At 39.6% G+C, this 57,671-nt stretch carries 50 protein-coding genes, 2 tRNA genes and 1 pseudogene (2 of these 53 cut by a window edge); 28 read left to right on the top strand and 25 right to left on the bottom strand.

Annotation, left to right across the window (positions count from 1 at the left end; all coding sequences use genetic code 11):
- On the bottom strand, positions 1-355 hold the beginning of the coding sequence (locus RFW85_RS11700) for an SDR family oxidoreductase (protein WP_309171551.1). 401 nt of this gene lie to the left of the window's left edge; the window shows 355 of its 756 coding nt (coding positions 1-355); the start codon lies at positions 353-355; the stop codon falls past the left edge of the window.
- A 112-nt stretch (positions 356-467) separates the two neighbouring features.
- On the opposite strand from RFW85_RS11700, the gene RFW85_RS11695 reads away from it, so the two are divergent.
- The gene (locus RFW85_RS11695; protein ID WP_170247594.1) at positions 468-1,364 is read left to right on the top strand and encodes a LysR family transcriptional regulator; all 897 of its coding nucleotides are present in this window, start codon (positions 468-470) and stop codon (positions 1,362-1,364) included.
- Positions 1,365-1,428: 64 nt separating this feature from the next.
- Here RFW85_RS11695 and RFW85_RS11690 read toward each other — a convergent pair.
- The 4 genes from RFW85_RS11690 to RFW85_RS11675 form a co-directional block, all read right to left on the bottom strand.
- A tRNA-Lys gene (locus RFW85_RS11690) sits at positions 1,429-1,504 on the bottom strand.
- 22 nt (positions 1,505-1,526) lie between these two features.
- Positions 1,527-1,602, bottom strand: a tRNA-Lys gene (locus RFW85_RS11685).
- A 184-nt stretch (positions 1,603-1,786) separates the two neighbouring features.
- Entirely contained in the window at positions 1,787-3,628 is a 1,842-nt protein-coding gene (locus tag RFW85_RS11680) for a long-chain-acyl-CoA synthetase (protein WP_170247595.1), read from the bottom strand.
- A 189-nt stretch (positions 3,629-3,817) separates the two neighbouring features.
- Positions 3,818-7,138 carry an Rne/Rng family ribonuclease gene (locus tag RFW85_RS11675; RefSeq protein WP_309171549.1) on the bottom strand — a complete coding sequence of 1,107 codons (3,321 nt, stop codon included), beginning with the start codon at positions 7,136-7,138 and terminating at the stop codon, positions 3,818-3,820.
- Positions 7,139-7,859: 721 nt separating this feature from the next.
- On the opposite strand from RFW85_RS11675, the gene RFW85_RS11670 reads away from it, so the two are divergent.
- The 4 genes from RFW85_RS11670 (at position 7,860) to RFW85_RS11655 (ending at position 10,888) form a co-directional block, all read left to right on the top strand.
- Positions 7,860-8,792 (top strand): RluA family pseudouridine synthase, encoded by a 933-nt coding sequence (locus tag RFW85_RS11670; protein ID WP_170247597.1) that lies wholly within the window; start codon positions 7,860-7,862, stop codon positions 8,790-8,792.
- A complete protein-coding gene (locus tag RFW85_RS11665; RefSeq protein ID WP_170247598.1) occupies positions 8,789-9,463 on the top strand; it encodes an HAD-IA family hydrolase in 675 nt (224 codons plus the stop codon). Before RFW85_RS11670 ends, RFW85_RS11665 begins: the two co-directional genes overlap by 4 nt.
- A gap of 74 nt (positions 9,464-9,537) precedes the next feature.
- Positions 9,538-10,233 carry a YafY family protein gene (locus RFW85_RS11660; protein ID WP_170247599.1) on the top strand — a complete coding sequence of 232 codons (696 nt, stop codon included), beginning with the start codon at positions 9,538-9,540 and terminating at the stop codon, positions 10,231-10,233.
- A 49-nt stretch (positions 10,234-10,282) separates the two neighbouring features.
- The gene (locus RFW85_RS11655; protein WP_170247600.1) at positions 10,283-10,888 is read left to right on the top strand and encodes a glutathione S-transferase family protein; all 606 of its coding nucleotides are present in this window, start codon (positions 10,283-10,285) and stop codon (positions 10,886-10,888) included.
- A gap of 61 nt (positions 10,889-10,949) precedes the next feature.
- Here RFW85_RS11655 and RFW85_RS11650 read toward each other — a convergent pair whose 3' ends face one another.
- Together RFW85_RS11650 and hcaR are read right to left on the bottom strand one after the other, a co-directional pair.
- On the bottom strand, positions 10,950-11,627 hold the full coding sequence (locus RFW85_RS11650) for a DUF1345 domain-containing protein (RefSeq protein ID WP_170247601.1): 678 nt from the start codon (positions 11,625-11,627) through the stop codon (positions 10,950-10,952).
- A gap of 264 nt (positions 11,628-11,891) precedes the next feature.
- Positions 11,892-12,797, bottom strand: a complete 906-nt coding sequence (gene hcaR / locus RFW85_RS11645; protein WP_170247602.1) for a DNA-binding transcriptional regulator HcaR — start codon at positions 12,795-12,797, stop codon at positions 11,892-11,894.
- Between the two features lie 655 nt (positions 12,798-13,452).
- Here hcaR and RFW85_RS11640 point away from each other — a divergent pair.
- Complete coding sequence (locus tag RFW85_RS11640) at positions 13,453-14,505, top strand: MBL fold metallo-hydrolase (RefSeq protein WP_170247603.1); 1,053 nt, start codon at positions 13,453-13,455, stop codon at positions 14,503-14,505.
- Between the two features lie 67 nt (positions 14,506-14,572).
- Here the strand turns inward: RFW85_RS11640 and katG are convergent, their stop codons facing one another.
- The 3 genes from katG to RFW85_RS11625 all read right to left on the bottom strand — a co-directional run bounded on the left by katG (position 14,573) and on the right by RFW85_RS11625 (position 20,122).
- Entirely contained in the window at positions 14,573-16,729 is a 2,157-nt protein-coding gene (gene katG / locus RFW85_RS11635) for a catalase/peroxidase HPI (protein ID WP_170247604.1), read from the bottom strand.
- Positions 16,730-17,256: 527 nt separating this feature from the next.
- Positions 17,257-19,551: a phosphoenolpyruvate--protein phosphotransferase gene (gene ptsP, locus RFW85_RS11630; protein ID WP_046811459.1), complete on the bottom strand. Its 2,295-nt coding sequence runs from the start codon at positions 19,549-19,551 to the stop codon at positions 17,257-17,259.
- Positions 19,552-19,636: 85 nt separating this feature from the next.
- Entirely contained in the window at positions 19,637-20,122 is a 486-nt protein-coding gene (locus RFW85_RS11625; RefSeq protein ID WP_000567255.1) for an RNA pyrophosphohydrolase, read from the bottom strand.
- 182 nt (positions 20,123-20,304) lie between these two features.
- Between RFW85_RS11625 and RFW85_RS11620 the strand changes: the two genes are divergently transcribed.
- The 3 genes from RFW85_RS11620 (at position 20,305) to RFW85_RS11610 (ending at position 23,388) form a co-directional block, all read left to right on the top strand.
- The gene (locus RFW85_RS11620) at positions 20,305-20,955 is read left to right on the top strand and encodes an HAD family phosphatase (protein ID WP_170247605.1); all 651 of its coding nucleotides are present in this window, start codon (positions 20,305-20,307) and stop codon (positions 20,953-20,955) included.
- 192 nt (positions 20,956-21,147) lie between these two features.
- Complete coding sequence (locus RFW85_RS11615; protein ID WP_170247606.1) at positions 21,148-22,587, top strand: DUF2252 domain-containing protein; 1,440 nt, start codon at positions 21,148-21,150, stop codon at positions 22,585-22,587.
- A 54-nt stretch (positions 22,588-22,641) separates the two neighbouring features.
- Entirely contained in the window at positions 22,642-23,388 is a 747-nt protein-coding gene (locus RFW85_RS11610) for a sporulation protein (protein ID WP_170247607.1), read from the top strand.
- 34 nt (positions 23,389-23,422) lie between these two features.
- Here the strand turns inward: RFW85_RS11610 and RFW85_RS11605 are convergent, their stop codons facing one another.
- The gene (locus RFW85_RS11605; protein ID WP_017482003.1) at positions 23,423-24,286 is read right to left on the bottom strand and encodes a LysR family transcriptional regulator; all 864 of its coding nucleotides are present in this window, start codon (positions 24,284-24,286) and stop codon (positions 23,423-23,425) included.
- 115 nt (positions 24,287-24,401) lie between these two features.
- Positions 24,402-24,656: a DUF2061 domain-containing protein gene (locus RFW85_RS11600; protein WP_017482004.1), complete on the bottom strand. Its 255-nt coding sequence runs from the start codon at positions 24,654-24,656 to the stop codon at positions 24,402-24,404.
- Between the two features lie 237 nt (positions 24,657-24,893).
- On the opposite strand from RFW85_RS11600, the gene leuC reads away from it, so the two are divergent.
- The 4 genes from leuC to leuB all read left to right on the top strand — a co-directional run bounded on the left by leuC (position 24,894) and on the right by leuB (position 28,792).
- Positions 24,894-26,312: a 3-isopropylmalate dehydratase large subunit gene (gene leuC / locus RFW85_RS11595; protein WP_002115007.1), complete on the top strand. Its 1,419-nt coding sequence runs from the start codon at positions 24,894-24,896 to the stop codon at positions 26,310-26,312.
- A gap of 18 nt (positions 26,313-26,330) precedes the next feature.
- The gene (gene leuD / locus RFW85_RS11590; protein WP_170247608.1) at positions 26,331-26,978 is read left to right on the top strand and encodes a 3-isopropylmalate dehydratase small subunit; all 648 of its coding nucleotides are present in this window, start codon (positions 26,331-26,333) and stop codon (positions 26,976-26,978) included.
- Between the two features lie 112 nt (positions 26,979-27,090).
- Positions 27,091-27,675, top strand: a complete 585-nt coding sequence (locus RFW85_RS11585; RefSeq protein WP_046811456.1) for a hypothetical protein — start codon at positions 27,091-27,093, stop codon at positions 27,673-27,675.
- Between the two features lie 37 nt (positions 27,676-27,712).
- Positions 27,713-28,792, top strand: coding sequence for a 3-isopropylmalate dehydrogenase (gene leuB, locus RFW85_RS11580; RefSeq protein WP_151964032.1), 1,080 nt, complete (start codon positions 27,713-27,715; stop codon positions 28,790-28,792).
- A gap of 52 nt (positions 28,793-28,844) precedes the next feature.
- On the opposite strand, the gene RFW85_RS11575 is transcribed toward leuB, so the two are convergent.
- Positions 28,845-29,252, bottom strand: coding sequence for a hypothetical protein (locus tag RFW85_RS11575; protein WP_170247609.1), 408 nt, complete (start codon positions 29,250-29,252; stop codon positions 28,845-28,847).
- 173 nt (positions 29,253-29,425) lie between these two features.
- On the opposite strand from RFW85_RS11575, the pseudogene RFW85_RS11570 reads away from it, so the two are divergent.
- Positions 29,426-29,802, top strand: a pseudogene (locus RFW85_RS11570) (lysozyme inhibitor LprI family protein).
- A 51-nt stretch (positions 29,803-29,853) separates the two neighbouring features.
- Here the strand turns inward: RFW85_RS11570 and infA are convergent.
- Complete coding sequence (gene infA, locus RFW85_RS11565) at positions 29,854-30,075, bottom strand: translation initiation factor IF-1 (protein WP_001284370.1); 222 nt, start codon at positions 30,073-30,075, stop codon at positions 29,854-29,856.
- 263 nt (positions 30,076-30,338) lie between these two features.
- On the opposite strand from infA, the gene RFW85_RS11560 reads away from it, so the two are divergent.
- Complete coding sequence (locus tag RFW85_RS11560) at positions 30,339-31,349, top strand: AraC family transcriptional regulator (RefSeq protein ID WP_170247700.1); 1,011 nt, start codon at positions 30,339-30,341, stop codon at positions 31,347-31,349.
- Positions 31,350-31,375: 26 nt separating this feature from the next.
- On the opposite strand, the gene truA is transcribed toward RFW85_RS11560, so the two are convergent.
- The 5 genes from truA to asd form a co-directional block, all read right to left on the bottom strand.
- A complete protein-coding gene (truA, locus tag RFW85_RS11555; RefSeq protein WP_170247610.1) occupies positions 31,376-32,173 on the bottom strand; it encodes a tRNA pseudouridine(38-40) synthase TruA in 798 nt (265 codons plus the stop codon).
- A 14-nt stretch (positions 32,174-32,187) separates the two neighbouring features.
- The gene (locus tag RFW85_RS11550) at positions 32,188-33,159 is read right to left on the bottom strand and encodes an asparaginase (protein ID WP_170247611.1); all 972 of its coding nucleotides are present in this window, start codon (positions 33,157-33,159) and stop codon (positions 32,188-32,190) included.
- Positions 33,160-33,218: 59 nt separating this feature from the next.
- Positions 33,219-34,511: a hypothetical protein gene (locus RFW85_RS11545; RefSeq protein WP_171545188.1), complete on the bottom strand. Its 1,293-nt coding sequence runs from the start codon at positions 34,509-34,511 to the stop codon at positions 33,219-33,221.
- Between the two features lie 61 nt (positions 34,512-34,572).
- Positions 34,573-35,934 (bottom strand): FimV family protein, encoded by a 1,362-nt coding sequence (locus tag RFW85_RS11540; RefSeq protein WP_170247612.1) that lies wholly within the window; start codon positions 35,932-35,934, stop codon positions 34,573-34,575.
- 148 nt (positions 35,935-36,082) lie between these two features.
- Positions 36,083-37,201, bottom strand: a complete 1,119-nt coding sequence (gene asd, locus RFW85_RS11535; RefSeq protein WP_170247613.1) for an aspartate-semialdehyde dehydrogenase — start codon at positions 37,199-37,201, stop codon at positions 36,083-36,085.
- Positions 37,202-37,387: 186 nt separating this feature from the next.
- On the opposite strand from asd, the gene RFW85_RS11530 reads away from it, so the two are divergent.
- Positions 37,388-38,497, top strand: a complete 1,110-nt coding sequence (locus tag RFW85_RS11530) for an endonuclease/exonuclease/phosphatase family protein (protein ID WP_170247614.1) — start codon at positions 37,388-37,390, stop codon at positions 38,495-38,497.
- A 699-nt stretch (positions 38,498-39,196) separates the two neighbouring features.
- Positions 39,197-40,483 (top strand): glutamate/aspartate:proton symporter GltP, encoded by a 1,287-nt coding sequence (gene gltP / locus RFW85_RS11525; protein ID WP_086265061.1) that lies wholly within the window; start codon positions 39,197-39,199, stop codon positions 40,481-40,483.
- 55 nt (positions 40,484-40,538) lie between these two features.
- On the opposite strand, the gene RFW85_RS11520 is transcribed toward gltP, so the two are convergent.
- The 4 genes from RFW85_RS11520 to RFW85_RS11505 form a co-directional block, all read right to left on the bottom strand.
- Positions 40,539-41,639, bottom strand: coding sequence for a glycosyltransferase family 4 protein (locus RFW85_RS11520; protein ID WP_170247615.1), 1,101 nt, complete (start codon positions 41,637-41,639; stop codon positions 40,539-40,541).
- Between the two features lie 263 nt (positions 41,640-41,902).
- The gene (locus RFW85_RS11515) at positions 41,903-42,838 is read right to left on the bottom strand and encodes a lauroyl acyltransferase (RefSeq protein ID WP_170247616.1); all 936 of its coding nucleotides are present in this window, start codon (positions 42,836-42,838) and stop codon (positions 41,903-41,905) included.
- A 110-nt stretch (positions 42,839-42,948) separates the two neighbouring features.
- Positions 42,949-43,581: a LysE family translocator gene (locus tag RFW85_RS11510; RefSeq protein WP_170247617.1), complete on the bottom strand. Its 633-nt coding sequence runs from the start codon at positions 43,579-43,581 to the stop codon at positions 42,949-42,951.
- Positions 43,582-43,808: 227 nt separating this feature from the next.
- Positions 43,809-45,719, bottom strand: a complete 1,911-nt coding sequence (locus RFW85_RS11505; protein WP_002114959.1) for an ATP-binding cassette domain-containing protein — start codon at positions 45,717-45,719, stop codon at positions 43,809-43,811.
- A 32-nt stretch (positions 45,720-45,751) separates the two neighbouring features.
- Here RFW85_RS11505 and RFW85_RS11500 point away from each other — a divergent pair, with 32 nt between their 5' ends.
- Positions 45,752-45,997 (top strand): SlyX family protein, encoded by a 246-nt coding sequence (locus tag RFW85_RS11500; RefSeq protein ID WP_002115104.1) that lies wholly within the window; start codon positions 45,752-45,754, stop codon positions 45,995-45,997.
- Positions 45,998-46,052: 55 nt separating this feature from the next.
- On the opposite strand, the gene RFW85_RS11495 is transcribed toward RFW85_RS11500, so the two are convergent.
- On the bottom strand, positions 46,053-47,063 hold the full coding sequence (locus RFW85_RS11495) for a zinc-binding alcohol dehydrogenase family protein (RefSeq protein WP_170247618.1): 1,011 nt from the start codon (positions 47,061-47,063) through the stop codon (positions 46,053-46,055).
- 99 nt (positions 47,064-47,162) lie between these two features.
- On the opposite strand from RFW85_RS11495, the gene RFW85_RS11490 reads away from it, so the two are divergent.
- The 10 genes from RFW85_RS11490 to RFW85_RS11445 all read left to right on the top strand — a co-directional run bounded on the left by RFW85_RS11490 (position 47,163) and on the right by RFW85_RS11445 (position 56,119).
- Positions 47,163-47,540 (top strand): helix-turn-helix domain-containing protein, encoded by a 378-nt coding sequence (locus RFW85_RS11490; RefSeq protein ID WP_069141742.1) that lies wholly within the window; start codon positions 47,163-47,165, stop codon positions 47,538-47,540.
- A gap of 148 nt (positions 47,541-47,688) precedes the next feature.
- On the top strand, positions 47,689-48,138 hold the full coding sequence (locus RFW85_RS11485) for an ammonium transporter (protein WP_170247619.1): 450 nt from the start codon (positions 47,689-47,691) through the stop codon (positions 48,136-48,138).
- A gap of 35 nt (positions 48,139-48,173) precedes the next feature.
- Complete coding sequence (gene topA, locus RFW85_RS11480; RefSeq protein WP_170247620.1) at positions 48,174-50,810, top strand: type I DNA topoisomerase; 2,637 nt, start codon at positions 48,174-48,176, stop codon at positions 50,808-50,810.
- 88 nt (positions 50,811-50,898) lie between these two features.
- Complete coding sequence (locus tag RFW85_RS11475; RefSeq protein ID WP_170247621.1) at positions 50,899-51,657, top strand: hypothetical protein; 759 nt, start codon at positions 50,899-50,901, stop codon at positions 51,655-51,657.
- A gap of 126 nt (positions 51,658-51,783) precedes the next feature.
- Positions 51,784-52,365, top strand: coding sequence for an HdeD family acid-resistance protein (locus RFW85_RS11470; RefSeq protein WP_170247622.1), 582 nt, complete (start codon positions 51,784-51,786; stop codon positions 52,363-52,365).
- Between the two features lie 114 nt (positions 52,366-52,479).
- Positions 52,480-54,459 carry an ATP-dependent helicase gene (locus tag RFW85_RS11465; RefSeq protein WP_170247623.1) on the top strand — a complete coding sequence of 660 codons (1,980 nt, stop codon included), beginning with the start codon at positions 52,480-52,482 and terminating at the stop codon, positions 54,457-54,459.
- A gap of 73 nt (positions 54,460-54,532) precedes the next feature.
- Positions 54,533-54,772, top strand: a complete 240-nt coding sequence (locus RFW85_RS11460) for an RNA-binding protein (protein WP_170247624.1) — start codon at positions 54,533-54,535, stop codon at positions 54,770-54,772.
- Between the two features lie 9 nt (positions 54,773-54,781).
- Positions 54,782-55,144, top strand: a complete 363-nt coding sequence (locus RFW85_RS11455) for an ASCH domain-containing protein (RefSeq protein ID WP_170247625.1) — start codon at positions 54,782-54,784, stop codon at positions 55,142-55,144.
- Between the two features lie 80 nt (positions 55,145-55,224).
- Positions 55,225-55,728, top strand: a complete 504-nt coding sequence (locus RFW85_RS11450) for a DUF6586 family protein (protein WP_005066079.1) — start codon at positions 55,225-55,227, stop codon at positions 55,726-55,728.
- 112 nt (positions 55,729-55,840) lie between these two features.
- Complete coding sequence (locus RFW85_RS11445) at positions 55,841-56,119, top strand: hypothetical protein (protein WP_002114792.1); 279 nt, start codon at positions 55,841-55,843, stop codon at positions 56,117-56,119.
- Between the two features lie 36 nt (positions 56,120-56,155).
- Here RFW85_RS11445 and RFW85_RS11440 read toward each other — a convergent pair whose 3' ends face one another.
- Positions 56,156-57,671, bottom strand: the 3' portion of a protein-coding gene (locus tag RFW85_RS11440; protein WP_170247626.1) for a cation:proton antiporter. 194 nt of this gene lie beyond the right edge of the window; only the last 1,516 of its 1,710 coding nucleotides appear in the window; its start codon lies beyond the right edge, outside the window — the gene reads right to left on this strand; its stop codon occupies positions 56,156-56,158.

Genomic DNA, 57,671 nt, shown 5'->3' with positions numbered 1-57,671 from the left:
TGATATCGCTCATGCTATCAAACTCTTGTTCTGTGGTATCTAAAAAAGATTTCTTTAAAACCTTTCCAACGGTATTAATAGCAATATCAATTCCACCAAAATGCTGTTTGGTGTCTAAGAAGAGCTTTTCGATATTATCAATATCCGTTAAGTCTGCCTGAATTAAAACGGCATCTACGCCTAAAGCTGTTACATCTGCGAGCGTCTGCTCTGCATCTGCCTGAGTTTCCGAACTATTGTAGTGAATCGCGATTTTTGCGCCTTGTTCTGCAAATTTACGGCTAATGAGTCCACCTAAGTTTTTTGCTCCGCCTGTAATCAATACAACTTTATCTTTAAGAGTATGAGTTGCCATGATGGTTGTTCCTATGATGACTTGTTCTAATGTATTTTTAGTCTAGATTGGCGGTAATTTTTGATCAATTATGCTAGTTTGGTTTAACTATTCAGAAAATACGAACAATTAAATGGATCGGTTGCAGCAGTTTTTTATTTTTACAGAAGTTGCTAAACGACAAAGCTTTAGTGAAGTGGCAAATCAGCTTGATTTACCTCGCTCTACAGTGACGAGTGCAATTCAACAGCTGGAAACTCACTATGGAGTACGCTTATTGCATCGAACTACACGCAAAGTAAGCCTCACTCAGGATGGACAACGAATATTACCCGAATGTCAAAATCTATTATTTGATTATGAACAGCTCGAACAGCTTATACAGGCACAAAAACAGCATTATCGTGGCACGCTAAAAATTTCAATGCCCAGCCGAATCGTACATCAAGTGATTATTCCTGAACTTCCCGATTTCTATAGGCGTTATCCAGATATCCATTTACAACTTCATAGCTCTGATGACATTACTGACTTAATCGAGAAAGGAATCGATTGTGTTGTTCGGGTGGGGCAGTTAGATAATAGTAGTTTGATCGCGAAGTTCGTTGGGAACTTGATTATGGTGAACTGCGCAAGTCCTGACTATTTAGAACAGTACGGTATTCCTGAACAATTAGAAGATCTATCTCAACACAAACTCATTAACTATGCGGGAGCAGTAGGAGAAAAACAGGGCGTATTCTTATATCAAGATGGAGCTGTGATGATGGATAGTGCTTTAAGCGTAAATAATACGGAAGCCTATATTGCAGCGGCTATTGCAGGTTTGGGAATTATTCAACTTCCATACTACGATGTTCAGGATAAAATTGAGCAGGGAACTTTAGTTGAAGTACTAAGTGCCTATACCGCTCAATCACTTCCACTTAATATTTTATATCCGAATAGAAGTTATATTCCTAAACGTTTAGAAATCTTTATGGAATGGACTAGGGATGTTCTATATAAGAAGTGCATCGTCATCTTTTAGTCATAAAACTAAAATACATTAACAATAAAAAAAGCCTCTCGAACTGAGAGGCTTTTTTAGAATTTGGTGGGTCGTCCGCGACTCGAACGCGGGACCAACGGATTAAAAGTCCGCTGCTCTACCAACTGAGCTAACGACCCAAATAGGTTCAAAACAGATAAGTGGTGGGTCGTCCGCGACTCGAACGCGGGACCAACGGATTAAAAGTCCGCTGCTCTACCAACTGAGCTAACGACCCTGAACAAACATTCAAATATCATTTAAATGTGAAGTGCAAGATAACTAAAAGTTTTCTAACACCACCTTTGTTTTGATGTCGCGTATTTTAGCAAGTTATTCAACTAACACAAGAGGAAATTTAAAAACATTTGCATGATTGCCTATAAAAAGCACGATTTCCTCTTGTTTAGCTAAAAAATGAACTAAAAACGGTATTTATAGGCCTGAATGTTGTCAAAAATTTCAGTTGTGATATCACAGTAACTGCTTGCACCAGGCAATAAAGCGAGTAAACGTTCAGAAGTTTTGCTTGGATTAAACGCATCTTCCTTCAATTTATTCTTTTGGTACTTAAAAGTACCTGTAGTTTCAACTTTAGCTTGTATACGTAAAAACACTGGTACCGCATAAGCAGGTAAGCATTTTTTAAATACAGTCACCATTTCTGTTAAATCAGCGTCATTTAACTCGGCACCATCAGCAAGTGTGATTGCTGCCATACCTGCACGACCATTGGTATTTGGAATTTCTACACCATAAACCACAGCTTCAGCGATCTTGTCATATTCACACACCATGTTTTCAACTTCGGTGGTAGATACATTTTCGCCTTTCCAGCGGAAGGTATCGCCTAAGCGGTCAACAAACTGGGCATGACGGAAACCAATATTGCGGACAAGATCACCTGTGTTGAAATATGAGTCACCTTTTTTGAAGACATCTTGCATAATCACAGATTTATTCTTTTCTGGGTCGGTATAGCCATCAAATGGAGAGCGACTGGTAATTTTGCCTACCAATAAGCCGACTTCACCTGCTTTAACTTTTTTACACCAGCCATTTTTATCGCGTACAGGCTCATTCTTTTCTTTATCAAATTGAATGACTGCATACGGCATAGGGGAGAAGCCTACCGTATTGTCAAAGTTGAAAATATTACTAAAGCCAACGTTACCTTCACTTGAGGCATAAAGCTCAAGAACTTCTTGAACGCCAAAACGTTGTTTGAATTTATCCCAGATGTTTGGACGCATGCCGTTACCAATCATTTTGGTTACACGGTGAGCACGGTCAAGCTCTGTAGTAGGAGCATCCATCAAGTAGCGGCAAAGTTCACCTACATAACCGATTGCAGAGGCATTAAACTTCTGTACATCTTTCCAGAAAGCACTGGTTGAATATTTACGTCGAATGGCAAGGGTAGAGCTTCCTGCAATCACACCACACCAGCAAACAACCACGCCTGTTGCATGATACAGCGGCAAAGTTACATACATCACATCATTTGGACCAAGGTTTAAAATGTGGCCATAAGTGCCATATGCGAGTGTCCAGCGACTATGTTTAAAAATAACTGCTTTTGGTAATCCTGTTGTTCCCGAAGTATAAATATAAAACAGACCATCATTACCATGAACAGAGTGTGTGGTCGATGGATTGAATTTCGGGAATTGATCAATTTCTATTGCAAGATTGGCATAACCTTGAGGTGCTGTTCCGGCATCTTGACGAGTAGTCTGATCTGCAAACCAGTGGAAACGGTCTTTAGGAACATCTAAGTCTTGACGAATTTCATCGATTGCAGCACGGACTTCTTCGCCCGCAATGACTGCAATTGGTTTTACAAGGTTGATACTATGAGCGAGAACTTTACCGACTTGAGATGTATTCACAAGCGCAATAGTTACCCCAATTTTAGCTAAGCCTACAATAGTGGCAATAAGCTCAGAACGGTTCTCAACCATTACGGCAATCACATCACCTTTACGTGCGCCGAGAGATAAATAATAGTGAGAAATCTGGTTAGCCCATTCATTTAAAGCTTCGTATGAGTAACTTTGATCTTCAAATAATAAAGCAATACCTTTCGGATTCCGCTTAACAGCTTTCTCAAAAGCTACACCTAATCCAGTTGGTGTATTTGCTGTTCTTAAATAAGCCTGTTTAAGACCATTCAGGATATGGGGCACTTTGGGAATGAAGCTAGGAAGTCTGGTGGCAACATCCCCAAGCGTAATGATATCGGTCTGTGTTGTCTGGCTCATATCAATCCTATTTATTTTTCGATCAATCCAAAAAGGTTGTGTTGGCAAAAGTACAGTATTTTCATGGTTCACCATGCTTTTAAAACTTTTCTTCTAGTGCAATCAACCTAATTGGCTAAAAATAACAAAAAAAACCTAGTCATCGAAATGACTAGGTTTGTTTAAATTAGCTGCAATTGAGCAAATGATTTACTCAGCTACAGGATTTGCTTTCTTTGGTGGACGACCGCGAGGGCGACGAGGACGACTTGGTTTGTCCTTATCAGCTTTAGAATCTTCTGATTCACTCTCGGCAGGAGCTTCAGTTGGCTCTACAGCTTGTTCTGTAGCTGCTTTGGTTTTTGCAGCTGCTTTAGGCTGTTTTGCAGCTGGAGCTTCAACTACAGTTTCAGTTGGTGTTTCTACGCTAGCTGCTACTTCAGTTTCCTGATCAAGCTCAAGCGGTTGCTGTTTTGATTCAGCAGGTACTTGTGCTTCAGCAGTAGAAACAACAACAGTTTGTTCTACAGACTCAGCTACAGGTGCAGCTTCTTCTGTTGCAGAATGTTGTTGTTTGACTTGCTCAAAAGCTTGTTCAGCAGCAAGTTTCGCTAGACGACGACGTTCACGTGGATCATTAGCAACACGTGGTGTCGCTTCTTTTGGTGGCGTCAACGCAAGTACTGGTGCAGGTTCTGCTTCTTGTGAAGGCTTGTTGCTTGGAAGCTCAGCATCACGAGTAACAGGCTTTTTGTCTTCAGCTTCCGCTGGAACTTCAGTTACTAGAGTACTTGCATATTGCTCTGCAAATTTCTGCAATGCACGATTGAATGTTGGAACTAAACCAAACTGTTCAATCAATACTGTGCAGTCTTCACCGTAAACATGACGAATCAAGCTACCAATTGTATATTGCGCCAACGTTGGAATTTGCGATGGGGCAATTGATGGTGCAGCAGCTTTAGCACGTTTTGCATTGCGTTGTTCACGGCGACGCATACGAGGATCATTACTTGCACGCTGAATTTGCGGTTGAGTTTTTTCAGCCTTTGGTTGAGGAGCTTCTGCTTCAGCAGTTACTGTCTCTTCCACTGCCACAACTGGTGCTGGAGCTGGTTCTTGAGTAGCTTCAACAACAGGTGCTTTTTCAGTACGTTCAACAGGTTGCTCAGGCGTTAAAGCAATAATTTCGCTTTGTGCTTGATCAACATTGATGACTAAGGCTGTATTCATGACTTCATGCTGTGGAGCATCAATCAAATCAACCTTAATTTGTTTTTCATCAACAACTGCTGGTGCCGGCGTATTTTGATTTTCATTTAATACGCTTGGATCGCGGTGGCGATTCGGGCGGTTTGGACGTTGTTGATTATTACGATCACGACGTGGTACAGCATGTTCAGCTTGTTGCCCATCATTTTGATGTTGCGCATGCGGCTGATCTTGTTGCTGACGCTTTTGTTGACGTTTTAATTCACGCTGCTCTTGGCGTGATAACTGTACAACCTCTTCATGAACCTGTTGTTGCTGTGATTCTTGATTGTGGTGATGTTGATGTTGTTCACGTTGCTCTTTGTGCTTACGTTTTTTGTTGTTTGGACGTTGCTGTTGTACTTTATCGTCTTTTTCAACATTCTCACGTGCTTCCTGTTTAACAGGAGATTGAGAAATATAAGCATTGTTAGATGGAGCTGAAGTAACTTCAGCAACTGCTGGTGCTACAACTTGTCCAAACTGCCCACGGCTAACAGCGCCTGTATTCACCATTTGTTCAATTGCGGCAGCAGCATTTTGTGCTGAGCGAGATTGATCAACTGTTTGAGCTTGTTTTTGAACAAACAGGTTTTCTAACCATGCACAAGGACTCGCTGCTTTTTGAACGCTTGCCTGAGCAGCAGGTTGAACTGCTTGATTTGCTTTCTTTTGATTAGCTGCGCTGTTGGCAGCAGGGGCAGCATGCGTATGGCCATGATCAGCTTCTTCTAAATGCCATTCAGAAGATTCATAACCTAACTCTTTTTCACTTGAACGAGTTGCTTCAGTACGTTCATAGCTAGAAGGTGCAAAACCATCTGGATTGTACTGAATTTCGTAGTGAGGTGTTTCTAAGTGTGGGTGAGGTAAAACAGTCACACGAACACCAGAAGTTTGTTCTAAGTAAACAAGACTATGACGTTTTTCATTGAGTAAGAACGCTGCAATTTCAACAGGAACTTCTACTTGTACTTCACCGTGACGTTCACGAAGTGCAATTTCTTCTACTTTACGCATAATTGAAAGCGAAAGTGAGCGTAGGTCACGGACCATACCTGTGCCATGACAGCGTGGGCAAACATATCCAGTTGCTTCTTCAAGAGATGGGCGTAGACGTTGACGGCTCATTTCCATTAAGCCAAAACGAGATAATTGGCCAAACTGGATACGTGCACGGTCGCTTTGTGTTGCTTCACGAAGTTTTGCTTCAACCATGCGTTGGTTGCGTTCTTTAGTCATGTCAATAAAGTCGATCACAACTAAACCGCCAATGTCACGAAGACGAAGTTGGCGAGCAATTTCTTCTGCTGCTTCTAGGTTTGTATTAAGCGCAGTTTCTTCAACATCATGTCCACGAGTCGATTTCGCAGAGTTAATATCGATTGAAACTAAAGCTTCAGTCTGGTCAATTACGATTGAACCGCCAGAAGGAAGTTTTACTTCACGTTCATAAGCAGTTTGAATTTGGCTTTCAATACCAAAATGAGCAAACAATGGCTCGTTTAAAGTATAAGTTTTGAGTTTGTCTAATTGACGTGGCATTACTGCTTTAACAAAGTTATAAGCTTCGTTATAAGCCTGTTCGCTATCAATTAAAATTTCTGCAACATCATCACGTAAATAATCGCGGATAGCACGAGTAACAACACCAGCTTCTTGATGAACTAGCATTGGAGAAGGACCAGAGCTCGCTGTACCTTGGATTTGTGCCCAAAGATCAAGCAAATGCTGTAAGTCTAACTGTAATTCTTCTTGGGTACGGCCAATACCAGCGGTACGTACAATAACGCTCATACCACGTGGTAAATTTAAAGAAGCTAAAATTTCTTTTAATTCTTCACGTACAGAACCTGAAATTTGACGACTAATACCGCCACCTTTCGGGTTGTTTGGCATAAGAACCAAATAACGTCCTGCAAGTGAAATAAAGGTAGAAAGAGCTGCACCTTTATTGCCACGTTCTTCTTTTTCGACTTGAACAAGTAATTCAGTACCTTCAGTGATAAGTTCACGAATGTTTGAAGTTTGTCGCGGGTCTGCTTGGAAATAGCTGTTCGCAATTTCACGCATAGACAAGAAGCCTTGACGACCTGCGCCATATTCAACAAACACAGCTTCTAAAGAAGGTTCTACGCGGGTTACATGGCCTTTATAGATATTGGATTTTTTCTGTTCTCGGGTACGATTCTCTAAATCAAAATCGTAAAGACGATTACCAGTGATAAGTGCAACGCGGACTTCTTCTGCGTGAGTTGCATTAATCAACATACGTTTCATGGGTGTGACACCTAATAGTGACCCACACAAACATATCGCACAAACTTAAAGGTTCTGAACGAACATCGAACATGACGGATCATTTCCCAGATCTCAAAATATTTGTGGTCTGAGTCATCTGTTACCGGCTACATTTAGCCTTAGCTTCGATTCTCGTCTGTGATGTAGGCAATACTGCTTCAACCTTTAAATCGGACTTCCTTAGTGCTTCACTGGCGGGTGAGCGGTGCATTGGTTAATGACTTTCACTGTCATTGGGCGCGAAGTGACTTCTTTTTGGAAGTTTGATACGGAATGCTCATCGTATCGGTGCTTTCGGCAGTTCCAATGCATCAACGCTTTAGCCTGAAGGCAACATTAAGGAGCGATTTGTCTGATGTGTATCAGTTTACGTTCCATAACCAACTAGAGTTGGTAACATATTTTTTTGAACAAACTGAATTAAACGCAACAGTTTGTCATTTTGCCGATATAATAAGCCTTCGGCGTCGGCATAATTCTTTAGGACCAATCCGAGCTGGTGATGAAAGCATCATTTTGATTGAGGTTTCAATCAGGGAAATTCCCTATTAGATGTTCACTTACGGCGGTATCCGTGCGCTGACTATATCAAACCTTGCAGCATCTGCCTATGGGCTAAGCTTAGATTTCTTGTGAAAAAACTAAGCTAATCGGTCATTTATTAATCAAATTTAGCAAAATTTCAGGTTTAAATATTAGTATGAATTCTACACAGCAATGGCAAAGTGTCACTTGGTTTGAGGTGGATGAACATCAAGCAGGACAGCGAATTGATAATTTCCTGTTTTCGCGTTTAAAGGGTGTACCTAAGAGTCGTATTTATCGTTTGATTCGTGAAGGTCAGGTTCGAGTAAACAAAAAACGTATTAAAGCTGAGACCAAATTAGAGATTGGAGATCAGATTCGTGTTGCACCTATTCGCTATGAACAAAAGGATGAAACCGCTGCTCCTGTGAGTGATAGTGTAGCACAAAGCCTACTCAGCCGTGTGGTCTATGAAGATGAAGGCCTGTTAGTTATAAATAAACCATCAGGTATTGCTGTACATGGTGGTAGTGGTGTGGCCTATGGTTTGATTGAGGCTTTACGCGCCGCGACAGGTAAAAAATATTTAGAACTAATTCACCGCATTGACCGTGACACTTCTGGTCTGGTCATGATTAGCAAGAAACGTAGTACTTTAAAGCTGCTACAAGATATGTTGCGTGAGCACAAAATTCGTAAGACTTATGCGGCAATTGTAAAAGGTCAGGTGAGTCTCGATAAACAACTCATTGATGCTCCGTTATTTCGTTACGAGTTAGCCAATGGCGAGCGTCGTGTACGTGTATCTAAAGAAGGTAAGCCAAGTAAAACCGAATGGGTGGTTGCAGAGCGTTTTAAAAATGCAACTTTAGTTCATGCATCGCCGTTATCAGGTCGTACTCATCAGATCCGTGTCCATGGTTTAAGTATTGGACATCCGTTGATAGGTGATGATAAATATGGACACACTACTGAGTACGCAGGTCCGCAGGCACGACGTTTATGTTTACACGCGATGCGTTTAGATATTCCGGGTTATCCACCGATTGAAGCGCCGTTACCAGAAGACATGACGCAGTTATTAAAGGCTTTGAGAGTAGCAAAATGAGTCTGAAAACCGAATTAGTAATTTTTGACTGGGATGGAACTTTATATAACTCTGTTGGTCAGATTGTTGCGAGCTTACAACATGCAGCAGAGCAACATGAATTGCCTCTAAGCGATGAAGCCGCAAAAAGTATTATTGGGTTAGGCTTGCCTGAGGTTATGCAGACCTTATTTCCAGAAGCGCCAGAATTGCATGACTCGATCTTAAAAGCATATGGCGATCACTATATCGCGAACTCGACAAATGATGCATGGTTTGAGGGTATTTCTGAACTCCTCCATGATTTAAAAGCCCAAGGTTTAAAACTTGCTGTAGCGACGGGTAAAAACCGTCGTGGGTTAGACCGTGTAATCGCAAAAACACAGAGTACCCATCTTTTTGATGTAACTCGAGCTGCCAACGAGACGCGTTCAAAACCAGACCCGCTCATGTTGCAAGAGATATTAACAGTCACTGGGGTGAATGTTGAGCAAGCAGTCATGATTGGTGATAGTAGCTATGACCTTGAGATGGCACAGCGTTTAGGGATGCCGCGTATTGGAGTAGGCTATGGCGTACATTCGGTTGAAGTTCTGCAAAAGTTCCAACCTTTAGCGATTGCTAAAGATGTACAAGAGCTTCACAGCTTTTTGAGAGGATACGCTCAATTACCTACTGTCGATGTAGCGTAGTTTAGAATGATAGAAGAAGAGGGATTTATTCCCTCTTTCTTTAAATTAAATAACAAAACAATAAGAAGAGAAAAATGAGCCGTTCAATTCGCCTATTAAATCTTTTACAACAACTCCGTGAAGCTCGTTATCCAGTTACTGCACAAGTCTTAGCTGAACGCATGGGAATTAGTGTTCGAAGTATCTATCGGGATATTGATAGCTTACGTGAGCAAGGTGTAAGAATCGATGCCTCAGCAGGTTTGGGTTTTCAGCTCAAAGAGGATATTTTATTACCCCCAGTGACATTCAATGAAGACGAAGCTGAAGCTTTATTTTTAGCTTTAGAATGGTTGAAAGATGTTCCTGATCAGTCATTAAAATCTGCTGCAGTTTCAATTTATTCAAAACTTTATGCGGTTTTACCTAAACATCGAAAATATCTACTCGATGATATGACCTTAGGTGTCGCACATTATTGGCATCCAGTTGATGCGGCTCTGGTGGAGCAGGTGCGTATAGCCATTCGTAATCAAGTAAAAATAAAAATAGATTATTGCGATGAACAAAAACGGTTAAGTGAACGTTCACTTTGGCCTTTTGCTTTAGGATATTTAAACGACAAAGTAGTACTGGCTGCTTGGTGTGAATTGCGTCAGGCATTTCGCCACTTTCGAATAGATCGTATCCATCAGCTTCATATTAGCCAAGATATATATCCCGAATTTAAAAAGCTTCTGTTCCAAAAGTGGTGGAAACAGGAAATGCAAAAGGCTACTGACAAAAACTGACAAAAGTTATTTGTACACTAGGAACTACGATAAACAAGGAGCAATAAGAATGAGCCTTAAACTTTATACTAACAAGGAATCGCGTGGTGTAGTTATTGACTGGCTTTTGGTCGAGTTAGGTGTTGAATGTGAACGAATTGAAGTCGCATATAAGACCGAAATGAAATCACCTGAATATTTAAAAATTAATCCTTTTGGAAAAGTGCCGGTATTGGTAGATGGCGATGTCGTGATTTATGAGTTGGGTGCAATCTGTGCTTATTTGGCTGATAAGTTTTTTGAGAAAGGTTTGGCTCCTGCTTTAGATGATCCGAAACGTGGTTTGTACTATCGTTGGTTATTTGTGATGGCGGGTCCTTGGGAGGCTGCAGGTGTTGATAAAGCTTTAGGAATAGAAGTATCACCTGAGCAAAAGATGTTTGTTGGCTATGGCGATTACGATGATGCTTATCAAGCTTTAGTTCAAGGATTGAGTGAAGCAAATCCGTATGTATGTGGTGAGCAATTTACTGCAGCTGATGTAAGTGTTGGAGCAATGCTTTTATGGCAATTAAAAATGAAAACAATTGAATCACACCCAGCCATTGAACGTTATGTTGATGCGATTAAACAGCGCGAAGGCTTAAAACAAAGCACGATGGGACAACTGTTGTAAACTGAATATTCTTAAAAGTCATCCAAATGGGTGGCTTTTTTTATTTTCTAAATACGTCGCTTTAGTTGGTAAGAAAGCCAGCAGCAACGTTAATACAGATCGCTAAAATGGTGGTATTAAACCCAAAAGACAACACTGCGTGAAATAAGTTTAAAAGGCGCATATGCTTGGTGGTAATTGACACATCGGCAGTTTGCGCAGAAGTCCCAATAATATAACTAAAATATAGAAAGTCAGGATAAGTTGGTTGTTTTGTCCCTGGGAAATCTAATCCTCCATTTTCCTCATTTCTAGATAAGGCCATATAAAAATCGTGGGCATAATGTAGAGCAAAAACGGTATGCATAAAAAGCCATGCAGAAACAATCGTCAGTAAAGCTAAGGCTACATGGCCTAACTTAGCAGAACTTTCTGAAGGAAGCTGTGAAAGTTGAATCAGAATAGCAACCAGAGACATGGTTAAGGCTAGTAAAACAATCAGCATAATGACCCATTTGCTTTCATCTTGTTTTTTAGCTTGCTGGTGCATTTGTGAATGATCGGCACTTTTCATGAGTTGCCAAACATGGAGTAAATATATGCTAACCGAAGCATTCCAACTGACTAATAATATAGTTGACCATTTCCATGAAGTTAACCATGTCAAAATAATAGCGGTGATAATTCCTATAAATAAGGCGATAAAGAAATGAGGACGGTTTAGTACACTACGTCCAAGGTGTTGAAATAATCCAATCATTTTTCTAGTCTCCTTTATTACGGGGTAAATATATTGTTTTTTATTAAATGGTGAAAATAATATCTGGTTTTATATGAATTTTATTGCGGTTTTTTTTATTTATATCCATGAGATATTTAAAGTGCCTACTAGGGAACATAGAACAATATTGTGAATTAAACTAGTTGTGAAAAGTATAAATAAATATAAAGAATATTTATTTATACTTTTTTATATAGATAATCTTATTAATCATGTGTTTAATAATAAAATCATTTTTGATAATTAAGCGTGGCTTAAGTTTTTGTCTAAATGAAATACTTTGGTGAGCTGGTCAATGAATTTTTGGACACCTAAGGACTGTGAGTTTTTACGGTAATTTACGAATAAATCAATCGTTGGTAATTCGACATCAAGTGGGCGAACAATTGTATTTTTGATTCCTAATGGAGCCACGTAGGCAGGTAAAATTGTACATCCTAAACCAGAGCCAAGAGAGTTAATATTAAACAGTATACTGTCTGCTTTTTGAACAATATTGAGTTCGATATTATGAGTTCTAGCGAAGTCTAAAATAGTATTATGTAATATTTGTGATTGCTCAGCAGCTGGAATAATGAAATCAATTCCTTGTAAGGCATGAACAGGAATTCGATCATACTGAGCAAGTGGGTGGTTCTTAGGAAGTAGGAAAATCAAGGGTTCAGTCAAAACAAATTGACTTTGAATTTCATCATTATTTGTATTTTCACGGGTAAATGTAATGTCCAGCTCTCCTTTTTTTAAGGCTTTAAGCTGTTCGGTATTATTCAGATTAGATAACTCAATGGTGAGGTCGGGATGTTGTATTCGCAGATTGGGAAGAACGTAAGGAAAAATCTTCATTTCTGCGATGGGGACGAATCCGATACGTAAGAGTTGCTGTTTAGCCTTCGAAACCTGCCGTGCCATGGCAACCGCTTTTTCAGCTTGAGCAAGGGTGAGTCGAGCATGTTCTAAAAATACTTCCCCTTCTTCTGTTAACTCAACTTTACGTTTTGTGCGGTTTAAAAGTCGTACGCCGACGTCTTCTTCTAGGTCTTTAATTTGCTGGCTAAGGGAGGGTTGTGCTGTAAAAAGTTTAAGAGCGGCTTTACTAAAATTTAATTCTTCAGCAACGGTAATGAAATATCGGAGATGGCGTAGTTCCATAAGACTAATCCAAAAAATGTCTTACTATGATTTAAGTGAAGTATAAAGCATAAATAGATATAGCGTGAAGGTGATTTAGGTATTTATAAAATAAATGGAATTTTAATTTTCATTAGATAATTAATATAGGAATATAAGTTTAAATAATTCATAAATTATATTAATTATTCGACCATGAATACAATTTTTTTACTTAATCAAAGAAAAAATTAAACGTTTTAAATATTCATACAATTAATTCTCATATTATGCAAAAATAAAGAATAATAAATTAAAATTATGAAATATATTTCTTTGGAACTTCACAGGCTGTAAGTGTTACTAAATATTTTGTGCTATAGGTTGTCAAAATATTTTAAATTGGAAAATTGTGGACTATGAAAGTAAAACAGAGCAAATCTATGATCACTTTAGGTGATTTATATTGTTATGTTGTACAAGATATCTTAATAAGAATAGTAATTGTCGAAGCATAAACCCAACACATCTATGTGTTTTTTATGGCACTCTAGTTCAACTTATGTTCGCTATGACTACGATAAAAGGGATATTTATATGATAAATAAGTGTAAGTACCATAGCTTAATTTGTTTTAATCGTTAAGATAGAAACCTGAACACATCCATTCTGCTGCTGCTAAAACATAGAAAAGCCCATGAAAGACAAGCCGACATTAACATATCAATTGCCGACTCAGTCCTGTTGGACGCATACATGGATAAAACCTCCTTTTTGTCATCCTGAATCTGGGCATGAAACGGATACACGTTTTTATAATCAACAGCCTAGATCACCTGCTCGTGGTACTAAAGAGTTATTGCGTTGGTTAGTTACACGTGAGTCTTTTACTTGGAAAGTGGATATTCAAAATGAATATCAAGCCCGCGTAAATACGGCTGTAGCTTTGCCACAAAATCGACCTAAAGCAGATCTGGACGATTGGCAAGTCTGGTTTGTTGGGCATGCAACGGTATTGGTTCAGATTGGTCCTTACAACTTTATTACTGACCCAGTGTGGTGTGATTATGCAAGTCCTTCACAAGGGCGCGGCCCACGCCGTGTATGCCCAGCTGGTTTTGCACTAGAACAATTACCGGCGATTCATGGAGTTTTGCTTAGCCATAATCATTATGACCATATGGACTTGGCAACACTTGAATGGCTACATAAAAAATTCGCAATGCCAATTTACACTGGACTCGGGAATGGTTTTTATCTACCCAAAGATTTTCATGTGATTGAAATGGATTGGTGGCAAGAAATTCCTTATCACGAATTAAGAATAATCTATACACCTGCACAGCATGGTTCAGGCCGTGGTTTACGCGACCAGAATAAGGCACTTTGGGGCGGCTTTTCGGTTGTGGCTAAAACAGGTCATTGTTTCTTTGCGGGTGATACCGGTTATGCGGGTCATTTTAAGCAAATACATGCTCGTTATGGCGCACCGCGAGTTGCTTTACTTCCAATAGGTGCGTATGAGCCACGTGAATTGATGAGCTATGTTCATATGAACCCACAAGATGCGCTACATGCGCACTTCGATTTACAGGCTCATCGTTCTATTGCGATTCATTATCGGACTTTCCAGTTGACTGATGAAGACCGAGAAGATCCGGAACATGCGTTAGCTCAAGCAATTAAAGCTTCATCAAAGCTTGCTAATCCTTTTTATTGCATTCGAGAAGGGCATAAATTGACTGTCTAAAACTCGGTTACTTTATATTAAAAAAGCCAGTTTAAATTGAACTGGCTTTTTACTATTTTGACTTAAATTAAGCTAAGTCAAAACGATCAAGATTCATGACTTTAGTCCATGCAGCAACAAAGTCTTGAACAAATTTTTCTTTACCATCTGCCTGAGCATAAACCTCTGCTAATGCACGTAAGATTGAGTTTGAACCGAAGACTAAATCATTACGTGTTGCGGTAAATTTTACTGCGCCGGTTTTACGGTCTTTGCCTTCAAAGACTTCGCTTGTTGAGTCAACAGGTGCCCATACAGTAGACATGTCGAGTAAGTTCGTAAAGAAGTCTGTACTGAGTACACCAACCTGTTGGGTAAATACACCATGTTGCGAACCATCCCAGTTGGTGCCTAGTACACGTAAACCACCAATCAATGCAGTTAATTCTGGTGCAGTCAAAGTCAATTGTTGTGCTTTATCAATTAATAACGCCTCGGTTGCTGCACTGACTCCCTCTTTTTTCCAATTCCTAAAACCATCTGCAAGGCCGAGAAGTAATTGGAAAGATTCGACATCGGTTTGACTTTGTAATGCATCAACGCGACCAGGAGCAAATGGAACACTAATATTAAAGCCCGCCGCTTGAGCGGCTTGCTCTACACCAATGTTACCTGCAAGTACAATTAAGTCAGCCAGTGACAATTGAGTAGATGCTTTGAGTTCTTCAATTTTAGTTAAAGTCTCAACAGCTTTTTTATTTACTTCCCAACCACGTTGTGGTGATAAAGCAATACGTGCACCGTTTGCACCACCGCGTTTATCTCCACCGCGGAATGTTGACGCGGAAGCCCAACCAAGCGAAACCAATTCGCCAGCAGATAGCCCTAGTGCAACGATTTTTGCTTTTGCATCAGCAACGCTTGCAGCAGATGGTATAGCGCTCGCAGCTGGTAATGGATCTTGCCAAATTAAATCTTCAGCAGGAACCTCTGGACCTAAATAACGTGCTTTTGGCCCCATATCACGGTGAGTTAACTTGAACCAAGCACGGGCAAAAGCATTGGCAAATGCTTGTGGGTCGTTAAGGAAACGACGAGAGATCTTTTCAAACTCAGGATCAAAACGTAAGGTCAAATCTGTAGTAAGCATTGTTGGCTTGCGTTTAACTGATGGGTCGAATGGATCTGGAATGATCGCTTCAGCATCTGCCGCTACCCATTGAATTGCACCAGCAGGTGAACGCTCTTGTACCCACTCGTATTTGAACAGGTTTTCAAAGAAGTAATTGCTCCATTGTGTTGGCGTTTGTGACCAAATCACTTCTAAACCTGAAGTGATTGCATCTTTACCGACACCAGTGCCAAAACTATTTGACCAGCCAAAGCCCATCTGTTCAATTGGTGCTCCCTCTGGATCAGCTTGAACATGGTCGGCAGAGCCAGCACCATGGGTTTTACCTAAAGTATGGCCACCGGCAATTAAAGCAACAATTTCTTCGTCGTCCATTGCCATGTTGCCGAAAGTGGCACGGATAAATGGTGCAGCTGATTTAGGGTCACCGCTGGCTTGTGGACCTTCAGGGTTTACATAAATTAAACCCATTTCGGTTGCAGCTAAATTGCTACCTTCCAGTGCTTCAGAGTTTCGATGAGCTAACCATTCTTTTTCATCACCCCAGTTTACATCGTTGTCTGGTTCCCAAACATCTTCACGACCTGCACCAAAACCAAAGGTGCGGAAACCCGAAGACTCAAGTGCGATATTTCCAGCAAGAATAAATAAATCTGCCCACGATATTTTTTGACCATATTTTTGCTTAACTGGCCATAGTAAGCGACGCGCTTTATCTAAGCTTGCATTGTCAGGCCAACTATTTAATGGCGCAAAACGTTGTTGACCACGACCAGCACCGCCACGACCATCACCCATACGATATGTACCGGCAGCATGCCATGCTAAGCGAATAAATAGGCCTGTATAATTTCCCCAATCGGCTGGCCACCAATCTTGGGAATCTGTTAACACATTTTTGATATCAGCTTTGAGTGCGTAATAGTCGAGTTTTTTAAATTCTTGACGGTAATTAAATTCTTTACCGAGTGGGTTAGAGCGTTCTGAATGTTGGTTTAGTAAGTCAACGCGTAGTTGTTTTGGCCACCAATGTAAGCTAGGCGTGCCACCACCGATTGTTACCTCTGGTTTTGATTTATGGCCTGAAAAAGGGCATTTTGATTCGTCTGACATGGTTATATTCTCTCTGGGTAATAATTATTGAGCTCTTGATAAAGTAGTAGGGCTCATTTTCCTGGACTTTTGGGGGAAAACTCATGTTTATTAAATAAAGAAATGAGTGAACAAATGGTGAGAAAAACCGTTTTAAAATTCTTTTCACTAAGATGTTGTCTCATGATTTTTTATATTTAATAATCCATCAGATTCCTTTAATTGTTATTCCTCCAATTTACTGTATGAAGGTTAAAAAACAAGAGGGAAAATCAGATGAAGGTTGTAAATAATGATGCATAGAATTACCTCTTCAATTGTTGGAACAACGTAAGATCTTTTAATAACGCTCTATAAACATAGTAAAAGTAGAAGTTTTATTTTTCAAATGGATTAAACTGTCAATATTAATTTAAAAAACCGATTATATGTTTATTTAAAAGATTAAGATGGCGGCAATAGTGAGATGAAATTTTTTATATTTAGTTGTAGTAGACGTGATTTCAAATGAATAAAGGAGAGCATTGCTCTCCTTTATTGTTTATATATTAAACATTTACGATTCGATTCGATTTAACCATATCAGCTAAACCGTGAGTTTTAAAATAGTACTCAAGCCAGCTTTTCACGATGAGTGGATTATTCATTTTCATGACATCATCCAGCAATTTTTGTGCATCTGTCATAGGTACATGACAAATTGCTTTTCTTACTCGCAAAATGTTACTCGAACTCATCGAAAGGGTGTTGAAGCCCATCGCCATGAGCAGGATTGCTGATAATGGATCACCTGCCATTTCACCACAAATACTGATAGGTTTTTTGTATTCATGACATTCTTTAACTAAGCGGGTTAGCGCACGTAGAATGGATGGGTGAAAGTGTGAGTAAACGTTTGCTACATGTGGATTATTACGGTCAACTGCAAGTAAATACTGGGTTAAGTCATTTGAACCGACCGAGAAGAAATCGACGAGTTCAGCAAACTCATCAATTTGTAGCAGTACGCTCGGCACCTCAACCATAATTCCAATTTTTGGTTTGGTAATTTTAACTTGCTCTTCTTCTTGCACTGCAATCCAGTCACGCTCAAGTAAATAAAGTACTTCTTCTACTTCACTGACTGTAGTGACCATTGGCAATAAAATATGCAAATTATTTAAACCAATACTGGCTTTGAGCATGGCGCGAATTTGCGAAGAAAAAATCTCGGGATGATCAAGCGTGAAACGAATACCACGCCAGCCTAATGCCGAGTTTTCTTCTTCAATACTGAAATACGGCAAGTCTTTATCGGCACCAATATCCAGAGTTCGCATCACCACAGGTTTGTTGGCGAAATGGCTCAACTGTTGACGGTAGATTGCACGTTGTTCTTCTTCACCCGGGAAACGTTCCCGTAGCATGAAGGGAATTTCACTTCGGTATAGACCAACACCTTGAGCACCGCGTTGTACTCCGCGTACTACGTCAATCATGAGACCTGTGTTCACATAGAGCTGAACAGACACACCATCTGGAGTAATCGCTTCTTTGGTCTCGTATTGTTTGAGATCTTTTGCGATTTGCTCATCTTCTTTCTGAATTTCTTTATAGCGTTGGCGTAAACGACGTGGCGGATTAACAAAAACACGGCCCTGATAGGCGTCCACAATCATTTCTGCATCATCAAGTGTGTTCACTGGCAATTCAGTTACACCAACTACGGTTGGAATACCTAATGCACGAGCCACAATCACCATATGAGAGTTGGCCGCACCTTCGGATGTCACAATCGCTGCAATATTGTCTACCGGTAACTCTACAAGTGCCGCAGTACTAATCTCTTCACCAATTAAAATACTGTCTGGACTCAGTTCACGATGGCTAGAATCTTCTTCTTGCAAAGAGGCTAAAATACGTCGCCCTAAATCTTTAAGGTCGGAAACTCGTTCACGAAGATAATCATCTTCCATCTGTGCAAATAGGGCAGTATGTTTTTCAATTACACGACGCACCGCACCTTGTGCCCAATGCCCATCACGGATCAGTTCTTTAATTTCTGCTGGTAATGCATTTTCATCTAGCATTCTTAAGAAAACACTAAATAAAGCGCGCTCTTCGGCCATGAGTGAATCATGCATTTTTTCATCCAGAGAGCGAATCTCTGAACGTACTGATGAAATGGCTTGATCTAAAATTCGAAGTTCATCGCTAATATCTTCTGCTTCACGATCAGGCACAGAACCCAAATCGGCAGGCGGATATAAAATAATAGCACGACCTAAAGCAACACCACCTGCACCTGAAGCGCCTTGAAAGGTTTTGTAGGCAGGTCCATTACTCGGCTTACGAAATACATCAATATTACCTACTGCATGAGCATGAGCAATAACGCCAGAAAGCTGAGCACATAGTGTAACTAAAAAGGACTCGGCAGCTTCACTAAAATCTTGAGGAAGTTTGTTTTGGACAACCAAAACACCCATAACCTTACGACGATACATGACTGGTACGCCGAGGAAAGAGTTATAAATTTCTTCGCCTGTTTCAGGTAAATACAAGAACCGCTCATGTTTTGGCGCATTGTCAAGGTTAACAATTTCTTCACGCTGCCCAACCAGACCGACCAAGCCTTCACCGAGTTGCAAAGAAACATGGCCTACAGATTCTGGATTTAAGCCTTTAGAGGCCATTAAGACATAGCGCTGATTGCGTTCATCGAGTAAATAAATAGAACAAACATCCACTTTCATGGCCTCAGCAACCTGATTAACCATGATGTCTAATGATTCATGCAAACTGACGGACGCATTAACCTCTTGGACAATGCGCCGTAGAGTGTCGAGTTGCATGTTTGACATGGATGTATACTCCAGTATTTTTTTAGACTATGAATGTATTTATAACAGCACTTTTAATAAAAATCATTTGCTAGATAAATGATTTTTAGGGTAATTGTTGCATCGGCAACTGTGTACACAACTCCACCATGGCTTTACGATAAACATCACGCTTGAAGTTCACCACTTGTCCAAGAGGATACCAATAGCTAACCCACTGCCATTCATCGAATTCGGGCGGGTCGGAAAGGTTTAACTGAATATTTTTTGCAGGCGCAGTTAATTTCAGTAAAAACCATTTTTGTTTCTGTCCGATACATACGGGGTCAGAGTCTGACCGAATGTACCGATGTGGCAAACGATAACGCAGCCATCCTTTGGTTTGCGCAATAATCTGGACATGTTCGGGCAATAAGCCGATTTCTTCTCTCAGTTCTCGAAAAAGTGCCTGTTCAGGGGTTTCTCCAAACTGGATGCCTCCTTGTGGAAATTGCCAAGCATTGTGACCAATGCGCTTTGCCCATAAAACCTGTCCATCATCGTTTGCCAAAATGATCCCGACATTCGGTCGGAAACCTTCTGAATCGATCATTTGGCTACCTAAATATTGTCTATATCGTTGACTTTAATCGCGGGGACAAACACTTTTTTATGTCCAGCTCGAAAAGATCAAAGTAAAATGTTTAAATTGCTACGATCTTAACGAATTTCTATCGACTAGCGGAGATAGATTTACATTTTTTTTCTTAAATTTCAGTTTAAACGAGAATTTTCATGAAACTGGCGTTGTTTGATTTAGACCATACCTTGTTAAATACCGATTCAGACCATTCTTGGGGTGAATTTTTAGTCAATGAAGGTTTGGTTGATCCGGTTCATCATCGTCAGATGAATGATAAATTTTATGAAGATTACAAAGCAGGGCAACTTGACCCATATGCTTATAATGAATTTGTTTTCGGATTTTTAACTCAACATGGCAATGACTACTTAACTGAGCTTCACCAATTGTTCATGCAAAAAGTCATTCGTCCGCAAATGCGTCCAAAAGGTTTTGATGCAATCAAAAAACATCAAGATTTAGGCCATACTATCGTGGGTATTACGGCAACAAGTGATTTTATTACTGCGCCGATTTTCCGTGAATTTGGGATTACCGAAATTTTAGCAACCAATGCTGAAGTGGCTGATGGAAAATATACGGGTAAAGTTGCTGGTTTAGCGTGTTATCAAAAGGGCAAACTTGCACGTCTAGATGCATGGTTGGAAGGCCGTAACGTGTCTGAGTCTTGGGCATATTCCGATTCAATTAATGACCGTTTTTTACTTGAATATGCAACTCATGCGATTGCAGTAAACCCTGACGATCGTCTTGAAAAGCTGGCTCAAGAACACAATTGGGACATTCAGGACTGGTCGATTTAAGATTATGGAGTTGGAAGAACAGTTTAAAAAGTTTTGAGGTCTTCCAACTCTTAAAGATATTTAAAATCATATTTTTAATATTCCTTATAAATCTTAGCTCCAAAAAGACATGGGTATGTCTAATAGAAAATAAATTTTATCTGGCTAAAGATATTCAGAATATAAAAACTTTAATTTAAAAATGAGGGCATAATGTCAAAAACAACACCAATTAAATTACCAAAACAACTTTGGAATGATGAAAGTATTGATTTAACACGTCATAGCTATCAGGGGAAATTACTTAATAAAAGCGAAGGTTTCAAATTAGGTAAGTCTCAACGTAAAAAAGTACCGCGTGAACAGCTATCAAAGCTTTCTGAACGACCAAAAGGTACAACTGCCTTAACGATCTATGATTGGAGTAACCAAGGACGTTTAGAAAAGCTCAAACCGATTCGTGCAAAACGGATGAGTGTTTCTCCATTTACATTTTATCGTGGCATGCCTTCTTTGATGCTATTTGACCAAGCGTGGGAACAGGTAAATTCAGGCTTATTTCAACAGATTTGTGGTGATTGTCATTTAAGTAATTTTGGTGGTTTTGCAAGTCCAGAACGTAACCTGTTATTTGGAATTAATGATTTTGACGAAACTTTAGTTGCCCCGTTTGAATGGGATGTAAAGCGTTTAGCAACCAGTTTTGTGATCGCGGCGCGTGATATTCATCTTGCAAAGAAAGTCGGGTTAAAAGCAATTAAAATAATGCTGAATAGTTATCGTCAGCACTTATTAGAAATTACAGAACTTTCACCACTCCAAGTTTGGTATGAAAAAGTTGATGCCAGTACATTATTAGAAAATACTGAGTGTCGAAAACTAAGAAAGAAACGCGAGAAGCATCTTGATTCAGCACAGAAAAGAACGGCGTACTCTGTTTTGCCGAAGCTTACGCAGCAAGATCAAGATACAGGATTTCGTCATTTTGTGGATGATGCGCCGTTATTATGGCATCCAAGTGCAAATGAGCCATTTGCTAAAGATGTTGATGTATTCTTTCAACAATACCGTGATTCTTTGAAATACGATCGCCAAGTACTTTTTGATCGTTATCAACGTACAGATGTAGCTTTGAAAGTGGTGGGTGTCGGAAGTGTTGGTACTCGATCAGCGATTGCATTATTTCAGGATGCAGATCGGGAACCCTTAATTTTACAAATGAAAGAAGCGAATCCATCAATTCTCAGCCCCTTATTTGTAGACAAGGTAAATCATGAAGGTGAGCGCGTAGTGCATGGTCAGCAGCTTATGCAGGCCGCAAGTGATATATTTCTTGGGTTCTCTTCAATATCGACTCAACATTTTCATGTACGTCAGTTACGCGATATGAAAATTTCGGTTGATCTTAGTGACATGGATGATGAGTATTTCTATGAGTATGCCGAAAGTTGTGGTTTAGCCTTGGCTCATGCCCACGCTAAATCTGGAAATGCAGATGTACTTATGGGATATCTTGGCGAAGGTAATACGATAGTAGAAGTATTACAAACGTATGCAGAAGAATATGCAGAACGTAATCTAAATGACTATGACCAATTTATGAATGAAGTTGCAGATGGTAAGATTCAGCTCGCTGGAGATGATGCACTTTAATAATAAGCATGCTGCTACAGATGACAGGAAATAATTCGAAAGGTTAGAGAAAAAATGTTTAGTAAAATTATGTCTGGTTTGGGTCTTCAAGGTGTGACGGTAGAAACTGTTTTGCAGAACCCAAGCTTGCAAGCAGGTAGCACATTGCATGGGGAAATTAGCTTTAAAGGTGGATCGTCTGATAAAGAGATTAATGGTCTTTATTTGCAATTGGTGACGATGGCAGAAGTCGAATCTGGTGATCATGAGTTTAACCAACCTTTAGTTTTACAAGAGTGGTTAGTGAACTCTCGATTCCTCTTGCCAGCCCATCAAGCGCATTCTTTCCCTTTTAGTATTCAACTACCATTTGAGACACCGATTACAGAGGTTGCTTGTCGACGAAATGGTGCACGGGTTTGGATTCAAACCCATATGGATGTTGATTGGGGACTAGATGCGACTGATCGTGATTATCTAAAGGTTCTGCCAACTCTAGCCATGCAAATGTTTCTACAGGCTATGCAGCGATGTGGCTTCGTTCTATCGACAGTAGATGTAGAAAAAGGGCAGCTGACTGCGCGAAATTTTAGATCAACGATTGGTTGTTACCAAGAGCTTGAATTTGTCTCTTCACATATGTTTAGCGGATTTAATGAAGTTGAGGTATCTTTTGTTGCTGAATCTAATCAAACTCACGTTATGCTTGAAGTAGACCGCCATTTTCGATCAGATCAGCTATTAACGATGACGATTCCACATCATATGCTTGATGAAAACCAAATGGTGCAACAAATTCGAAGCCTCTTAAAGCTTGGATAAATTAAATTAGAGTAGATGCTTAAATGAGAGTCTTTTATGCATCCTGCATCATTTTAATTAACTCCTGCATGGCTCTAGATTGAGTACGTGCAGGATGCCAAACCATACCTAATTGACGATTCATCTCAACATTTAAATCAAGCTGCTGCATATCCTGATTCAACAGAGTTTTTGGTAAAACTGACCAACCTAAACCAATTGACACCAACATACGAATAGACTCAAGAGGGTTATTACTCATGGTGATTTTTGGTTTAAGTCCTTGTTTTTCAAACTCAGCTAAAGTGATTTGAGCAGTATAAGTTTGTGCAGCAGGTAATAAGCTTGGATATTCAATTAAATCTTGTAAGGTGAGATTCTTTTTTTGCGCCAACGGATGAAAAGGGGCAGCAACAAAAACTAAAGGATCATTCCAAATAGTAATGTAGTTAAGACGCTCATCTCCTGAAGGAGGAAGCGTTAAAAATGCTAGTTCTAAATCACCAGCCAATACTTGTTCATGGGCTTGCTCTGAGTCAACAAAATGCACATCTAGGGTAACTTGAGGAAATTGCTGAACAAAATGCTTAAGTGGTGCGGGTAAATGATGTAAACCAATATGGTGACTCGTACCGATTTTTAAGCGGCCTTGTACCTGAGTTTGTTCATGGCTCAGCGTATGGTGAATATCACCTAGCTCATTTAACCAGTTTTTAACTTTAGGAAGTAAGGAATGTGCAGCATGAGTTGCCTGAACACCTCGACCTGCAGATTCGAATAGTTTTACGCCAAAATATTCTTCTAAGCTGTGAATTCTTTTGGTAACAGCAGGTTGAGTAATAAATAACTGATCTGCTGCCACAGAGATAGACCCTGTTTCCATAACTTTTACAAAAGCTTCAAAGGCTGCAAGATTCATAATACAACTCAACTTGGAATAGAAAAATCGAGGGGCTAAAGTTGCCGAGCCAAAATCGTATCATGCTTGCAGCAAAACGAGTGAGAAAGTTGTGAATTACCGCACTAATCTTAGCCTAAGCCGTTGTTTCTTTTTCAGCTAAGGCTGATACGCGGCGATCTTTAGCAGCCCAAACTTTTTCATGGAAGAAAAAAGCAAAAGCTTGTACGGTTGGTTCAAGCATACTTAATGTTAAAGCCATCCAGATATTACCTGTTACAAAGTATGCGACTAGCATTGCGACAGTAATATGCATAATGTAATAGCTTAAGGTTTTCTTTAAGGTACGTTGATTATTTATAACGAATTTTTGGATATTAGCCATGATCATTCTCTTTAGCCACTTTAGATATTTTTAGTATAGGCATTAGAGTATAAGATTAAAAATTGATTATGCAAATGATAATCATTAACAAAAACGATTTATTAAATTTGATGTGCCTTATGGAAATTATAATTTATTCCAAAAAGTTTTCTAATTTATAAAAATGATAAATTAGATTTATGTGAAACTCTGGCTATAATCGAAGAAAGATCAGAATTACCCAGTCCAATGGAGCAAGACGACATGGCAGGCAAAACTTTATATGACAAATTGTGGGATGACCACGTTGTTTCACAGCGTGATGATGGCTCATGTTTACTATACATTGACCGTCATTTATTGCATGAAGTGACTAGTCCACAAGCATTTGAAGGGTTGCAACTTGCGGATCGTCAACCATGGCGTTTAAGTGCAAACGTTGCTACACCAGACCACAATGTTCCAACGTCTAAAAAGGAACGTGACCAAGGCATCGCAGGTATTGAAGATGATACATCTCGTATTCAAGTTCAAACCTTAGATGACAACTGTAAAGCCTTTAATATTGTTGAGTTTAGTATTAATGATATTCGTCAGGGGATTGTGCATGTAGTTGGGCCTGAACAGGGCTTAACTTTACCGGGCATGACGGTCGTATGTGGCGATTCACATACAGCGACTCACGGTGCTTTTGGTTGCTTGGCGCATGGTATTGGAACATCTGAAGTTGAACATGTGTTAGCAACACAATGTTTGATCCAGAAAAAATCTAAAAACATGTTAGTTCGTGTAGATGGCGTATTGGGTAAAGGCGTAACACCAAAAGATGTTGTGTTAGCCATTATCGGTAAAATTGGTACTGCTGGTGGTACGGGCTATGCAATCGAATTCGGTGGCCAAGTTTTCCGTGATATGTCGATTGAAGGGCGTATGACGGTATGTAACATGGCGATTGAAGCAGGTGCTCGTGTCGGTATGGTTGCAGTTGATGACAAAACTATTGAATACGTGAAAGGCCGTAGCTACGCACCAAAAGGCGAGCAATGGGAACAAGCAGTTGCTTACTGGAACACATTGCATTCAGATGAAGATGCTGTGTTTGATGCTGTAGTTGAGTTAAATGGCGCAGAAATTGAACCACAAGTATCTTGGGGAACTTCACCAGAAATGGTTATTCCAGTTACTGAAGCTGTACCAACTTTAGAACAAGCGAAAGATGACGTTCAACGTAATGATTGGACACGTGCTTATCAATATATGGGTTTAAATGCGGGTCAAGCATTAGCTGATATTCAGCTTGATCGTGTCTTTATTGGTTCTTGTACGAACTCTCGTATTGAAGACATCCGTGCTGCGGCTGAGGTGGTTAAGGGCCGTAAAGTGGCGTCTACCATTAAGCAAGCCATGATTGTTCCGGGTTCTGGTTTAGTCAAACAACAAGCTGAAAAAGAAGGCTTAGATAAAATCTTCTTGGAAGCAGGCTTTGAATGGCGTGAGCCGGGTTGTTCAATGTGTTTAGCAATGAATGCAGATAAGTTACAACCAGGTGAACACTGTGCATCGACATCAAACCGTAACTTTGAAGGCCGTCAAGGCAATGGTGGTCGCACTCACTTGGTGAGCCCGGCAATGGCAGCAGCGGCTGCAATCGCTGGTCACTTTGTTGATGTTCGTTCATTTTAATTCGGTCTGGAGCAAACCATGAAAGCTTATACAGTTGAACAAGGTATCGTTGCACCATTAGATCGTGCCAATGTTGATACAGATTTAATTATTCCAAAACAGTTTTTGAAATCAATCAAACGTACAGGTTTTGGCGACAACTTATTTGATGAACTTCGTTATTTAGATGAAGGCTATCCTGGGCAAGACAATTCAGTACGTCCAAAAAATCCAGATTTCGTTTTAAACCAACCACGTTACCAAGGAGCAACAGTTTTAATTGCTCGTACTAACTTTGGTTGTGGTTCAAGCCGTGAGCATGCACCTTGGGCATTAAATGAATATGGATTCCGTACGGTTATTGCACCAAGCTTTGCTGATATTTTCTTCAATAACTGTTTTAAAAACGGCATGTTACCTGTCATTTTGCCAGAAGAGACAGTTGAGCAGTTATTTAAAGAATGTGCTGCTAATGAGGGATATCAATTAACAATTGATTTAGCCGCTCAAGAAGTACGTACTCCAACAGGTGCAGCATTTAAATTCGAGGTAGATCCATTTCGTAAGCACTGCTTGTTAAATGGCTTGGATGATATTGGTTTAACGCTTCAAAATGCGGACGCAATTCGCGCTTATGAAGAAAAAACTAAACAAGTTCGTCCTTGGATATTCCAAGAGTTAAATTAACCTTTTGGTACATTTTAAACATAGCCATGGCGTAGCGTTCAAACTCTTGCTAACATGCTAAAGCATAAAAACACCTTAAAATTATGCACTAGATGAGGATTGGGCTTGAACAATGAAGAGGAACGTTACTCATAGCTTTTTGTTGAGCCTGTGCGCAATAACACTCAGTGCTTGTCAAAGCACTTACAATGTAGTGGATACTGTCCGTATTAAGCAGGCTGAACAAGAAAATTTGGGGCAGAATGCAACAATATATTGTTCGGGCGCGAAGAGTTGTGAATTTGAACGACTAAATGATATTACTGTGGTAGATGCACAAACACGAAGAATTAGTAATCAGGCAATTCATCAAGGGATTGTGAGATTACAAGGTTCAGTGCTTAGCCAAACTAACAGCTTATATTTATCTGTGCCTGCTAAACAATATGAAGTGGTGATCCGTTTCTATCCGATTTCTCCAGATCGGGCCGAAACAATCCATGTTATTCACCAGTTTAATGCCAACCATCGCTATACATTTAAAATGTACCGAGACAAAACTAACCGTTCCGGTAGTTTGCTGAATGTTTCTGTACCAGATCCGTTGTGTGTTGACTTAGAACAAGATGAGCGTGTTATTCGCCGTTTCTGTCGACCATTTAATGTGATAACAGGGCTAGGTGAATTCGTCGAACAGAAAAAACTAACCCCACGGTAGTTATAACGCTGCTTGTCTTTGAAAATGGAAAAAGTTCATGTCTAAACAGATTTTAATTTTAGCTGGTGATGGTATTGGTCCTGAAATTGTTGGGGCGGCAGAAAAAGTATTAAATACAGTAAATGAAAAATTTAATTTATCATTAACTTGGGAACATGGCTTATTAGGCGGCGCGGCAATTGATGCACATGGTGAACCATATCCAGCTGTAACAAGTGAACAAGCAAAAAAAGCTGATGCCATTTTATTAGGCGCCGTTGGTGGACCAAAATGGGACACCATTGAGCGCTCTATTCGTCCTGAACGTGGTCTTTTAAAAATTCGTAGTGAACTTAACTTGTTTGCTAACTTGCGCCCAGCGATTTTATATCCCCAATTAGCAGATGCTTCTAGCTTAAAGCCTGAAATTGTTGCTGGCTTAGATATTTTAATTGTCCGTGAATTGACTGGCGGTATCTATTTCGGTCAGCCACGTGGTATCCGTGAACTCGAAAACGGTGAAAAACAAGGGTATAACACTGACGTTTACTCTGAAAGCGAAATTAAGCGCATTGCGAAAGTGGCTTTTGAACTTGCAGGTTTACGTGGTGGTAAAGTTTGTTCGGTCGATAAAGCCAACGTTTTAGAAGTTACAGAACTTTGGAAGCAAACAGTTACTGATTTACAGCAAGCAAGTTATTCAAACATTCAGCTTTCACATATGTATGTCGACAATGCTGCAATGCAACTTGTACGTGCACCTAAACAGTTTGACGTGATCGTAACGGGTAACTTATTTGGCGATATCTTATCTGATGAAGCAGCAATGCTTACAGGTTCAATCGGTATGTTGCCATCTGCATCGTTAGATGAAAATGGTAAAGGTATGTATGAGCCTTGTCATGGTTCTGCGCCTGACATTGCGGGTCAAAATGTGGCTAACCCATTAGCAACTATTCTTTCTGTTGCAATGATGCTTCGTTATACCTTCCGTGAAGAAGCTGCTGCAAAAGCAATTGAAGATGCGGTAGGTCAAGTACTTGATCAAGGCTTGCGTACAGCAGATATTATGTCTGAAGGCATGACAAAAGTAGGTACAGCTGAAATGGGTGAGGCTGTTGTAGCTGCTCTTGCTTAAAAGCTTATTACAAAAAACGCAGCTCAATGCTGCGTTTTTTTGTGCCTATGTTTTAGCATGCTTTACCTTCATATTGAATAGACTCAGCAATATCATTCTTCAGCTGAAAAATAACTTTGCAGTTGAAATTTAAATCGTAAGAATTACCACCCAGATTACCTGATTGTATAGCGACAGAATTACCTCTCATGTCGACATTAGTCACCATCGGGATTGGAATGTTTAATGGCCGTAAAATCGTATAGATGAGCTGATTGGATGTTTTTTGCGGAGTATCGGCGACTTGAAAACCAAGACTACGTAGATTGATATCTTGTTGAATGGTCGCCGAGGATTTACCTAAAAAGCCTTTTAAATATTCCTGTAAATCTACGGATTGACGTGGGTGGTTAGCACAACCATTAAGACAAATAATGATGAAAGATAATAAGCCAATTTGGCAGCGGGTATATATGTTCATTTTTCTCACTATATAAAATTATATTTATTGTTATAGGACGGTAGGTTAGATTGACTAGCTTGTAAAGAAAAAAAGTAAGATCAAGATAAATGGAGAAAGAATAAGTTTATTTAGGGATTCATACTAATATTCAAAAGGCTTTATAATTATTTTGTAAAAAACTTAAGGAAAACATGATTAAAAAAATACTTTTTGCATTTTTATGCAGCTTCGGAATGACTGCAGTGTATGCAGATAACTGTGATAGTGCCCGAAACACTTATGATGATATTTACTGTACAAATAAAATTTATGCGAGTGCTGATGCAGATCTGAATAAGAACTATCAAGCACTGCGAGTAAAGTTAAACACAGCGCAGAAAAATATTCTTAAGAAGTCTCAGCTTGCATGGATACGTCAACGTGACGCAGAGTGTACAGATATTCAAATAGAAATAGTGTAGACGTGCAATGTCGTTTACAGACAACGCAAGAAAGAAACCATTGGCTGCAAGAAAGATTGCGTGAATGCCAAACGGTAGGATGTAAAACCAGTCGCTTAAATGAATAAATGACGCAATAAAAAAGCCACATCATGAAGTGGCTTTTTTGCATTCACTAATTAGCGAGCACGGTACGTAATACGACCTTTAGTTAAGTCGTATGGAGTCATTTCGACTTTTACACTGTCACCAGTAAGAATACGAATATAGTGTTTACGCATTTTACCAGAAATGTGTGCAATAACTTCGTGACCGTTTTCAAGACGTACACGGAACATCGTATTAGGAAGCGTTTCGGTGACAACGCCTTCGAACTCAATGAGTTCCTCTTTATTGGCCATAGCCTACCTGATGATCAAATTGGAAAGGCGCAAATTATAGTCAATTTTTTTAAAAAAAACAAGATAGACACACTTCTGCTAAAGCATCTGGTTAAAGTATGACTAATAAAAAAAGATGTAATTTTTTTCACAAAAGAAGTGTAATTCTGTTGTCAGTTTGGTCAATCAACGCTAATCTAAAATCATAGTTATTAGGGACTGTTAATTGCATAAAGGTCAACAACCCTAAATATCAATGAAGTATCTACATGGAAGGGCACTGCGTGGGTCAGCTAACAGATGCATCAGTTGTATTACGCTTTGGCTATCAAGCGATTCGTCGTGCGGGTTTGCCAACAGAAGAAATATTAACCAAAGCGGGAGTTGCTTTAAATCAGGTCGATACCAATGCACGTACACCGTTAAGTGCACAGTACGCCTTTTGGACTGCCGCTCAGGAAGTCAGTAAAGATCCAGATATCGGTCTGCATTTAGGTGAACATTTGCCTTTGTATCGAGGGCAGGTGATTGAACATTTATTTATTAGTAGTGAAACCTTTGGCGAAGGCTTAAAACGAGCCTTAGCTTATCAACGTCTCATTAGTGATGCATTTGATGCAAAACTAGTAGTGGAAGATGGTCGTTGTTATTTAACCAATGGCGAACAGATTGGTGCTGACAATCTCGTTAATCGCCATTTCTCTGAATGTGCAATTTCGGGCGTGCTTAGATTTTTTAAGTTCATTACTGAAGGGCAATTTCATCCTATCTTCATCGATTTTAATTTTAGCGAAGGAGCTTCTGAGGATGAATATTTCCGTGTATTTGGCTGCCCGGTTAGCTTAGGTCAGAAAGAGACACGTTTATATTTTGACCCAGCTATTTTGGATTTCCAGCTTTGGCAGGCAGAGCCTGAGTTATTACAATTGCATGAGCAGCTCGCAATTGAAAAATTGCAGGAATTGGCTCGTTATGATCTGGTGGGTGAAGTTCGCCGTGCGATTGGTTCAACGCTTGAAAGCGGAGAAACAACATTAGAGACGGTTGCTGCCCAGTTGAATATTACACCGCGTCGTTTACGGACGCAGTTAAGTGAAGCAAATACCAGCTTCCAGCAAATACTTTCTGACTATCGTTGTCGTTTAGCTAAAAAGCTTCTAGCAAATACCAATGAGAGTGTTGAACGTATTGTGTATTTAACAGGTTTCTCTGAACCAAGTACGTTCTATCGTGCATTTAAGCGTTGGACGAATGAAACACCTGTGGAATACCGCAAGCGTAAACAGCATCGCTAGATAAGTATATGTAAAGTTGGCTAAGCTTACTCAGGTAAGTTTAGCCAATGTGGCCCAAGTGGTGGCTGCGGCAAATCAAACTGCTCAGGATAATTACACTGAATAAAATAAAGGCCATCGGGTGGAGCAGTTACCCCAGCTGCCTTACGATCCTGCGCTGCAAACATTGCATCGATATGATCAATCTCATACATACCTTGACCAATTTCGAGTAAGCAACCGACAATATTACGCACCATATGGTGTAAAAAACCGTCTGCTTGAATATCTAACACCAAATAGCGACCATGTTCAAATAGACGGCAATGCGTTACATGTCGTACAGGCTTATTGGACTGACATGCTGCTGCGCGAAAAGTTTCAAAGTTATGCGTTCCTTCAAATTTACTGGCAGCTTCAATCATCTTTTGCACATCTAGCTTTTGGTAAATGTGCGTAACTTGCTTGTGTAATAGTGCTGGGCGATGAGGTGCGTTATAGATGATATAGCGGTAACGTCGAGCAGTCGCTTTAAAGCGGGCATGAAAACTTTCATCCATCAGTTTAATCCACTGAATGGAAATATCTTTAGGTAGTTGGCTATTTGCCCCTCTTAACCACCCCGTTTCTGGACGAATGGCATTCGTATCGAAATGTGCCACCATGTTGGTTGCGTGTACTCCCGCATCAGTACGGCCCGCACCGTGAAGTGCAATGGGCTCATCTGCAATTTTACTCAGTACACGCTCGATCGTTTCTTGAACGCTGGCAACGCCTGGCTGTTGTGTTTGCCAACCTCGGTATTGAACTCCGCTAAATTCAATACCGACCGCATAACGTTGCATAGCTTTACCTCTATTTAATGCAAATTTTCATTCCAATGGCTTAGCCATTGTTCTGGGGTTGGGTATTTTAAATAGATTTGAAGTGCTTTTGCATAAAGATCTGCATGACTATGTGCATCACTAATGACAATTTTTGCAGTTTTAGCCCAGGCACTAATCGCATAACGTTGATCAATACCACCGAATGTCACCTGAGTCGTAAGAATCGGAACGCAGCCACGTGTGTAAAGCTCATCTAATGTTGCGAGTAATTCTTGGTTTACTGCAATATTGCCAGTACCAAAACCTTGTAACACTAAAAAGTGTGGTGGGGCAGGAAGTAAGTGACGTAATTGCTGTACTAAGTGCTGTGTTGCAATCGGTTGCATCATCCAGTTTAAAATCTGGAAGGAAGCAGCTCGTTCAATTTGAGCATCTTGTACGATCAATTCATTTTGCTGAGGTGTAAACTCAGCTTCACTACTTAACCCTGAGAATGCATCGAGTTCAGTCGTATGCGTTTTTAATGCAGTTTGCGCATGGAATACTTGATGATGGAATGCGAGATAAGCTCCTACAGGTAGAACAATCACTTGTTCTAATGCAAGATATAAGTTTTCAATTGCATCCGTAAATTCACGGGTATTATCACCTTGAATATTAAGTAACGGATATTGGCTACCGGTAATCACAATATGACAGCTTTGGCCTAAAAAGCGAGCTAAGGTTGCAGCCGCATAACTGAGCGTGTCTGTACCATGAATAACAACGAAATGCTGGTAACCTTCAAGTTGTAGTTGTTGTATGCGTTGAATCAGGCGTAACCAGTCAGGTGCCGTACATGCACTGCTATCAACAATATTGGGTGCGGCAAAGCAGTCAACTGTTAAGTGTGGGGGAATCACTTTTTCAAGTTGAGGCAAGAATTGCTCATAAGGCATAGGAGCTAGAGGTTCACCAATGCAACCAAAAGTACCACCCATATAAAATAAGGCTATTTTTTTCATATTTTTTGCAGGCATAAAAAAGCAGTCATCTCTGACTGCTTATGGTAAATCGAACAGTTCTAAGAAGCTATGAGATTAAGTAAGTTTTTCGCGCGTTGTTGTTGTTCTGTGTTGAATTTTTGCTCATTGCTTGCCAATAAGGCTTGGGCTGATGGGTAAGCACCTAACTTGATATATTGCTCAGCCAGTTTTAAATCGAGTTCATTTTCATCTAACTGTTTTAACTCTGGAAAGGCTTCAAGAAGTGGATCTTTTATCTGATCTTGAACAGACTCTTTGCTTACTAAATCTATATGATTTTGAGTTTCAATCTCTGGTGCTATAACTAACGCAGACTCATCTAATGAGAACTCTAGAGGTGCGATTGGTGTCGTTTCTAATGGAGTTTGTTCTACTAATTTAAGTCCATCTAATGGTGGAACTTGTTCATTAGATTTCGACTCTGTATTTGGCGGATTTAATTCAAGATTAAAATCTAATGTATTGGCGTTATTCTCTTGATTTGCTGGTACTTCTACTACTTGAGTTTTTTCCTTAGTTTCATATAAAGGTGCCAAGTCAAAAGAAAACTCTAAATCAGCTAGATCGTTTTTTTCTTGAGATGACGATAAATCTAGTACTTCTTGCGATGTTGATAATTCTGGTTCGTGTACAGGTTGGCTAGTATTTTCTGTAACTGCAGTTTGTTCAAATGAAAAGTTAAATTCTAAAGGTTCAACTTCAACAGTAGGTTCTTGTTTTACAGGTGTATAGTCTTTCTGCAAGTCATCAAAAGAAGTTTCAGGAGAACTTGTTGTTAACTGATCAAACTGAGCAGTTGTGTCTGGAGTATCTTTGGGTTCTTCATATGTTTTAGCTTGAGGAAAATCAATAGCATCGGGTTGTCTTGATGACTCATATTCTTTTTTTCTAGCTTCTGCTTGAGTAGCTATTTCATTTAATGCCAAGCTGCGAATATGACTAACAAGTTGCTGAATCGCAAATTCATCTTTTTGAGCAATATGAATCTCAAGAAGTAATAAATACAGTTCATGTTGGGTATTATCTTTTTTCAGCGCTTGATTGACTTGAGCTTCAGCGGCTGAGAATTGTCTTTCTCGAATGAGCTGTAGAATGGTTTGACGTAAAACTTCTGGTACAGGATTACTTTGTGGAAGAGCGGGAGCCGCTTCTTCAACCACATTTACTTTACTCTTTTCACGCGAGTTTTTATTCGATTTAGCATTCGCTTTTTTATTACTTTTTCTATTTACCGTCTTCGGGGAAGTGGCCTCTTGTTTTTGATTATTCTCGCGCTTTTTTAAAACAACAGCGACCACGAGCAATATGATAAACGGAATCACATATAACATTACTTTCCCCTTAAAAAAATAAATATTTGCAATATTAAAGTCAGCTAACTCTGGTTTTAACTTAATGTTTTTGCTTATGAGCCTGTTGCTGTGCTTGTAACTGCTGTTGTAACTCTGCTAAACGCGCATTCAAAAGTTGAATACGTTGGTCTTTTAAACGTAAAGTTTGATTTAGTTTGGTTACATTCCTTTGTAATGTAACGGTTTTTTCTCTTGTTGTCATAACTTTTACTGCTAACTCAGTATTGTTTTGACTTTGTTGTGTGCTCTTTTTAGCACTCCCATGGCTAGAATTTTGGCTGTTTTCAGCCACGATACTCATTTCCGCTTGTTGTAAACGGTATTTGGTTTTGCCAGAAGTTGATTTTGCAGTATGTGCGATATCTGATTTTGACTTGTTTTGCTGAGGTTTGGCAGTAGGAGAGTGAGTTAGGTTAAGGGCGACTCCCTGACGTAAACGGTTTACATCACCTTGAATAAAAGCATGTCGGTTTTGTGTTTGAATATCATGCATGACTTTCGCAACAGGTTGTTTTGTTTTTGCTGCAATACGATTGGCAATGCTCCATAAAGACTCATTTCGCTGTACCACATATTTACCTGATGATGCTGGTCCTTTGTAGGAACTTAACGATTGTTTCTTCGCAGGATTTTGGTTGAGAGTCTTTTTAGATGGTGATTTCTTTTGCGATATTAGATTCTTGATAGGAGTTTTGGGTGAATCATTTGTATCTGTCTTAGGAGGAGTCGATTTAATTTGATTTTCTATTACTGTCTGATTAGGAGCAGTAGCTGTTGCAACTTGTTGAGTAATCTGAGTGGAAGTGTTTTCACTAAGCGTGTTAGATGAATTTGTATTTATAGCTGGAGCAGTTCCAGAACTAATATTAAGGCTATGTTCATTATTCGAATTATTTGTAGTTAAGGCAGAAGTTGGTGATGCATATCGAGTACTTTCTGGCAGATTTAGAGCAATGTCTTTTTCATTGACAATAAACTGAGGTGATAAAGTAGTTTCGTTATTTTCAGTCTTTTTTATAGAAGAAGGCTTAATTAAAGTTTTAATATGCTGCAAACGTGTGGCAGAACCTTCACTAATTTTCACCACAATATTGAGTTCAGGATCAAGAATAGGGCGAGATGAGGTAATAACAATAACCCCTGAACCTTGACCGTTTTGGCGTGTATAAAAATTAAGATTTCCTGGAGGCTGATGAGACACACCTAGAGTACTTAAATCTTCAGGAGTTGCTAAACTGACTTGTAAAGTTGCGTTAGGGTCAGCTTTTTGGAAATTCATTTCTGCATATAACAAATCGCCAGGTGCGGACTGAATTTGTATAGGGTCTAATGTAATCGCATAAAGAGAAGGCGAAGACATAATGGTGAAAATGGCAATTTTTAATTTGTTATAAACAGTCATCTCAATCCATGACCTAATAAGTCGTAAAGTCGTTCAAAATTATACAATAATGAAATGTAAATAAATTGTAAAATTTTCACAAACCAGTTACGAAAAAGCCGATCTAATGTGATCGGCTTTTTATTTTGACTGAATAATTCAAATCAAATTATGAGCTTTTGTATTCTACTAAGATGCGTAACATACGACGTAAAGGCTCAGCAGCACCCCAAAGTAACTGGTCACCCACTGTAAATGCACCTAGATATTCTTTACCCATGTTGAGTTTACGTAGACGACCTACAGGCACAGTTAAAGTACCAGTTACAGCAACAGGTGTAAGGTCAGTCATAGACGCTTCACGAGTGTTTGGTACAACTTTCGCCCATTGACTTGAAGTACGAATCATATCTTCGATTTCATCAAGTGGTACATCTTTTTTCAACTTGATTGTCAGTGCTTGAGAATGGCAACGCATCGCACCAATACGGACACAATGGCCGTCGATAGGAACAATTTGTGAGTTACCCAAGATCTTGTTGGTTTCAACTTGACCTTTCCACTCTTCTTTTGACTGACCGCTTTCAAGTTGCTTATCAATATAAGGAATCAATGAACCAGCTAATGGCACACCAAAGTTTGCAGATGGGAAACCTTCACCACGTTGTAACTCGGCAACTTGACGATCAATATCCAAAATTGCAGATTTAGGATCATCCAACAATGTTTTAGTATTGTTGTATAAATAGCCCATACCAGTTAGTAGCTCACGCATGTTTTGTGCGCCAGCGCCTGATGCTGCTTGATAAGTCATAGCAGTCATCCACTCCACCAAATTATTTTGGAAAAGTGAACCTACACCCATCAACATAAGTGATACTGTACAGTTACCACCTACGAAAGTTTTGGTACCGTTAACCAAACCATCTTTGATGACGTTAAGGTTTACTGGGTCAAGAACGATGATTGCATCATCTGACATACGTAAAGTTGAAGCTGCGTCAATCCAGTAACCATCCCAACCAGTCGCTTTTAACTGTGGGAAAACCTCAGACGTATAGTCACCACCTTGACAGGTAATAATGACATCCATTTGCTTCAGACTATTAATGTCTGTAGCTTCCATAAGTGCTGGGGCAGTCTTACCACCAAATGAAGGAGCTTCACCACCTGCATTACTGGTAGAGAAATAAAATGGCTCAATATGAGCAAGATCATTCTCTTCAACCATACGTTGCATAAGGACGGAACCGACCATCCCGCGCCAACCGACCAGACCTACTTTCATGTCATTTTGCCTCGGTGCGTTAAAATTGTTAGGGGGAGTTGAGTGTATCAAAAGTGTCCACAACTGCAAGCGTTACAGAAACAAAACACCATCTTTATTGAGTAGAATATCTTGTTTATGTTACATACAAAATTGATAAAGATGACAAAACTTTAAAAAACAAATCATCTTAAAAGAGAAAATTCAATGATTTATATCGAAGTTCTAGCTAGTCTGGTGATTTGGTTGAGTTTCTGGTCACTTATTCCTCGTGATGAGTGGTGGTTTCGTGGTGCCGACTTCCCTCGGTTGCAGATTTTATTTGTTGGTCTGTTAGCCTTTGTAGGCATGTTGTTTTGGCCCACCGAATGGAATCTCTGGCGTGAAGTAGTGCTGGCTGTGCTCATCGCTGCCATTGCCTACCAGCTTAAAATGATTTTGCCTTATACCTTGTTTTGGAAAAAACAGGTTAAACAGGTAAAGCAGTCTCAATTAGATCCACAAAAGCAGATTTCATTAATCGTTTCAAATGTTCTAACCCCAAATGATAAATATCATTTATTGCTTGAACAGATCAGCGCATTAAAACCTGATTTATTACTTACCCTAGAAAGTGATAAGACATGGGAAAATGCGTTAAGGGAGATTGAAAGTGACTATCCTTATCGTGTTCCTGTGCCTTTAGATAATCTATACGGCATGCATTTATATAGTCGACTGCCTTTATCAAATACTGAAGTTAAATTTATTCTCAGTGATGAAATTCCCTCTATACATACCACTGTTACTTTGAGATCTGGTATGCCTGTTCAACTCTATTGTTTGCATCCTAAGCCACCTAGTCCGACTGAGGCGAAGGATTCGACTTTACGCGATGCAGAGCTTTTAATTGTTGGTGATCAAATTAAAGATCTAGATGAAAGCTGTATTGTGATGGGAGATTTAAACGATGTAGCATGGTCGCGTACTACGCGTTTATTTCAACGAATTAGTGGATTACTTGATCCGCGTGTTGGGCGACATTTCATTAATACTTTTCATGCAGATTATCCATTGCTGCGCTGGTCTTTAGACCATATTTTTCATAGTACCGATTTCGGTTTGGTGAAGATGCAACGTTTGCCTCATATTGGATCTGATCATTTTCCTGTCTATGTGGTTTTACAGACTGGTCGTATATTTGAGCATATACAAGAGGAACTGGAGCAAACTCAAGATGATGAAGAAGAGGCGCAAAGAGCCATCCAAGAAGGAATTGCAAAGGCTGAAGCTGAAGAAAAAGTAGTGACTGATAAAATTGCACAGCCTTATAAATAAAAAAGAATATAAAAAATGATGTAAGCAATATCGTACAAAGATTTGAGTCTAGGGCGAATAGGCAGAGGGTTATAAAAACCTTATTCTACATTCATCGGCACACGGAACCGGGAATGGATAATCCCACGTAAGGATACACAAAGCTGATATGGAATAGCATCACGGATCAGATGTTGGAACGGAAACGATAAAAATAACTATTAACCTGAAAGCACAACCTCATTTACCCGAGTTTTGCAGGACGCAGAACTCGGGTTGATATTTTTATATCCCTTATTTAATTCTGTGTAAATAAAATAAATATTTTTAAGCTAATCTTAATGTTTAAATCTATTTAATAATCAATAAATATCCATGTGTTTTTGTATAAATCTCAGCAATTTCCAATGAAAAAAAATATAAAAATTTTTTTTATTAAGTTTTTGTTTTTATAGAATATTAATGAATAAACATAGGCTTTGATCTATTTAAAGATAAATTCGACTTGTTTAATTAATAAATCTCAATAGAATGTGCCGATCGTTGACATGTTGGATCGTCAACAGGCATTGTTTTTTACTTCGCCGGATCGGCGGGTTGTGATTTGTTTGTGCATTTAAATTTCTGTTTGGGAATTAGTGTACATATTGAGGTTTGACTCTTAGTTAGTGGTCTTCTCCCTCTCATATTTGATACTTTGCGGTGCATAAGGATTGTCTTATGAAGAATTTTAAATTTAGCCTTGCTTGGCAAATTTTAATTGCTTTAATCCTAGGGATAGTTGTCGGGGCTGTTTTACATAACCAGCCTGAAATCAGAGACAGTATTGTGAATAATGTTCTTGCCCCTCTTGGTAAGATATTTATTAGCCTGATTAAAATGATTGTTATTCCAATCGTTTTCTCTACCTTGATTTTAGGTATTGCAGGTGTTGGCAGTACGAAAAGTTTAGGGCGACTTGGTTTTAAAACCATTCTCTATTTTGAAATTATTACGACGATTGCTATTTTAGTTGGTTTGTTTGCGGCAAATATCTTCCATCCTGGTTCAGGCATTGATATGTCTCAGCTAGTTCAAACAGATATTTCTCAATATAAACATACAACTGAAGAAGTTCAGTCACAGTCACATGGTCTTATTCAAACAATATTATCGCTCATCCCAACGAACATTATTAGTTCAATGGCACATGGCGAAATGTTACCTGTGATTTTCTTTGCTGTATTATTCGGTATTGGTTTATCTTCTTTACCAGCAACCACTAAAGACCCATTGTTAAATGTATTTCATGCAGTTTCAGAAACGATGTTCCGCGTAACGCACATCATCATGAAATATGCGCCAGTGGGTGTGTTCGGTTTAATTGCGGTAACTGTTGCAAACTTCGGTTTCGCTTCTCTCATTCCATTGGGTAAATTAGTTGTATTAGTTTACGGCGCAATTTTCTTCTTTGCGTTTGTTGTGCTTGGTTTAACTGCAAAAATGTTTGGAATCAATATCTTTATCTTATTTAAGATTTTAAAAGATGAATTGATTTTGGCATTTTCAACGGCAAGCTCGGAAACAGTTTTACCGCGTATTATGCAAAAAATGGAAGCTTACGGTGCGCCTAAAGCAATTTCCAGCTTTGTGATTCCAACTGGTTATTCATTTAACCTTGATGGTTCTACGCTTTACCAAAGTATCGCGGCAATCTTTATTGCACAGCTTTACGGTATTGAAATGTCAATCAGCCAACAAGTTATTTTGGTTGTAACATTAATGATTACTTCTAAAGGTATTGCGGGTGTTCCTGGCGTATCATTTGTTGTGTTATTAGCGACATTGGGTAGTGTTGGTATTCCTGTAGAAGGCTTGGCATTTATTGCTGGTGTTGACCGTATTATGGATATGGCTCGTACTGCGTTGAACGTTGTTGGTAACGCGCTTGCTGTACTTGTAATTAGTAAATGGGAAAAACAATACGACTCTGAAAAAGCTGCCGCTTATGAAGCATCTCTTAAATAAGAGAGAGGTTTTTTAGTCGAAAAAACCCGCGAAAATCGCGGGTTTTTTTATTGGGTTATTTTAAGACGCGTTGATATAGATCCAGTGTTTGGTCACACATGTCTTTCAAACTAAACATGGTAACAGGGGCAACGATTTGAGGTTGTTCAATATGATTTTTTACAGTCTCTACTAAAGCTTTTTCATTCTCTGCCTCAACAAGACCTTGCGGATATACATTCGTTAAAATCTCGGCAACACCTCCACGGTTCCAGCCAATCACTGGCGTACCGACTGAAAGCGCTTCTAAGGCTGTTCTACCGAATGTTTCTGCTTGGTTGGATAGAGAGAGAACTATATCGCTAAAAGCAAGCCATTCCCGAATATCTGAGCGATGGCCTACGAAGGTAATTTTATCTGTGAGCCCTTTGCTTTGAATAGTCTTTTGCAATTCACTTAAGTAGGCTTGCTTTTTGGCATCAGCACCACCAACAACAACCGCATGTAACTGAGGATATTGCGACTGAAGTTGTTGAATCAGTTCAATTAAACTTTCATGACCTTTTAAGCGTGTAATACGACCAGGTAAGCAAAGTAAAAACTTATTTTCAAGCTCAGGAAAGTCATTAAAAACTTGATTAAACCACTGTGCTGATGGCTGGTAATTATGTGGAAAAGCAGTTGGGTCAATGCCTCGATAAATTCGCACAATATCTTGCGGTGGGCAGTTTTTATAATGGTCAGTGATGTATTTAACCACGCTGTCAGAAACGGCAATCACTTTTTCAGCTTGAGTCATAATCGCACTATAACGATTAACTGAATAGAAACCATGTACAGTGCTAATGAGGTGAGGGCGTTTGTTTGCAGGTATTTTTCTTAAGGCAAAGTGAGTAAGCCAAGCTGGGACACGTGAGCGCACATGAACAATATCGGGTTGATGCTGTTCAATCAGCTTGCGTAAAGGACGGATTTGCCACAAGCTCGACAATGATTTTTTATGAATAGGTAGCGTTAAGTGAGTAGAACCTTCAGCTTCGAGCTGGGACACAAGTCTTCCACCATCTGAAACAACTAGAGACTGATGACCTTGTGCAATCAGTGCACGTGCAATTTCCAGTGTGCCGCGTTCTACGCCACCGCTATTGAGTTCTGGGAGAAGTTGCATCACTTTCATTGTTTTTTGCCTTATACATTCATAAAAGATGGACCATCCACAGATACATCATTTCAAACTAAATCATTATCCGGAATTTACTATCGTGCTAGCGACATGGATGTCGCTGTTTCGCTGTGTTACAAGGAAGTAACATCAGTGAAACAAAGGATTTTGCTTACTTTTTATCCTTGAAAAGTAAGGCTGCCTATTCGATAGTATTTGAATTTCACTTTAAATTGAGGCAGTACTTACTATCAATTTAAAATTATCACAGCTTTATCTTAATAGATCTCTTCATAACCCTCTGGACGTGTCTTAAAACGACGATGGAACCACATATATTGAGTCGGTGCGATGCGAAGTTGATTTTCAATAATTTTATTAACTCGAGTTGCATCATCGACTTCATGTTCACTTGGCATATTTTCGACCGCAGGTTCAATCAAAATATGATATTTAGGATCTTGTACATCACCATGACGGTAAAAATATAAAGGAACGGCAACCGCTTTTGAGATTTTTAATAAACGACGGTGAGCGGTTACGGTAGCAGCAGGCACACCAAAGAAGGGTGCCATCACCCCTTGTTTAAGTCCGAAGTCTTGATCGGGGCTATACCAAATTGCATCGCCATCTTTAAGGTGGCGAATTAAACCACGCATATCATCATGATCGATTTGTGCTTTATAGATGGTGCCACGGCAACGATAAATCAGCATATCGAGCAATGGATTATTTTGAGGGCGGTACACAACATCTGGCTCGAAATATTGAGCACAAACATAGCCACCCGCATCAAGAAGGGTACTATGAGTTCCCAATAATAAAACGCCTTTGCCTTGAGCTTGGGCGTTGGTAATGTGTTCTAAGCCTTCAATGGTGACGCGGTTTTTAAACCAGTAAGGCTTATACCATGCGTTTAATGTCTCAAAAATACCAAGCATCATATCGACAAAAACTTGCTTAGCTTGTTGCTGTACTTTTTCAGTTGACCATTCGGGAAAGCAGACTTCTAAATTACGAATAGTCGTTTTTCGGCGAGATTTTAAATATTTCCAAGCAAGATTTGCTAAGCCATGAGCCAGACGCCACTGAATTGCCCATGGTAAAATAGCCAAAAGCATTAAAAAAACAATGGCAATCCAAATACCCCAATATTTAGGTAATAAAAAGGACCATTGAAATTCACCGGGCGTATAAGTCTGCTTTTGGCTCATAACGATATAAAGAATTCAAAATTAAAACTGGCAAAAGTGTATCACGAACTGAATTTATCGTCGTAATACACTGTTGAATTGAGCGGTTAAGATGAGGAAGTAAACCGTGGTTATCGGCGATTTTCTAAAAGAATACGAACAGCAAGCCCAGCTAACACCGTTCCCATAAGCCAGCGTTGTATATTTGCCCAAAGAGGCTTTTGTTGAAGAAAAAGGGCAATGCTACCCGCGGAAAGTACAATCAGCGCATTTACCGAGACGCTGACAAAAATTTGAATAGTCCCGAGCTGAATGGATTGCCATAAAATACTGCCTTGCTGTGGATGAATAAACTGTGGCAATAACGATAAATACATAATCGCAATTTTAGGATTAAGTAGATTTGTAGCGAAACCCATTAAAAATAGTTTAGCTGGAGAGTCTACTGATAATTGTTTTACATCAAAAATTGGGGATGCATTGGGACGTAGCGCTTTCCATGCTAGCCAGAGTAAATAAATTGCTCCTGCAATACGGATGGTGTCGTAAGCATAAGGGACTGCAACAATAAGGGCTGTAATCCCGAAAGAAGCGCAAAGCATATAAAATACGAAGCCAACGCCAACACCAGCGAGTGAAATAAATCCCGCTATTTTTCCTTGGCAAATTGAACGAGAAATAAGATAAATCATGTTTGGGCCAGGGGTGAGCACCATTGCCAAACAGATTAATCCGAATGCTAAAATTTGAGAAAGATCTAGCATGAAAAATACTCGAATATTATTATATGGGTAGATATAACATAATTATTTTTATAAGTCTTATATTCAATCAGAGCGGTATTTAAAACTATTAAGCCTAACTAAACTTAATCACTTATCATCTATTTTTTTATAGATTTTTTGCTTTAAAAAATTTATAGATATTCTGAAAAAAGCCCCCTTAATTTAAGGAGGCTTTTATTACTTACTTTAAAGGAAATAAAAGTGAATTAATTTCCTTTGCTCATTTGTTCAAGTTCATCCCAGCGTTCTAATTTTTCAAGTAATACCTCTTCAATTTCTGCGAGACGCTGACTTGCTTTAGTTGCTTCATCGGCATTACTGACAAACCATGAACCATCTGCCAGCTTGTCAGAAAGTTCTGCTTGTTCAACTTCCAGTTTCTCGATTTCGGCAGGAAGTTGCTCAAGTTCACGTTGGTCTTTATAACTCAGTTTTACCTTTTTAACGTTACTTTGTGCTGCGGCTTTTTCAGCTTCGGCTTTTGCCTGAGCTTTTTTAACATCAGACTTTTGGTCTACGACTTTATCATCTGGTCGTTGCTGCAAATAGTCTTGGTAGCCACCAATATACTCTGCAATATTGCCTTTACCATCAAATACCCAAGTCGATGTTACGACGTTGTCCATAAATGCACGGTCATGCGAAATGAGTAACAGGGTACCTTTATATTCAGAAAGCATCTCTTCAAGTAGCTCAAGAGTCACCATATCCAAGTCATTGGTTGGTTCGTCCATTACAATCAGATTCGATGGTTTAAGCAGTAATTTAGCAAGTAAAATACGGTTACGCTCACCACCAGAAAGGGCTTTTACTGGTGTGCGTGCGCGTTCAGGCGAAAACAAGAAATCTTGTAGATAGCTATAGATATGTCGACGGTTACCATTTACATCAACAAAGTCAGAGCCTTCTGAAACGTTTGCCATGACTGTTTTTTCAAGGTCTAAGGCATTACGTAATTGGTCAAAATAAGCAACTTCTAACTGTGTACCAGTCTTAACAGAACCACCGTGCTCGATTTCACCTAAAATGGCTTTAATTAACGTCGTTTTACCGACACCGTTATCACCGACTAGGCCAATACGGTCACCACGCATGACTAGTGTAGAGAAATCTTTAATCAGTGGCTTATCATCATAAGATACACTTAGGTGCTCAATATCAAATACTAATTTACCAGAGCGATTTGCTTCTTGAGTCGCCATGCTCACTTTGCCTTGTTGTGAACGGCGAGCTTTCGATTCTTCACGTAAAGCTTTTAAGGCGCGCACACGACCTTCATTACGCGTACGACGTGCTTTAATCCCTTGACGAATCCAAGCTTCTTCTTCAGCTAACTTTTTATCAAATAAAGCATTTTGTTTCTCTTCTGCTTCCATTTGCTGAGCTTTAAGCTCTAAATAGCGTGAATAGTTACCTTCATAACCACGTAGGATGCCACGGTCAAGTTCAACAATTCGAGTCGCAATGCTGTCTACAAAAGAACGGTCATGCGAAATAAATAGTAGCGTTAAATTATTTTGATCGAGTAGAAATTTTTCTAACCATTCAATACTTTCAACATCTAGATGGTTGGTCGGTTCATCTAGAAGTAATACGTCCGGTTGTGTCAAAAGAGCGCGGGCGAGTAAAACACGGCGTTTACGTCCTCCCGAAAGATCTGCCAAATCTGCATTTGGATCGAGTCCCATTTTACTTAACAGGGCATTGACCTTGTTTTCGAGTGCCCAGCCGTCGAGTTGGTCGAGCTTATGCTGTAGGTTGCCCATACGGTCACAAGCTTCCATATCTCCCAGCATACAAGCATCAGTTGCTTCATGATAAGCTCTGAGTACTTCGGCAGCTTCTCCTGCACCATCAGCTACAATGTCAGCAACCTTACCTGAATCCATTGGAACGTCTTGGGCTAACATTGAAACAGTTAAACCATTTTGAATAGAAACTTCACCAGAATCTGGTAATAGGCTTCCCTCGATCAGTTTAAGTAAAGTAGACTTACCTTCACCATTACGACCAATTAAACAGACTCGTTCGCCACGTTCTAGATTAAAGTTCGCGCCATCGAGCAGGGCAGGTCCGCCAAAAGCAAGTTGGACATCCCTTAGGGTAATATAGGCCATAATGTTTTCCAGAATCTCAAATGAGGATTTAAATGACTAAACCACCATATCATGATGATCAAGCGTCATTTTCCGCACCCATTGAAGATTTGCAAGTGCGAATTACATTTTTGGATGATTTAGTTGAACAATTAAATCAACAACTCGCTATTCAAACTCAAGAAATAGCTGATTTGAAAAAACAAATGCAATTTCTTTATCAACGTGTGGAATCGTCGGATTTATCAGAAGGCATTGCACCTTTTGACCCATTAACGAATAAACCTCCCCACTATTAATAAAAAGGCAAGTTCAATACTTGCCTTTTTATTTGGGAATATTTCCCAATTTTGCTTAAAAACCTTGTAAGACGATCTTACCTTTTGTTGTGCCACTTTCAATTTGCTGATGAACTCGTTTTAAATTTTCAGCATTAATTGGACTTATAACTTCCGTTACAGTCGTTTTGATTTTCCCATCATCAACCAGCTTGCTGACCTCATTTAATAGTTCACTTTGTTTTGCCATATCTTCGGTCTGGAACATTGAACGTGTAAACATAAATTCCCAATGCACAGATACAGACTTGGTTTTAAACGGTTTGATATCTAACTGTTCAGGATCATCAATAAGCCCAAAACGGCCTTGCGGTGCAATCAACTCGACAATATCTGCTAAATGCTGATCTGTTTGAGTAGTTGAGAACACATATAAAGGTGCCTTTAAATCTAATTGCTTGATTTGGGCTGCTAAAGGTTGACGGTGATCTAACACATAATCTGCTCCAAGTTGCTTAACCCAGTCTTGAGTTTCTGCTCGTGAAGCTGTTGCAATAATTGTTAGGTTTGTCAGCTGTTTAAGAAGTTGAATGGTGATTGAACCAACACCACCAGCTCCACCAATCACTAATATTGTTGTGTTTTCTGGCGCTTTCTTTGGAACTTGCAGGCGATCAAATAACATCTCCCAAGCCGTGATTGCAGTTAAAGGGAGAGCTGCCGCCTCGGTTACTTCTAAAGTTTTTGGTTTATGGCCAACAATGCGTTCATCAACGAGTTGTAATTCGCTATTACTACCTTGACGATTAAGAGCACCTGCATACCAAACAATATCGCCAATCTTAAATTGAGTAACTTTATCTCCAATCGCTTCAACTACACCTACTGCATCCCAGCCAAGAGTTTTCCACTGATTATTCTCAGGGCTTACATTCTTTCGAATTTTAGTATCTACCGGATTTACTGAAACAGCTTGTACACGAACAAGTAAATCGTGTCCTTCAGCAATAGGGGCATCGAGTTCAATATCGACGAGTGCTTCTGGCGATGTAATAGGCCCCGCTTTTTGATATGCCACAGCTTTCATAATTATCATTCCTCTTGTTGAGAGTTTGATCATAACGTAAGCTTAAAATAAGTAACTACAGACAAATAACGCTCATAGTGTCAAAAAGGATACTGTAAAATGGCAAAAGTACGACATTCAAGTTTTGATTGTTCTCCGGGATGTTCTGTTGAAGCAGCCATTAGTTTGATTGATGGAAAATGGAAATGCGTCATTCTTTGGCATTTATTTAATGAAGGTACCTTGAGGTTTAACGAAATTCGAAAGCGTGTTCCGAGCATTACCCAAAGAATGCTGACAAATCAGCTACGTGAATTGGAACAAGATGGAATTATTCATCGGGAAGTCTATCCTCAGGTACCACCTAAAGTAGAATACTGCCTGACTGATTTGGGACAAAGTCTTGAGAAAATTCTGTTTGCTTTAAAACAGTGGGGGGATGCTCATATTGACCAGTTTGGAAAGCTGACACTTGTGGATCGTAATTCGAATCCTTAATTATATTTGAGTTAGCTCATTGTAATTTGCACTGTGAAATCTGACTATTTTTAAGCTTGCCCCTGGATTGGGCATTATTTTTATGATGAAACTTGCGTTTTCTGGTCCGCTTATGCAACTCTAATAAAAGAGATTAATAGGTTTTGCTATGGACAATATGGGAATTTGGGTTACCGTTATCATTGTTCTTTTCGTACTAGGCTCCATTTTTGGTTTAAGAGTGAGCCCACGTGAAAAGGCACTTGGTATTATGCGTGATAAAGCTCGTAAAATGGGTTTACACCCGCGTGTAATCGTTGCACCTGAATGGACACATGTCCCAATGGCGACTGAAAAGCGTGCCAGCATGGTTGCTTATTATAGTGTATTGATTCCCGATGCCCGTTTATCTTTAATGCGCGCTCGCGTTGTAGACGGCAAATTAAAAGTGCTTCAGGGTGATGAGAAATTTAATGATTCTCCCATTGCATTAAAAGGGATTTATGCTATTGATATGCAGGCAAACTGTGTAGGGCTTTATTGGGATGAGGAATCAGACCTGAGAGCAACACAATTAGATGAGATGAAGGCTTATCTGTTGAACTTGGCTAAAGCCTGATTTTTAAATTTATTGGTATAGGAATAACATTTTATATGGCGAATACCTCGCGCTCTGCATCTCAAAGCACAGCATCTACTGCATCTGCTGCACATAAACGTGCCTTAGTGATTGTGGAGTCGCCTGCCAAAGCGAAAACCATCAATAAATATCTGGGTTCGCAATACATTGTAAAGTCTTCTGTAGGTCACGTGCGTGATTTGCCAACAGGTGGCAGTAAATCAACTGAGAAAAAGCCGGCTGCACGGACTAAACTCACTGAAGCAGAAAAAGAACAAAAAGCCAGTCAGGCTTTAGTTAATCGTATGGGGGTTGATCCTGAACATGGTTGGGAAGCTCATTACGAAGTTCTGCCAGGTAAGGAAAATGTTGTTGCTGAACTAAAGAAACTCGCCAAAGATGCCGATGCAATCTATCTCGCAACGGACTTGGATAGAGAAGGGGAAGCCATTGCTTGGCACCTAAGAGAAGTTATTGGTGGTGATGACAGTCGTTATCATCGCGTGGTATTTAACGAAATTACTAAAAATGCCATTCAAGAAGCATTTAAACAACCTACCCGCCTAGATTTAAACCGAGTTAATGCACAGCAAGCACGCCGTTTCTTAGACCGTGTTGTTGGCTTTATGGTTTCACCATTGCTGTGGGAAAAGATTGCCCGTGGTTTATCGGCAGGTCGTGTACAGTCTGTAGCAGTGAAACTGGTTGTAGAGCGTGAAAGAGAAATTCGTGCTTTTATACCAGAAGAATACTGGCAAGTTTTTGCAGACACGCAAGCCAAGAAAGATGACATTCGTCTTGAAGCAGTTAAGCAAGCTGGTAAAACCCTTAAACTGAAAAATAAAGCTGAAACTGATGCTTTATTGGATGTTTTAAAAGGTGCTGAATATAAAGTTGCACAGCGTGAAGATAAACCGACTAAGGTCAATCCAAGTGCACCGTATATCACTTCAACGCTGCAACAGGCTGCAAGTACACGTCTAGGTTTTTCTGTAAAGAAAACCATGATGTTGGCACAGCGTCTATATGAAGCAGGTTTTATTACCTATATGCGTACTGACTCAACGTTCTTGAGTGACGATGCAGTAAGCATGGTACGTGCTCATATTGAAAGCCAATTTGGTGAGAAATATTTACCTGCAAAACCAAACCGCTATGGTAACAAAGCCGGTGCTCAAGAAGCCCATGAAGCAATTCGTCCTTCTAATGTTGCGCTTACAGGTGACCAACTTGCAGGTGTAGAGCGTGATGCTCAGCGTTTATATGATTTGATCTGGCGTCAGTTTGTTGCTTGTCAAATGACTCCAGCAGAATATTTATCTTCAACTTTAACGGTTGAAGCTGCTGATGTTGAATTGAAGGCAAAAGGCCGTACGCTTGTATTTGATGGTTTTACACGAGTGCGTGGTGCCAACAAGTCTGATGACGATATTATTCTGCCTGCAATTAAAGTAGGCGAAATTTTAAAATTAGAGAAGTTAGACCCAAGTCAGCACTTTACTAAACCACCTGCACGTTTTACTGAAGCTTCTTTGGTAAAAGAACTCGAAAAACGTAGTATTGGTCGTCCTTCGACTTATGCAGCGATTATTTCTACGATTCAAGAACGTGGCTACGTTAAGTTAGAAAACCGTCGTCTTTTCGCCGAAAAAATGGGTGAAATTGTCACGGACCGACTTGATGAAAGTTTCAATAATTTGATGAATTATGCCTTTACAGCAGACCTTGAGGGGCAGCTCGATAAAGTTGCAACAGGCGAGCGTAACTGGAAAGAGTTACTTGATACTTTCTATGGTGATTTCAAGAAACGTCTTACCAATGCTCAAGGCGAGCACGGCATGCGTCGTAACCAGCCGGTTGAAGTGCCAGCAGTACATTGTCCTGAATGTTCACGTCCAATGCAGATTCGTACAGGTACAACAGGCGTGTTCTTAGGTTGTTCTGGTTATAACTTACCGCCTAAAGAGCGTTGTAAAGGTACTTTGAACTTAACACCTGTTGAGTCCTTAGCTGCTCTTTCTGATGATGATGGTGCTGAAACCGCAGACTTGATGTCAAAACATCGTTGTGCAAAATGTGGCACAGCCATGGACAGCTATGTAATTGATGGTGGTCGTAAACTACATGTATGTGGTAACAACCCTGATTGTGACGGTTTTGAGCTTGAAGAAGGCGAGTTCAAGATTAAAGGCTACGATGGACCAACCATTCCATGTGATAAATGTGATGGTGAGATGCAGCTTAAGACTGGTCGTTTTGGCCCGTATTTCGCTTGTACAAGCTGTGACAACACCCGTAAAGTCTTGAAAAGCGGTCAACCTGCACCTCCACGTGTAGAACCGATCAAGATGGAACATTTGCGCTCAACAAAGCATGATGACTATTTCGTGTTGCGTGATGGTGCTGCTGGTCTGTTTTTGGCCGCAAGTAAATTCCCGAAAATTCGTGAAACACGTGCGCCAAAAGTTGCGGAATTGCGTAGTGTTGCTGCTCAGCTTGATCCTAAATACCAGTTTATTTTACAAGCTCCAGATGTAGACCCTGAAGGTAATCCGACAGTTGTGAAATTCAGTCGTAAGAATCAATCACAATATGTAGGCTCGGAAACTCCAGAAGGCAAACAAACTAAATGGAGCCTAATTTATCAAAATGGTAAATGGGTTGAGGGCTAATTAAGTCCACAATAAAAAATGCTAGCTCAGCTAGCATTTTTTGTATCTAAAACAATAAAAGAAAATTTTAAATCTATGGGGAAAAAGAATGTGGAAAAACATTCGAGTTTTATGTTTGTTAATTATTTTATTGATTGTTGCTGTTCAGGCATGGCGAGATCAAAACCAAGATTGGAATCAACCTATTGTTGTCGTTTTACATCCTATTAATGCAGACGGTTTGCAGACAACACAGAGCTATATTCATCAGTTGCAATACACTGATTTTGAGAGAATAAGAAATTATTTAGGAGAATGGTCGCAACACTATCGTAGTCAATCAGGAAACTTTGTAATTCGTTTAGGTCAGCCATTACAACAACGACCTCCTGAGGCTCCTCAAAATGCCAATATCTTTCATGTGATGTGGTGGAGTTTAAAGTTCCGTTTTTATGCATGGCGGCATCAACAACCTGAAGACAATGGGGCATCACTTAAGCTTTATTTAAATTATTACGATCCCCATTATCAAAAAGTTTTGATCCATTCGACTGCTTTGGAAAAAGGTCGTATTGGTAGTGTGAATTTATTTGCGACCAACACACAAGCTTCCCAAAATCAGGTCGTGATTGTTCATGAGCTATTACATGGCTTTGGGGCACAAGACAAATATGATTTAAAAACTGGTCAACCGCTTTACCCTCTAGGTTATGCGCAACCTGAAAAAGTGCCTTTATATCCGCAAACTGACGCTGAAATCATGGGTGGTCGAACACCATTATCTGAGCAGAGCAGTAAAATGCCGAATGGTTTACATGAAACGATAATAGGTTTACCTACAGCTCAAGAAATTGGTTGGGTGAAATAAAATTGTGGATAAATACTGCTTTATCCACATTAATTGATAATAAACGATGCAGATCTTATACAGACAAAAAATGTGAAGTGTATCACTATTATTAGGTAGATGAAATTCTAATACCTGATAATAAGAGTGGCCATGATGAAAACTGTCGGTAATGATTTGGTGCGCAATCAGTTACATGCTGATCGTAAGTGGTATTTGATATTAGGCTTTGTGCTTATTGGCTTCGGTCTGATTTTGTTTAGTTCATTACCATTTGCGACTTTTTCTGTCGTTTTTTTATTTGGAATACTCATGATGGTCGGAGGTGTTTTACATCTTGTTGCGGCTATTAGTGTTTTTAAAGGCGCAAGCCGATGGTTATGGGCACTGTTTGGTGTACTTTATTTAATAGCGGGTTATTACGCTTTTTCTACTCCTGTAAAAACAGCGGTAGTTTTAACAAGCTTACTATCGATTGCACTTATCATCGCTGGGACTATACGTACAATAAACGCAATTTTACTTAAGCCAATTACGGGCTGGGGCTGGACTTTATTCTCCGGATTATTAACACTCGCTACAGGTATTTTAATTTTGGTTTCTAAAGATTCACCTTTTTGGGTGCTAGGAATGTTCCTTGCCATAGATATCTTATTTCAAGGCATTAATTTTCTAGGTTTGGCTTCTGCGATTAAGCATCTACCATCTAGTTCAAAAACAGTATCTTAAATAAGAATATTGAATCAAAGAGCACTTTAGGTGCTCTTTTTGTTTTTATGACGGGCAGACGCATCTATGGTTGGGTCTGTTAAACTATGTCTTGGTGTTTTAGCGATATGTGTTATGAGTCTTGCAAAATTAATTAATGAACTAAATGCTCAGCAAAAAAAAGCAGCCACGACATCTGCGCAGAACTGTTTAGTTTTGGCGGGCGCTGGTTGTGGCAAGACAAAGACAATTGTTGCACGTGCCGCCTATTTAATTGATCAAGGCTTACCAGCGAATCAAATCCAGATTTTAACTTTTACTCGACGTGCTGCGAGTGAGATTGTTGCAAGAGTAGAGCAGCATGTAGGAGCACAGGCAAAGGGCCTAAGAGCTTCGACTTTTCATACTTTTTGTATGTATTTACTGCGTCGTAATCCACAAGCTTTTGGCTTAAATCAATTTAGTATTATTGATCGTGATGATCAGTTGCTGATGTTCCGTTTATTAAGAGGTAAAGACAAAGATAATGTTTTACCTAAAGCGGCAGAGCTGTGCGATCTATATTCCTATGCAAGAAATACTCAAACCAAGCTTTCTGAAGCACTGCTTAAGCAACTTCCAGAAGCCTATGAGCACAAGGCACAAATTGCTGAGTTGATGAAAACTTATGAGCAACGTAAAAGAGAGCGTAATTTTTTAGATTACGACGATATCTTGTCGATTGTGGCTGTTCATTTACAAAACTCAGAAGCGTTGACCAATTGGGTGGCAGGCTTTTGTCAGGCATTGCTAGTTGATGAAATGCAAGATACAAACCCTTTGCAATGGGCTTTGTTGCAGCCCTTAATTGGTAAAGTGAAGTTATTTTGCGTGGGTGATGACGCTCAGTCCATTTATGGCTTTCGTGGCGCAGACTTTGAAAATATTCATTCTTTTAAAGAACGAATACCCGATGCAGAAGTACTTACACTCGCTTTAAATTATCGCTCGACTCAAGAAATTCTAGATTTATCAAATTGGTTATTGGCACATAGCCCAATTGATTATCAAAAACAGCTACAAGCGCATCGTGGTCAAGGGCAAAAGCCACAACTACATTTGTTTGGCAATGAATTTGAAGAAGCAAACTGGATTGCACAGGATTTAATAACGCGCCACCAGCAAGGTGCAAACTGGCATGACCACATGGTGTTAGTCCGTTCTGGTTATAGTGCCCGATATCTAGAAGGGGCTTTTATTGCTGCTGAAATACCTTATCGTTTTATTGGTGGGGTAAAGCTTCTTGAGTCGGCTCATGTAAAAGATGTACTTAGCCTGTTACGTATTGTGAGTAACCCTCACGATGATTTGGCTTGGATGCGGTTTTTAACCTTGTGGGATGGGATTGGCGATGTTGGAGCGAGTAAGTTAGCCCAAGAGCTGATGGGAATTGTTGATGTCGAGGAGCGCTGTCAGCGACTTGAACGTCATGGCAAGGTACCTCTACAAGCGATTTTAATTTTAAAACAACTAGATGTATTACAGCAGCATGTCGAGGCAAGTATTGGCTTGGCTCTTGATGCTTTAGGTGAACAGCTAGAGCAAAATTATAAAACCAAAGATTGGTCACGTCGTTTAAAAGACTTTGATTTGGTTAAGCAACTTGCACGAAAGCATGCGTCGTTAGGTGAATTCCTTGAGGAATATGTACTTGAGCCGATTTCAGTTTCTGAAATTGAAAAAGCTGCTGATCAAGATTTAGTAACTTTAATTACGATTCATTCAGCTAAGGGTGCCGAACAGAAAGTTTGTTATGTACCTCACGTATCGCCAAATCAATATCCTTATGCAAGGGCTCAGGGTGATTTTGATGATGTTGAGGAAGAACGCCGTGTGCTATATGTTGCCTTAACGCGTGCTGAAAATGAATTAATTTTGACGAAGCAAAATCTTAATACGTGGTCGCAAGACACTTATGATGAGCAAGGTCGTAAAGTCGAGAGTTATTTCTTAAATGATCTGCCTGCACATTTGGTTCAAACAAAGATTCATAGGCAAGTACCTCAGCAATTTACTAAAAAACAATGGAACAGATCTCCTGCAGTAAATTTAGGTTTTGGTATCGATCTGGACTAAACTACTGTATAAGACGCTGTGATTACTTAAATGTATATTGGCCCTCCCTTTTATTGCCAATTAAGGTTAGAAAATGAAAATATTAGTTCGTAATTTAGATCGTGCTGTAAGTGAAGCTGAAGTTTTAGAGTTGTTTAAGGCATATGGTAAAGTTGATACATGTGTTCTTGTGACTGATAAAGACACAGGTAAATCGAAAGGCTTTGGTTTTGTTGAAATGCCGAATCCACGTGAAGCGATTAAGGCAATTAAAGGCTTAAATATGCTTAAAGTTAAAGGCTATGGAATTCGAGTTAAAGCAGCCGAAGAATAAGTTTTTCTGATGAAAAGACAATTTTTAGCTCTCTCGATTGTAACGCCCAATGGTACTCGTATTGCTGAAGGTATCAAAACACTTGAAGTGCGTTCATGGGTGCCTACGCAGTTACCAGTGAAAGATCTATTAATTGTCGAAAACCAGAACTTTCTGATTAAAGATACTGATGAAGAGGAAGGAGTTGCTGTCGCTTTAGTTGATGTCGACTCTATTCATGCTTGGCGAAATGACGAGGTCAATTTAGCCTGTGCATCTGCTTGGAGTGAAGGCTATTTTGCTTGGGTCTTAAGTAATGTTCGTCCTATAAAACAGCCAGTGAAAATTTTAGCTAAACATAAAATTTATCAAGTTGAGCTGGATTTACCATAAATAACGTTGATTTTATCAATGGAGTCGTTAAGCTAAGAATAGCTATTGCAATGGCGATTTTAGAACAGGAAAGTTTAGTTATGTCACGTGTTGCTCGTTATCATGCCGATCGTACCAATCAGAAGCTCTATTTTGCACGTCTAGCGTGTCAACAGGCAGAGCAGACCGATCATGTGCAGCAGGTACAAGCTTACCGTGAAGCAGCTGTATTTCATTTACATGGCGCAATGTTAGCGTTCTTACAAGAATTGGTACGTTATTACCGTTTAAATGATTTGCAACCCACCTTAAAATCTATAGAGGAACATATGGCTGCAAAAGGGCAGGTTTCTCCTGAAGTGTCCGTTTTGCAGCAATTGGCAAAAGATGGTTTTGTTGCAGAGTTAAAACGAGCTTATCGTATGTGCCAATACGCCCCAGAACCCAAAGAACCGACTCCAGAAGAAGAAACTTCTTCTAACCTCATTATTAAAGTGACACAAGGGCCTCAGTCTTGGTTGCCAGATGTTAAAATCTTGCGTGAATGGCACCGAGAATTAAGTCATTTAATTGATGGTTTTCGTAACGAAATGGTCGAGTTCTAAAATTAAACTGCCTAGATGCTTGAAATTTAGACTAGGTGTGCCTATATAAATAAGACAAGAGATGCAAAGTGCAAGGGTGCTTTGCCACCATGTTGAAACATGGAGGAAGTATATGTCTATACAGCAATTGAAAGAGTTATTTGGAAATCAAGAAGCAGTGTTGGAATTAGTTCAACTCGAAGGTGGTGAACTCGCCTTGCGTAATGCAGGTTCTGAGAATGAACCCTTGGTTAAAATTCAATTTAGCGATGAAGTCAAAGCAATCTTGGGTGAGCAGACTCCAGTTGTTGCTCAGCATATGATTCAGGCTGCATTGTTTGGACTGCTGGAAAAGCAGGTAAACGAGTGGCAGGCTGAGGTATTAGACGAACAGCCTAAATTCTTGAGTTAAAAAAAGCGTACTCTTGAGTACGCTTTTTATATGGAGTTAATGAACCGTTGACTGATGAGCAAGCTCGATCTGATTTAAGATGTGGTGGCTCATATTCTTTGCCATTTCTTCTTTTGCATAGAACACCTCTCCAATATTTTCGTCACGGATAACCGCTGCTTCTTCTTTGCTTTCCGCGCAAATTAATACCTGAATTTGAGGATTTAATTGCTTGGCAATCGCCACAATACGGTGAATATCTAAAATATCCATAGGTGAGATCACTAATAGTCGTGCATGCATGATATGTGCTTGAATTAAAACACTTGGTTCAGTAGCAACACCACTCACAGCAGCAATATTTGCATTACGTAGTTTTTCTACGATTTCACGATTCTCTTCTGCAATAACGACTTTAATATTTTCATTAATTAAATTTTCAGTAATGCGTCGTCCTACACCGCCATATCCCACAATCACGACCTGATCACGTAAGTAAGCTTGATCAACTTCATCGGGTAACATTGCTAATGGGTCACCACTACGTTCAAGCAGTCGAGCTAAGTGAGAGCGTTCACGAATCCAGCGTTGTACAGGCTCAATGGCTGAGAAGATGAAAGAGTTAAGCGTAATTGAAAATAAAGCGCCAGCTAGAATTAAATTCTGAGCTTCTAGGCTTAATAGGCTTAAAGAAACACCAAGTGTCGCCAAAATAAATGAAAACTCACCAATCTGTGCAAGGCTTGCCCCGACTGTTAAAGCTGTATTGATTGGATAGCGGAAGAATAAAACCAATGCCATTGCAGCAAGAGTCTTACCCACCATAATAATCGCGATAACAGCTAAAATATGTAGCGGACTCTCCACAAGAATATGTGGATCAAACAGCATGCCTACAGAAACGAAAAATAAAATCGAGAAAATTTCACGTAGAGGAAGAGTTTCTTCTTCTGCACGATGGCTAAAGTCTGATTCTTTAACGACCATACCCGCAAAGAATGCGCCTAAAGCCATTGAAACCCCAAAGATGGCATAAGAGCCGTAAGCAATCGAAACAGCAGCAGCGACGACAGTCAGCGTAAATAGCTCTCTTGACCCTAACCGAGCAACGAATTGCATAATAATAGGCACAACACGCTTGCCTACAATAAGCATAAAGGCAATAAAGCCAATCACTTTTAATAAAGTTATTCCAAGGGTTAACCAGATATTTCCGTCTGCACCTGCTGGTGCTTTTCCACCGAGTAAAACAGCTGTAGCCGGAAGAAGTACTAAAACCAGTACCATCACTAAGTCTTCGACTAACAGCCAACCCACAGCAATTTTGCCGTTAACTGAGTCTAAAAGACCTCGGTCTCCTAATGCTTTTAATAATACAACCGTGCTCGCACACGATAGACTTAAGCCAAAAACGAGTGCAGACCCGAAACTCCATCCCCATAGCATTGAAACGCCAATACCAAGTAAGGTTGCAACAGCGATCTGTAAAATTGCGCCAGGCAAGGCAATACGACGAACTAGTAATAAGTCTTTTAATGAAAAGTGCATCCCTACACCAAACATTAGGAACATG

The organism is Acinetobacter sp. 12966, assembly GCF_031196995.1.
GTDB classification, from domain to species: domain Bacteria; phylum Pseudomonadota; class Gammaproteobacteria; order Pseudomonadales; family Moraxellaceae; genus Acinetobacter; species Acinetobacter geminorum.
Note: the sequence above shows the minus strand (reverse complement) of the source record. Positions and strands in the feature narration are given on the sequence as shown.

Coding starts and splice junctions, on each gene's coding strand:
- leuC (WP_002115007.1), top strand. CDS start 24,894: ATGGCAGGCAAAACTTTATATGACAAATTGTGGGATGACCACGTTGTT.
- gltP (WP_086265061.1), top strand. CDS start 39,197: ATGAAGAATTTTAAATTTAGCCTTGCTTGGCAAATTTTAATTGCTTTA.
- RFW85_RS11550 (WP_170247611.1), bottom strand. CDS start 33,159: ATGAAAAAAATAGCCTTATTTTATATGGGTGGTACTTTTGGTTGCATT.
- RFW85_RS11600 (WP_017482004.1), bottom strand. CDS start 24,656: ATGATCATGGCTAATATCCAAAAATTCGTTATAAATAATCAACGTACC.
- RFW85_RS11620 (WP_170247605.1), top strand. CDS start 20,305: ATGAAACTGGCGTTGTTTGATTTAGACCATACCTTGTTAAATACCGAT.
- topA (WP_170247620.1), top strand. CDS start 48,174: ATGGCGAATACCTCGCGCTCTGCATCTCAAAGCACAGCATCTACTGCA.
- katG (WP_170247604.1), bottom strand. CDS start 16,729: ATGTCAGACGAATCAAAATGCCCTTTTTCAGGCCATAAATCAAAACCA.
- leuB (WP_151964032.1), top strand. CDS start 27,713: ATGTCTAAACAGATTTTAATTTTAGCTGGTGATGGTATTGGTCCTGAA.
- RFW85_RS11625 (WP_000567255.1), bottom strand. CDS start 20,122: ATGATCGATTCAGAAGGTTTCCGACCGAATGTCGGGATCATTTTGGCA.
- RFW85_RS11490 (WP_069141742.1), top strand. CDS start 47,163: ATGGCAAAAGTACGACATTCAAGTTTTGATTGTTCTCCGGGATGTTCT.
- RFW85_RS11670 (WP_170247597.1), top strand. CDS start 7,860: ATGAATTCTACACAGCAATGGCAAAGTGTCACTTGGTTTGAGGTGGAT.
- RFW85_RS11540 (WP_170247612.1), bottom strand. CDS start 35,934: ATGACTGTTTATAACAAATTAAAAATTGCCATTTTCACCATTATGTCT.
- ptsP (WP_046811459.1), bottom strand. CDS start 19,551: ATGTCAAACATGCAACTCGACACTCTACGGCGCATTGTCCAAGAGGTT.
- infA (WP_001284370.1), bottom strand. CDS start 30,075: ATGGCCAATAAAGAGGAACTCATTGAGTTCGAAGGCGTTGTCACCGAA.
- RFW85_RS11655 (WP_170247600.1), top strand. CDS start 10,283: ATGAGCCTTAAACTTTATACTAACAAGGAATCGCGTGGTGTAGTTATT.
- RFW85_RS11510 (WP_170247617.1), bottom strand. CDS start 43,581: ATGCTAGATCTTTCTCAAATTTTAGCATTCGGATTAATCTGTTTGGCA.
- RFW85_RS11680 (WP_170247595.1), bottom strand. CDS start 3,628: ATGAGCCAGACAACACAGACCGATATCATTACGCTTGGGGATGTTGCC.
- RFW85_RS11610 (WP_170247607.1), top strand. CDS start 22,642: ATGTTTAGTAAAATTATGTCTGGTTTGGGTCTTCAAGGTGTGACGGTA.
- hcaR (WP_170247602.1), bottom strand. CDS start 12,797: ATGGAACTACGCCATCTCCGATATTTCATTACCGTTGCTGAAGAATTA.
- RFW85_RS11450 (WP_005066079.1), top strand. CDS start 55,225: ATGTCACGTGTTGCTCGTTATCATGCCGATCGTACCAATCAGAAGCTC.
- RFW85_RS11495 (WP_170247618.1), bottom strand. CDS start 47,063: ATGAAAGCTGTGGCATATCAAAAAGCGGGGCCTATTACATCGCCAGAA.
- RFW85_RS11640 (WP_170247603.1), top strand. CDS start 13,453: ATGAAAGACAAGCCGACATTAACATATCAATTGCCGACTCAGTCCTGT.
- RFW85_RS11650 (WP_170247601.1), bottom strand. CDS start 11,627: ATGATTGGATTATTTCAACACCTTGGACGTAGTGTACTAAACCGTCCT.
- RFW85_RS11605 (WP_017482003.1), bottom strand. CDS start 24,286: ATGAATCTTGCAGCCTTTGAAGCTTTTGTAAAAGTTATGGAAACAGGG.
- RFW85_RS11455 (WP_170247625.1), top strand. CDS start 54,782: ATGAAAAGACAATTTTTAGCTCTCTCGATTGTAACGCCCAATGGTACT.
- RFW85_RS11520 (WP_170247615.1), bottom strand. CDS start 41,639: ATGAAAGTGATGCAACTTCTCCCAGAACTCAATAGCGGTGGCGTAGAA.
- RFW85_RS11585 (WP_046811456.1), top strand. CDS start 27,091: ATGAAGAGGAACGTTACTCATAGCTTTTTGTTGAGCCTGTGCGCAATA.
- RFW85_RS11660 (WP_170247599.1), top strand. CDS start 9,538: ATGAGCCGTTCAATTCGCCTATTAAATCTTTTACAACAACTCCGTGAA.
- asd (WP_170247613.1), bottom strand. CDS start 37,201: ATGAAAGTAGGTCTGGTCGGTTGGCGCGGGATGGTCGGTTCCGTCCTT.
- RFW85_RS11695 (WP_170247594.1), top strand. CDS start 468: ATGGATCGGTTGCAGCAGTTTTTTATTTTTACAGAAGTTGCTAAACGA.
- RFW85_RS11615 (WP_170247606.1), top strand. CDS start 21,148: ATGTCAAAAACAACACCAATTAAATTACCAAAACAACTTTGGAATGAT.
- RFW85_RS11530 (WP_170247614.1), top strand. CDS start 37,388: ATGATTTATATCGAAGTTCTAGCTAGTCTGGTGATTTGGTTGAGTTTC.
- RFW85_RS11500 (WP_002115104.1), top strand. CDS start 45,752: ATGACTAAACCACCATATCATGATGATCAAGCGTCATTTTCCGCACCC.
- RFW85_RS11665 (WP_170247598.1), top strand. CDS start 8,789: ATGAGTCTGAAAACCGAATTAGTAATTTTTGACTGGGATGGAACTTTA.
- RFW85_RS11460 (WP_170247624.1), top strand. CDS start 54,533: ATGAAAATATTAGTTCGTAATTTAGATCGTGCTGTAAGTGAAGCTGAA.
- RFW85_RS11545 (WP_171545188.1), bottom strand. CDS start 34,511: ATGTTATATGTGATTCCGTTTATCATATTGCTCGTGGTCGCTGTTGTT.
- RFW85_RS11475 (WP_170247621.1), top strand. CDS start 50,899: ATGTGGAAAAACATTCGAGTTTTATGTTTGTTAATTATTTTATTGATT.
- RFW85_RS11485 (WP_170247619.1), top strand. CDS start 47,689: ATGGACAATATGGGAATTTGGGTTACCGTTATCATTGTTCTTTTCGTA.
- RFW85_RS11465 (WP_170247623.1), top strand. CDS start 52,480: ATGAGTCTTGCAAAATTAATTAATGAACTAAATGCTCAGCAAAAAAAA.
- RFW85_RS11515 (WP_170247616.1), bottom strand. CDS start 42,838: ATGAGCCAAAAGCAGACTTATACGCCCGGTGAATTTCAATGGTCCTTT.
- RFW85_RS11675 (WP_309171549.1), bottom strand. CDS start 7,138: ATGAAACGTATGTTGATTAATGCAACTCACGCAGAAGAAGTCCGCGTT.
- RFW85_RS11575 (WP_170247609.1), bottom strand. CDS start 29,252: ATGAACATATATACCCGCTGCCAAATTGGCTTATTATCTTTCATCATT.
- RFW85_RS11445 (WP_002114792.1), top strand. CDS start 55,841: ATGTCTATACAGCAATTGAAAGAGTTATTTGGAAATCAAGAAGCAGTG.
- RFW85_RS11505 (WP_002114959.1), bottom strand. CDS start 45,719: ATGGCCTATATTACCCTAAGGGATGTCCAACTTGCTTTTGGCGGACCT.
- leuD (WP_170247608.1), top strand. CDS start 26,331: ATGAAAGCTTATACAGTTGAACAAGGTATCGTTGCACCATTAGATCGT.
- truA (WP_170247610.1), bottom strand. CDS start 32,173: ATGCAACGTTATGCGGTCGGTATTGAATTTAGCGGAGTTCAATACCGA.